Origin of the sequence: Paenacidovorax caeni (assembly GCF_001298675.1) — a bacterium.
Classification (GTDB): domain Bacteria; phylum Pseudomonadota; class Gammaproteobacteria; order Burkholderiales; family Burkholderiaceae_C; genus Paenacidovorax; species Paenacidovorax caeni.
On sequence record NZ_CYIG01000025.1, the window covers coordinates 1 to 50,118 of the forward strand.

Below are 50,118 nucleotides of genomic sequence, written 5' to 3' on the forward strand. Positions count from 1 at the left end.
CGTGATCGACGAGGCCAACCGCGAGGCCCTGGCCATCCAGGTGGCCCAGTCACTGCCGGCCTCGATGCTGATTCGCACGATGGACCGTTTGGTCGATTGGTACGGCGCGCCACTATCGATCCGGATGGACAACGGCCCGGAGATGACCAGCCACGACTTCGTCGAATGGGCCCAGCGCAAGGGCATTGCCTTGAACTACATTGAGCCCGGTGAGCCCAACCAGAACGCCTACATCGAACGGTTCAACAGGACATTCCGCACCGAGGTGCTCGATGCCTATCTGTTCAATTCCATCGAGCAAGTCCAGGCCATCGCGGACGACTGGCTAACCCAGTACAACGAGTACCGACCGCATGACGCCCTGGGTGGCGTGCCGCCCAAGCAGTTCATGCCCAGATTGATCACCACAACCGCCGCAGACTCTGGAAATCAACTGTCTGCTTGACAGGGGAGCTTACGGTCGGCGCTGGAAGCGTTCGACGCCGACGTGCTCATCGTCCAAGAGTGCGAAGACCCTGTCCTGGCCAAAGATGCCGCCTACCTGGAATGGGCCGGTCATTACCTCTGGACAGGCCCCTCCAAAAACAAAGGCATCGGCGCATTCGCCCGCCGTGGTGTGTCCTTAACACCTGCCCCCTTGGATATTCAGCCACTGCAGCTGTTTTTGCCGTGCCGCGTCAACGACGACTGGCCACTGTTGGCCACCTGGACCAGGCAGGCCCACTCTCCCACTTTCGGCTACATCGGTCAGCTCTGGAAACTTCTGCAGGCCCACAGCGCGTTTCTCGATCACCCCCGCGCCATGCTGGCCGGCGACCTCAATAGCAATGCCTGCTGGGATCAGTGGGATCGATGGTGGAACCACTCGGATGTTGTGAACGAACTTGGCAAGCTGGGGCTCGTGAGTGCGTACCACCGGTATTTTGAGGAGGACCAAGGCCAGGAGAGTCAAAAGACATTTTTCCTGCAGCGCAACCCTGCCAAGGGGTATCACATCGACTACGTGTTTGCAGCTCCTGGCTGGGGGACGGGCGTTTTATCCGTGGGGGAGCAAGACACTTGGCTGCCCCTGAGCGACCACATGCCCTTGATAGCCACCTTCCCCGCCAGCTAAGCGCGGCTCATTGCAGCACGCCTGCGCGGGGCCACCATCCCGTTCTTTCGGTCAGGCAGTCATCCGCGCATGAACACCCTGGGTGTTCGGAAAGGGGAAAAGAAACCGTGGAACCCAGCTCTCAGCCCTTGGGCGTTGGCGCATCGGGCAGCAGGCAGGCCTCGGCGATCTGCAGGTTGTTGTCCTTGGCGAAGTTCAGCACGAAATCCCAGGCCATGGGCTCGTGCGCCTGCAGGTCGCGGTGCACCACCACGCACTTCACGCCGTTCAACGTGGTGGGGATGCACCAGGGGGAATAGCTCAGGTGGCTGCCGGGGCGCGTCCCTCCGGGGCGGAACTGACTCATCACGCCGGCCAACCGCTCCGCCCAGTCGCTTGGGCGGAAGGTACGCCCCTCGTGGGTGATGCCCTGGATGAAGACTTCTCGGGTGTCAGGTTGTATCGCCATTCAGGTCGCCATCGTGCATCGTGGAGAGGGGCAGCGCCGGCGGGATCGCCACCTTGGCGCAAAACCCGGAGATTCTAACTCTTATATAAGAGTCGGCCCTCTAATCCGGTATTTCGCAACGCATCTGCATGCAACGGGGCGAACCCGTACACCGGGTGGGCTGCGCACTCTAGAATCTCGCTTCCCTTTTGAACCGGCAAGGCCCACCGGCCCGCCACCGCTTTGGAGATCGTCCGCATGTCCGCTTTCATCGAGGCTGCCTCACCCCACGTGATGAACACCTATGGGCGCGTGCCCATCGCGCTGGAGCGAGGCCAGGGCTGCCGCGTGTGGGACGTGAACGGCAAGGAATACCTCGACGCGCTGGGCGGCATCGCCGTGAACACGCTGGGCCACAACCACGCCAAACTCGTGCCCGCGCTGCAGGAACAGATTGCCAAGCTGATCCATACCTCGAACTACTACCACGTGCCCGGCCAGGAACGCCTGGCGGCCAAGCTGGTGGAGCTGTCGGGCATGAGCAAGGTGTTTTTCTGCAACTCCGGCCTGGAAGCCAACGAGGCCGCGATCAAGATCGCACGCAAGTTCGGCGTGGACAAAGGCATTGCCAACCCCGAAATCGTGGTCTACGAGAAGGCCTTCCACGGCCGCTCCATCGCCACCATGTCGGCCACGGGCAACCCCAAGATCCGCAGCGGCTTCGGCCCGCTGGTGGAAGGGTTCATCCGCGTGCCGCTGAACGACATCGACGCCATCAAGCAAGCCACCGAAGGCAACCCCAACGTGGTGGCGGTGTTCTTCGAGACCATCCAGGGCGAGGGCGGCATCAACCCCGCGCGCTCCGAATACCTGCGCGACCTGCGCAAGCTGTGCGATGAGCGCGACTGGCTCATGATGATCGACGAGGTGCAGTGCGGCATGGGCCGCACCGGCAAGTGGTTCGCCCACCAGTGGGCCGGCATCGTGCCCGACGTGATGCCGCTGGCCAAGGGCCTGGGCTCGGGCGTACCCATCGGAGCGGTGGTGGCAGGCCCCAAGGCCGCCGACGTGCTGCAGCCCGGCAACCACGGCACCACCTTCGGCGGCAACCCGCTGGCCATGCGCGCGGGCGTGGAAACCATCCGCATCATGGAGGAAGACGGCCTGCTGGAAAACGCCGCCACCGTGGGCGCCCACCTCAAGGCCAGCCTGGAGCGCGCACTGGGCAGCCTGCCCGGCGTGAAGGAGATTCGCGGCCAGGGCCTGATGCTGGGCGTGGAGCTGGACCGCCCCTGCGGCGCGCTCATCGGCCAGGCGGCCGAGGCTGGGCTGCTGTTGAGCGTGACGGCCGACAGCGTGATCCGCATCGTGCCGCCGCTGATCCTCACCACCGCCGAGGCCGACGAGATCGTGGCGCGCCTCACTCCCCTGGTCAAAGCCCTGCTGGCGCAATGATGCCGGCTGCCACCATGAAACACTATCTGCAATTCAAGGACTTCAGCGCCGATGAGTACGCCTACCTGTTCGAGCGCGCAGCGCTGATCAAGAAGCGCTTCAAGACCTACGAGAAGTACCAGCCGCTGGCTGACCGCACGCTGGCCATGATCTTTGAGAAGGCCAGCACGCGCACGCGCGTGAGCTTTGAGGCCGGCATGTACCAGCTAGGCGGCAGCGTGGTGCACCTGACCACGGGCGACAGCCAGCTGGGACGCGCCGAGCCCATCGAGGATTCGGCGCGCGTCATCAGCCGCATGACCGACATCGTGATGATCCGCACCTTCGAGCAAGCCAAGATCGAGCGCTTTGCCGAATACTCGCGCGTGCCCGTCATCAACGGCCTGACGAACGAGTTCCACCCCTGCCAGATCCTGGCGGACATCTTCACTTACATCGAGCACCGCGGCTCCATCGCCGGCAAGACCGTGGCCTGGGTAGGCGACGGCAACAACATGGCCAACACCTGGCTGCAGGCCGCCGAGATCCTCGGCTTCAAGGTGCACGTGAGCACACCCAGCGGCTACGAGATTGATGAGAAATTGGCCGTTGGCCCTGGCGGGGCAAGCGCTGGCAGCTATCAATTTTTCAGCAATCCGATGGACGCCTGCCGCGGCGCCGACCTGGTCACCACCGACGTGTGGACCAGCATGGGCTACGAGGCCGAGAACGAGGCGCGCAAGAAAGCCTTTGCCGACTGGTGCGTGGATACCGAGATGATGGCCGCCGCCAAGCCCGATGCCCTGTTCATGCATTGCCTGCCGGCCCACCGCGGCGAGGAAGTGCAAGCCGACGTCATCGACGGCCCCCAGTCCGTGGTCTGGGACGAGGCGGAAAACCGCATGCACGTGCAAAAAGCGCTCATGGAATACCTGCTGCTCGGCCGTATTGCATAAGCCCCGCCCTGAGCGACTTCGTCGCTTCTCCTTCTCTCGCGCTACGCGCAGGAAGGGAGACGACGCCAGCGCGGCAGGGCGGCGCGGCCGGCTGAGGCCCTTGCGCGGCGTCTGCTGGCCTGGGCCGCGGCGGTTTCCCCATGAACGCGCGTCTATCCGCGCCATAATGCGCCCCCAATGCCCTGCGTGGCGGTGCGTCAGCCATCCCTGACGCCTGGCCTGCAGGGCATTGGCACATGTGCACCCCCGTGTGCCCCCCGCTCCCGACAACAACGCCGCCTGCCACCCAGGCGGCGTTTGTCCATGGGGCCCGTCTTTTTCCCTTCCCCTCTTTTTTTCTGGAACGCACCATGCGCCAAGAACACGATTTCATCGGCATCAAGACCATCCCTCCCGACGCCTACTGGGGCATCCACACCGCCCGCGCCGTCGAGAATTTCCCCATCACAGGCCAGTCCGTGGCCGCCATGCCCGCGCTGATCCGGGCCTTCGCCTTCGTCAAGAAGGCCGCCGCCCATGCCAATCTGCAGCTGGGCACGATCAGCGAACCCACTGCCCGCGCCATTGCCAAGGCCTGCGACGACCTGATCGCCGGCCAGTTGCACGACCAGTTCGTCGTGGACGTGATCCAGGGCGGCGCCGGCACCTCCACGAACATGAACGCCAATGAGGTGATCGCCAACCGTGCCCTAGAGCACCTGGGATTGCCCAAGGGCCGCTACGACGTGATCCACCCAAACGACCACGTCAACGCCTCGCAAAGCACCAACGACGCCTACCCCACAGCCGTCAAGCTCGCCACCTACGCAGGCATCCAGACGCTGCTGGAAGCCCTGGCGGCGCTGCGCGGCGCCTTTGAAGCCAAGGCCGAGGAATTCGCCTCCATCCTGAAGATCGGCCGCACCCAGTTGCAGGACGCCGTGCCCATGACGCTGGGACAGGAGTTCGCGGCCTTCGCCGCCATGGTGGCCGACGACGAAAAGCGCCTGCGCGAATCCGCCTACCTGATGACCGAGGTGAACATGGGCGGCACCGCCATCGGCACCGGCATCAATGCGCCCGTGGGCTATGTGGACGTGGTCGTGCCCACGCTGGCCGCGCTGTCGGGCGTGCCGGTGAGGGCCGCCGGCAACCTGATCGCCGCCACATCGGACACCGGGGCCTTCGTCGATATCTCCGGCGTGCTCAAGCGCATCGCCGCCAAGCTGTCCAAGATCAGCAACGACCTGCGCCTGCTGTCCTCCGGCCCGCAAGCCGGCGTGGGCGACATCCAGCTGCCCGCGCGCCAGGCCGGCTCGTCCATCATGCCGGGCAAGGTGAATCCGGTGATCCCCGAGGTAATGAACCAGGTGTGCTTCGAGGTCATCGGCAACGACGCCGCCATCACCATGGCCGCCGAGGCCGGCCAACTGCAGCTCAACGCCTTCGAGCCCCTGATGGCCTGGGCGCTGCACAAGAGCCTGCACCACCTGGCGCACGCCTGCGGCACGCTGCAAAAGCACTGCGTCGAGGGTATCGTGGCCAACCAGCACCTGCTGGACGAACGCATTGCCTCCTCGGTCACGCTGGTCACCGCACTGAACCCGCTGATCGGCTACGAGAAGGCCGCTGCCATCGCCAAAGCGGCCATGGCCTCGGGCCGGCCGATTGCCGAGGTGGCGGAAAGCCTGGGCATCATGGGCCAGGCGGAAATGCAAAAACTCCTCGTGGCCGAGCGCCTGACCCAGGCCGGCGCCCTGAGCGCTGCCTGACGCCACGGCAGGGGCACCAGCTGGCCCCTGCAAGGGTTGGAGTCAAAAACGGCTCCAGCCCTTTCCCAGAAAGCGCCAGAAGCTCTCAAATCAGGAGCTTACTGCGCCTTCCGGCGGTGCGTACCGCAGCCGCTGGACGGGCTGGAGCAACCACTGCAGCCGCCGCACCCGCTCTCGCGCGCCAGCGCCGGGTGCACGCGCTGCAAGGGCTTGCGCCAGCGCGCGGGCACAAAGCGCCACACCACATAGGCCGCGGCCAGGGCCACGATCAGCCCAACGATGATTTCCTGGGTCATGGGTCAACCTCCTCCAAGCGCCAAGGCGACGCGGTAGGTGATGAAGCTCGCGCTGTAGGCCAGCGCAAACAGATAGGCCGTCATCACCAGCGGCCAGCGCCAGCTGTTGGTCTCGCGCCGCACCGCGGCGATGGTGGAAATGCACTGCGGCGCGAAGACGAACCACACCAGCAGCGACAGCGCCGTGGCCAGCGACCAGTCGGCGGCAATCAGCGGGCCGAGCTGCTCGGCCACGGCATCGTCGTCCCGGCCCGACAGGGCATACACCGTGCCCAGCGCACCCACCGCCACCTCGCGCGCTGCCATGCCAGGCACCAGGGCGATGGCGATTTGCCAGTTAAAGCCGATAGGCGCCACCACGGGCTCGATCGCCTGGCCGATGCGGCCGGCGAAGCTGTGCTCGATGGCCGGGCCCTCGGCCCCTTGCGGCGGGGCGGGAAAGCTGGAAAGAAACCACAGCAGCACCGTCACCGCCAGGATGATGCCGCCAACGCGGCGCAGGAAGATCATGGCGCGCTCATACAGCCCGATGGCCAGACTGCGCACGCTCGGCCGGCGGTACGCAGGCAGCTCCATCAGCAGCGGCGTAGGGCCTGCCTGACGGCGCGCCAGCTTGGCCACCCAGGCCACGGCCATGGCGCTGACAATGCCGCCCACGTACAGGCCGAACAGCACCAGCCCCTGCAGGTTGAAAACACCCGCCACCGTGCGCGCCGGGATAAACGCGCCGATCAGCAGCGCATACACCGGCAGGCGCGCCGAGCAGGTCATGAGCGGTGCAATCAGGATGGTGACCAGCCGGTCACGCCAGCTCTCGATAGAGCGTGTGGCCATGATGCCCGGCACCGCGCACGCGAAGCTCGACAGCAGCGGGATGAACGAGCGCCCCGACAACCCCACAGTGCCCATCACGCGGTCGAGCAAGAAGGCCGCGCGCGGCAGGTAGCCCGAATCTTCAAGCGCCAGGATGAACAGGAACAGGATCAGAATCTGCGGCAGGAACACCAGCACCCCGCCCGCGCCGGCCAGCATGCCGTCGGTAATGAGGCTGCGCAGCACGCCCTCGGCCATGTGCGCGTTGACCCATTCGGCCAGCAGCTTAGTGCCGCCTTCGATCGCCTCCATGGGCCCTGCGGCCCAGCTGAACACAGCCTGGAACATCAGGAACAGCAGCACCGCCAGCAGCGCCATGCCCCACACGGGGTGCAGCACCACAGCGTCGATGCGGTCGTCCAGCAGCTTGTGCGCTGGCGCCTCGCGCACCGCCAGGCGCATGATGCGCTGTACCTCGTGGTGCAAATCCAGCACGCGCTGGCGCGGCTCGGCGCTGAGCTGCAGGGCCATGGGCGGGGGCGCCTCGGGCGCTACGCCGTCGAGCCATTGCAGCAGCTCATGGGCGCCATCGTGGCGCACCCCCACGCTGGCCAGCACCGGCACGCCCAGCGCCTGGGACAGTGCCTCGCGGTCGATAGCGATGCCGCGCTGATGCGCCATGTCGCTCATGTTGAGCACCAGCGCCATGGGCAAGCCCAGCGCGCGCGCCTCCAGCACCAGGCGCAGGTTCAGGCGCAGGTGGGTGGCATCGGTCACGCAAAGCAGCAGCTCGGGCAGCGCCTCGTCCGCGTGCTGGCCCGTGACGATGTCACGCGTGATGGCCTCATCCAGGCTGTGCGCGTGCAGGCTGTAGGTGCCAGGCAGATCGAGCACGCGCACGCGCCGCCCGCCAGCTGTCTGCAGCATGCCTTCCTTGCGCTCCACCGTGACGCCCGCGTAGTTGGCCACTTTCTGGCGCGCGCCAGTCATCAGGTTGAACAGCGCCGTCTTGCCGCAGTTGGGGTTGCCCAGCAGCGCCACGCGCAGCGCGCCCTGGGCCTGTGCCACGCTCATGCCGCGCCCTCTGCCTGCACCTGCACCAAAGCTGCTTCATGGCGGCGCAGTGCGAACGTGGCCTGGCCAACGCGCACCGCCAGGGGGTCGCCCCCGGGAAAGCCCCGCCCGATGACGCGCACCGGCTCGCCGGGCAGGAAACCGATCTCCATGAGCCGCAGCAGCAGCTCCTGCTGCTGCGCGTCCTGCGCCGCCGCCAGCGCCACAACGTGCGCGGTGGTAGCACTCGGCAAAGCGTCCAGACCCAAAGTGGCATGCGGGCCTGCCGGCCCCCCGGTGGCGTGGGAAGTCATATGCACGGTGGTAGCGATGTAACCGCAATCAATAAAACCTATTCTCATTATCATGCAAAACCCGAAATGCCTTTTAAATGCCTTTTGACAGGCATCAGCCCAGCCACAGTTGCCGCACAATGCGGGCCCGACCCCGTTCTCCCGCCCTGCCTGCCATGAGCCACCCCTGCCTGACCTGCGGCGCCTGTTGCGCGAGCTTTCGCGTTGATTTCTCCGCCCACGAAACGCAAGCATGCGGTGGCAGCGTGCCTGACGGGCTGGTGGTGGAACTGACCACCAGCCTGTGCCGCATGCGCGGCACCGACCACAGCCCGCCGCGCTGCGCAGCCCTGACCGGCCGCCTGGGCCAGCAGGTGGCCTGCGGCATCTACGAATGGCGCCCCTCGCCCTGCCGCGAGTTCGAGGACGGCAGCGACGCCTGCCAGCGCGCGCGGCGCCGCCATGGGCTGGCGCCGCTGGGCGACAACTGACCCTTGGCCACACCGCGCACGGCCTGCGAAAGGGAGGCGGGCCGGGCATCCCGGGGTATGGCGTAGAACATGGCGGCAGGCGTGCAGGCGTGCCCGTGGCGACTTCTGGACCCAGGTCAAAATGGGTTCTAGCCCTTTCCTGACAAGCGCTAGCAGCTCCTTTAACGATAGCACTGCGGTCACCTGCGGCGCAGCACGGGCGGCGGGGCTCGGGTAGCCTTGCGGGCCATGCCCGCCACCACACCCTCTCCCCCCCTCCCCGCGCGCACCGCCTGGGCCATGCTGCTGGCCCTGATCTGCGGCTTCGCGCTGAGCCAGGCCTTTCGCACCATCACCGCCATCATCGCGCCAGGGCTGCAGGCGGAGTTCGGCCTGTCGCCGCAGGCGCTGGGGGTGTTCGCAGGCGCCTTCGCTTTCGCGTTCGGCTGCATGCAGCTGTTCATGGGTGTGGGCATCGACCTGTTCGGCGTGCGGCGCACGCTGCTCACAGCCTTCCCGCTCACGGTGGCAGGCGCCCTGCTGTCGGCCTGGGCGCCGCAATGGGGCTTAGTCCTGTTGGGACAGGTGCTGATCGGCGTGGGCTGCGCGCCCGCTTTCCTGGTGTGCACGGTGTTCATCGCGCGGTATTTCGCCCCGCAGCGCTTTGCCCTGGTGTCGGGCGTGGCCATGGGCCTGGGGGGCCTGGGCATGCTGTTCACTGGCACGCCCCTGGCCTGGCTGGTGGAGCACTCGTCGTGGCGCACGGGTTTTACCGTGCTGGCAGGGCTGGGGGTGCTGGCCTGGCTGCTGATCTTCTGGCGCGTACACGAGCCCACGCGGGCCGCCCACACGCACGCGCACGAGTCGCTGGCCCAGGCAGTGCGTGGTTTTGGGGCCCTGTTCCTGCTGCCGCACACCTGGGGCATCATGCTGCTGGCGCTGGTGACTTACGCCGCCTTTTTGGCGCTGCGCGGGCTGTGGCTGGGGCCGCTGCTGATCGCGCGGCACGGCCTGTCGCTGGTGGAAAGCGGCAACGTGGCGCTGGTGTTCTCGCTGGTCTCGCTGTTCGGCCCGGCGCTGTTCGGGCGGCTCGACCCCGGCCCGGCGCGGCGGCGGCGCTGGATCATCACGGGCACGCTGACCATGGCCGCGCTGTTCCTGGCCATGGCGTTGCTGCACAGCGTCTGGGTGGACGTGGGCGGCGCCATTGCCCTGGGCCTGCTGTCGGGCTACATGGTGCTGCAGTACGCCGACGTGCGCACGGCCTACCCCGCCGCGATGACGGGGCGCGCCATGGCCGTGTTCACCATGGCCATGTTCCTGGGCGTGGCGCTGGTGCAGTGGGCCACGGGCCTGGTGGCATCGCTTGCCAGCGCCCAGGGGGCCGACCCGTACGTGGCCGTGCTGCTGGCCATCACGGCGCTGCTGTGCGCGGGGGCGCTGGCCTTTCGCCTGCTGCCCGCGCCGGAAAATGGCAAAAACAGCCTCTAGCCCTTACCTGGCAAGCGCTGGCAGCTACTGAAAGAGAAGCAAACTTTCAGCGGTACAGCCAGGGCTGGTCGAGCAGGCGTTCGCCCAGCAGCCGCATGGACAGGTCGCGCCCCCAGCGCATCATGCCCGTGGCGTGGAAGATGCGCCCGTTGCGCAGCGAGCGCGCCTGCACGCGCGCGGCGCGCTGCCAGCGGTTGAGCGCATAACGCCGCAGGCGCAGCGGCACCTCCAGGTCGTGCATGGACAGCGCGCTCTCCAGCTCCGCCGCGTCCTCGATGGCCATGCCCGCGCCCTGCGCCAGGTAGGGGCGCATGGGGTGGGCCGCGTCGCCGCACAGCGCCACCAGGCCCTGCGCCATTTGCGCGGGCGCGCGCAGCGGCGGGCGGTCGGCCAGGGGCCACAAGCGCCAACCGCCACCGGCGGCGGGCACACCGCGCACCACGTCCTGCAGCGCGGTGCAGGTTCCGGCCAGGGCCGACTCCAGATCGGCGGCGTTGGCGCTGTGGTCCCAGGTGTCGAGATCGTCGGGCGCCGGGCCTTCGATGATGACCACCAGGTTCTGCAGCTCGCCGCGGCGCACCGGGTACTGCACCACGTGCAAACGCGGCCCCAGCCAGGTCGTGACTTCGCTGGTGCGCAGGGCCTGTGGCAGCGCGGCCTGGGGCACCACCACGCGGTAGGCCAGGTGCCCGGTCACACGCGGCGGGCCGTCGCCCAGCAGCTGTGCCCGCACGCGGCTGCGCACACCGTCGGCGCCCAGCAGGGCATCGCCCTCGATGACTTTCTTGCAATGCGTGCGCACGGTGACGGCCTCGTCTGACGCGCTGTAGCCCTCAATGGTCTGCTCCAGGTTCAGGTGCACATCGGGCTGCTGCTGCAGCGCCTGGAGCAGCAGGCCGTGCAAGTCTGCCCGGTGGATTGACGCGTAGGCGGCACCATAGCGCTGCACTGCCGTGGCACCCAAGGCCAGGGTCCCGAGCTGCGCCCCGCTGAGCGCACAGCGCACCACCAGGCGCGGCGGAAACGCCGCCACGGCCTGCAGCGCGCCCTGCAGCCCCCAGGACTGGAGCCTGCGCACCACGTTGGGCCCGAGCTGCACGCCCGCCCCCACTTCGCTGAACACCGCGGCGCGTTCGAACAGCCGCACCTCCCACCCGGCGCGCGCGGCGCCGATGCCGGCGGCCAGCCCTGCAATGCCGCCGCCAGCAATCAATACCTGCTTCTTCATGCCCGTAATTGTGCGCCCGCGCCTGCTGCGTTTTCTGCTCGCCCCACGCGGCCTGTGAAGCGGGCACGCCCCAGGCCCGCAGACGCGGCGCAAGGGCTGCCCCGCCCACGATGGCGCCGGCCACATCCCACGCGCAGTGCGAGAGAAGGGAAAGCGACGCGGGCGCTCAGGCAGGCGTCGTTGTGCCCAGCAGCTGGCGCAAAACGTAGGGCAGGATGCCGCCCGCGCGGTAGTAGTCCACTTCGATGGGGGTGTCGATGCGCAGGCGCAGCGTCGCCTCGCGCCGCGTGCCGTCGGCGCTGTGAATGACCAGGCGGGCCAGGCTCTGCGGCGCCAGGGATGCGTCCAGCAGCAGGTCGATGCGCTCGCTGCCCGTGATGCCCAGCGACTGCCACGAATCGCTGCCGAGGAACTGCAGCGGCAGCACGCCCATGCCCACGAGGTTGGAGCGGTGGATGCGCTCGAAGCTGCGCGCCACCACGGCCTTGATGCCCAGCAGCTGCGTGCCCTTGGCCGCCCAGTCGCGGCTGGAGCCGGTGCCGTATTCCTCGCCCGCGAAGACCACGGTGGGCGTGCCCTGCGCCATGTACTGCTGCGCCGCGTCGAAGATGCTGAGCGTGTGCCCGCGCTGCGCGCCCTCGCCCTGGAACAGGGTGACGCCGCCTTCCTCGCGCGCGCCGTCGGCACGGGGCGGGATCATCAGGTTCTTGATACGCACGTTGGCGAAGGTGCCGCGCACCATCACGTCGTGGTTGCCGCGCCGCGCGCCGTAACTGTTGAAGTCCGCCTTCTGCACACCATGCGCCAGCAGCCACTGCCCGGCGGGCGAACTTTCCTTGATGGAGCCAGCGGGCGAGATGTGGTCGGTGGTGATCGAGTCGCCGAACAGCGCCATGATGCGCGCACCCATGACGGATTCAGTGCCTTTTTGGCCTCCAGCGCTTTCCTGGTGCGCGCTGGCAGCTCCTGAATCGAGAGCAAAACCGTGGAAGAACGGTGGCTCGGCAATGTAGGTGCTGCGCGGCCAGGTGTAGGTGACGCCCTCGACGCCGCGGATGGCGCTCCAGAGCTTGCCCGGCGCCTTGCGCACCTGCGCGTAGTTGGCGCGGAAGGCCTTGCCTTGCATGGCGTGGCGCATCAGCGCATGGATTTCGTCGCTGCTCGGCCAGATGTCGCCCAGGTACACGTCGCGCCCGCGCCGCCCCTGGCCCACGGGCTCGGTCATCAGGTCGCGCAGCACGGTGCCGGCAATGGCGTAGGCCACCACCAGCGGCGGGCTGGCGAGAAAGTTGGCCTTGATGTTGGGGTGGATGCGCGCCTCGAAGTTGCGGTTGCCCGAGAGCACGGCGGCGCACACCAAGTCGTTGCGCGTGATGGCGTCGTTCAGCTCGGGCGCCAGGTCACCCGCATTGCCGATGCAGGTGGTGCACCCGTAGCCCGCCACGGCAAAGCCCAGCTTTTCCAGGTAGGGCAGCAACCCGGTCTCGGTCAGGTACTGGGTGACGATGCGCGAGCCCGGCGCCAGCGAGGTTTTGATGTGCGGCTGCACCTTCAGGCCGGCCTCCACCGCCTTCTTCGCCAGCAGCCCCGCCGCCAGCAGCACACTGGGGTTGGAGGTGTTGGTGCAGCTGGTGATGGCGGCGATCAGCACGTCGCCATGGCCGAGGGTGGGCACCTTGTCGCCGCCAGCGGGCAGCGCGCACACCGCGCCGGGGGCCGCCTGCGCCGCCGCCAGCGCGGGCCGGTTGCCCACCATCTCGACCACGTCGCGCGCGGCGCCGGGGCGTGGCGCGGGCGCCTCCTGCGCCGGGGCGCCCTCGCCGCAGCCCAGGCGGTGGCGCTCGGCCAGGCGCCCGGCCGGCTGGTTGAAGCCGTTTTCTGCCACCGGCTTGCTGAACAGGGCGCTGAACTGCTGCTTCACTTGCCCGAGCTCGATGCGGTCCTGCGGGCGCTTGGGGCCGGCCAGGCTGGGCGTGACCTGGCCCAGGTCCAGGCGCACCACTTGCGAATAATCAATGTCGCCCGCGCCGGGCACGCCAAACAGGCCCTGCGCCTTGAAATATGCTTCGAAGGCTTCGATCTCGCTTTTGCTGCGGCCCGTGCCTTTGAAATAGGCCAGGGTTTTCTCGTCCACAGGGAAAAAGCCCATGGTGGCGCCATACTCGGGCGCCATATTGGCGATAGTGGCGCGGTCGGGCAGCGACAGCGAGCGCGTGCCGGCACCGAAGAATTCCACGAATTTGCCCACGACCTTGTGCTGGCGCAGCAATTCGGTCACGGTGAGCACCAGGTCGGTGGCCGTCACACCCTCGCGCAATTGGCCGGTCAATTCAAAGCCCACCACATCCGGGGTGAGGAAATACACCGGCTGCCCGAGCATCGCGGCTTCGGCCTCGATTCCCCCCACCCCCCAGCCCACCACACCAATGCCATTGATCATGGTGGTATGGCTGTCGGTGCCCACCAGGGTATCGGGGTAATACACGCCGTCCTTGCCGCAGTGCACGCCGCGCGCCAGATATTCCAGATTGACCTGGTGCACGATTCCAAATCCCGGCGGCACCACGCCAAAGGTATCGAAGGCCTGCATGCCCCATTTCATGAATTCGTAGCGCTCACGGTTGCGCTGGAATTCAAGCTTCATGTTCAGATCCAGCGCCTTTTTGCTGCCGTAATGGTCAACCATGATGGAATGGTCCACCACCAGATCCACCGGCACGAGTGGCTCGATTTTGCGCGGATCGCAGCCCAGGCGCGTGGCCGCGCTGCGCATGGCGGCCAGATCGGCGAGCAATGGCACGCCGGTGAAGTCCTGCAGCACCACGCGCGATACGACAAAGGGAATCTCGTCCTTGCGCTCGGCCTGCGGCTGCCAGCGCGCCAACTGCTCCACGTGCGCGGGGGTAATTTTGCGGCCGTCGCAATGGCGCAGCACCGCTTCCAGCACGATGCGCAACGACACCGGCAAGCGCCGAATCCCCGGGTACTTGCGCGCCAGCGCGGGCAGCGAGTACAGCGTGCCACGGCGCCCCGATGCGGTCTCGAACGGTTTGCGCAGGGAAGCGAAGGGATGGCGCGCGGCCATGGACGACGGTGAGGCCATGGGAATACTCCTGACTTGGGATGACGGGCGGGTATCTGCCCTCATTCTCGACAAACCCCGCGCCCATGCAATAGCCCCTGGAATACCCACAAAACAAAAAACCCGCTAAAAGCGGGCTTTTTTGTACCAAGTGGCAACGATCAGATCGCGAACTGCTCGCGATTTTCGTTCTGAATCCAACGCGGTGGCTTGCCACGGCCCGTCCAGGTTTGGCCGGTGGCGGGGTTACGGTATTTCGGAGCGACCTTGGCGCCCGTTGTGGCGGCAGGGCGTGCAGCACGGCCAGCGGGAAACACGTCCTGGGGCGTCAGCTCGAACTTGGCTACGAGTGCGCGAACCTGGGAAATGGCGTCGTTCAAAGCGGCCTTGCGGGCTTCGCTGATTTGCAAGTCCAGGGCTTCACGCTGTTTGAGCAGCTCATCGTAAGAGATGGTCATGGTGATATAGGGATAGTGATGAAATGAAGGCCTGATTATATGGATATTCAAAACACCGCGCACAACCTCAGACGGATTTACCCATACGCAATTTCCACAATATCCCCACCGCGCGATTACATCTCCGATACGGGCTGCGGATTGTCCGGCTGCGCCCAAACCTTGTCGATACGCCGTCCATCCAAATCCACGACTTCAAATACCCAGCCCGCGCACGGAATACGTTCGCCCACGGCCGGCAAATGCCCCGATACGGAGAGCAGCAGGCCAGCAACCGTGTTGTAGCGTCCCCTGTCCTCGCCCGGTAAATCGCGTATATCAAGCCGCGCCTTCAATTCCGAAACGGGCATCTGGCCGTCCAGAAGCCATGAGCCATCCTCGCGCAGCGTGGCCCAGGTATCGTCGTCGCTGCCCGGCAGCAATTCGCCAGTAATGGCCTCCAGCAGATCGCGCGGTGTCATGGTGCCCTGCACCACGCCATATTCATCGACCACGAACACAAACCGCCCTGAGCCAATGCGCAATTGGCCCAGCAATTCCAGTCCGCTGAGGGTTTCTGGCAAAAAATGGGCGGGCTGCGCATAGTCCTGCAGCGTGCCCGGTGCGTCGGCGGGCAGGGCCAGCAGCTGCGCCACGCCCACCACCCCCACCACCTCGTCCAGCGAGCCCTGGCACACCGGGTACCAGGAGTGCGCGCCCTTACCGCCATCGGCACTGGCCAGGCGCAACGCCGTGTGCACCGAGAGCCCGGCTTCAAGCCACTGCACCTCGGAGCGCGGCACCATCAGCGAGGTGAGCGGGCGGTCATCCAGGCGGAACACGTTCTGCACCATCTGGTGCTCGTGGTGCTCGATCACGCCAGCCTCACGGCCCTCTTCCAGGCTCGCGGCGATTTCCTCCTCGGTCACGGCACGGCCCGCCGCGTTGTCGATACGCAGCAGCTTGAGCACCGCCTGGGTGGACAGCGTCAGCGCGCGCACGAACGGCTTGGCCACGCGCGCCACGCCCGCCATGGGCCGCGCCACCAGGCGCGCCACGGCCTCAGGGTAGAGCTGGCCGATGCGCTTGGGCACCAGCTCGCCGAACACGATGGTGGTGAACGTGATGGCCGAGACGACCACGGCCGTGGCCGTGATGCCCGCCGCCGCCTCGGGCATGCCAAGCTGGCGCAGCCACAGGCCGAGGTCGGCGCTGAACGCGGCCTCGCCCACAATGCCGTTGAGCATGCCGATGGAGGTAATGCCCACCTGCACCGAAGAGAGAAACTGCGTGGGGTCGTCCAGCAGCCGCAATGCCGCGCGTGCACCCTTGTCGCCGTCCTCAGCCATCGCCGCCAGGCGCAGCTTGCGGCTCGACGCCAGGGCCAGCTCCGACATCGCGAACACGCCATTGAGCAGGGTCAGCAGCGCGATCAGCAGAAAATCCATGGCTTTATTGGTAACGAAATCCTTCCATGGCACTGTACTGTATCGGCGACATCCAGGGCTGCAGCGACGCGCTTGAGCGGCTGCTGGCGCACATTGGCTTCTCGCCCAGCCGCGACACCGTGTACCTGCTGGGCGACCTGGTGAACCGCGGCCCCGACTCGGCCGCCGTGCTGCGCCGCTGCATGCGCCTGGACGGCGCGCTGCGCCCGCTGCTGGGCAACCACGACCTGCACCTGCTCGCCGCCGCGCACGGCACGCGCCGCGCCTCGCGCCGCGACACGCTGACCAGCGTGCTCGACGCGCCCGACCGCAACACGCTGCTCGACTGGCTCTGCCAGCAGCCACTGGCGCGCGCACACCAGCACGCTGGCGAGCGGCTGCTGATGGTGCACGCCGGCCTGCTGCCCGCCTGGAGCGCGGACGACACCCTGGCCCTGGCGGAGGAGGTGCAGGCCGTGCTGCGTGGCCCGGGCCTGCCCCAGTTCCTGCAGGCCATGTACGGCAACCAGCCCGACCGCTGGCACGATGGTCTGCAGGGCATGGAGCGCCTGCGCGTTATCGTCAACGCCCTGACGCGGCTGCGCTTTTGCTCGCCCGCAGGCGTGATGGATTTCGACAGCACCGAGAGCGCGGCCCAGGCGCCCGCCGGCCTGCTGCCCTGGTTCGACGTGCCGGGACGGCGCAGCGCGGACACGCTGGTCGCCTTCGGCCACTGGTCCACCCTGGGCTGGCTGAACCGGCCCCACCTGCTGGCGCTGGACACCGGCTGCGTCTGGGGCGGGTGCTTGAGCGCCGTGCGCTTCGGCGCCACGCTGGCCGAGCGCGAGCTGTGCCAAGTGCAGTGCCCACAAGCACAGCAGCCTGGCTGAACCACTGCGCCATCTACTCCTGAAAAAAGAGCTGCTAGCGCTTGATGGGAAATGATTTCAGCATCAAAAAATGTCGAAACCCTTACCCATCAAGCGCTAGCAGCTCCTGTTTTTGACGAATCAGACGGCCTGCAGCAGCGCCGCCATGTCTGGCGACTGCCACAGCGTGCCATCGCCAGCCGCAGCCAGCACGGCCACACCGGGGTGGCGCGCGCTCCAGGCTGGCACGGCGGCAGCGCCCTGCACCATCAGCGCGGTGCCCCAGCCGTTGACCGCCTCCACATCGCGCGCGAACAGCGCCACACCATGCACGCCGGTGGTAGGCCAGCCGGTGTGCGGGTCCAGCACGTGGTGCAGGCGGCGCCCGCCGCGCACGAAGCCGCGCTCGTAATCGCCTGACGAGGCCACCACGGCGCGGCCCTCGATCGCAATCGCACCCAGCAGCTGTGCCGGCGCGCGCGGGTCGCGCACGCCCACGCGCCATGGGCGGCCCTGCAGGCGGCCCGCCGTGAGCACGTCGCCACCGCCGTTGAGCAGCGCGTTTTCCACGCCCTCGTGCTGCAGCACGCGCAGGCCTGCGGCCAGGATGGGCAGCTTGGCGATGCCGCCCAGATCCAGCGCCATCCCGGGCCGCGCCAGGTAGGCTGTGCCGGCCTGGGCGTCAAGCCGCAGCGCCTGCCCGTCCACGCGGCGCAGGGCCTGTGCAATGGCGGCTGGCGTGGGCACGGCCTGCTGCCCGGGCTCGAAATGCCAGCCGTCCAGCGCCCCCACGGTGGGGTCAAACGCGCCCGCGCTCTCGCGGTACATGCGCGCTGCGCTGTGCAGCACGGCCAGCACCTCGGGCACCACGGGCACGGGTGCATGCCCGGCCGCTGCGCCGATGCGGCGCACCACGCTGTCGGCGTGGTAGCGGCTCAGCAGCGCTTCCAGGCGCTGCATCTCGGCAAAGGATTTGGCGATGGCCGCCTGGGCCAGCCGGGCGTCTGGCGCATCCACCACGATGTCCACGCGCGTGCCCATGAGGTTGCGGCTCGCGCGCTGGGGGCCTGCCGCCACGGCGCTGCCGTACGCGGCCCAGGGCAGCGCCCCGAGCAGCGGCAGCGCCAGGGCGAAACGCCGGCGCGACAGCCGCCCACTTTGCAGTGCATTGGTCATGGCACGCTCCGCAGGCATCAGATGGACTGGTCGGCCATGAAGTCCACGGCGGCCTTCACCTCATCGTCGCCCAGCGTGGCTGCGCCACCACGCGCCGGCATCATGCCCTTGTTGCCGGTGAAACCCTCGAGCGCGTGCTTGTACAGCGTGTCCTTGCCCTGGGCGATGCGCGGGCCCCAGTCGGCCTTGTCGCCCGGCTTGGGCGCGCCGGCCACGCCGGCGGCATGGCACATGGAACAGGTTTTGCCATAGACGCTCTTGCCCACGGTGTTCTCCGGCGCCGCGGGCGCGGCAGGGGCCGGCGCGGGCGCCGCAGCGACGGGTGCGGGGGCGGGGGCCGGCGCGGGTGCCTCGGTCTTGCCACAGGCAGCGAGCAGCAGGACGGCCGCTGTCAGGGTCATGGACAGGGAGATCGATTTCATGTGAATGCCTTTCTTCTAGCAGAGCAACAAACAAAAAAAGGATGGAAGACGGGCCAAACCGCGCACCGCGCAGGCCCCTTACCCAGCTTCCATCCGGCTGGCGCCAGTGTGTAAGCTTTTGACAAATATTCATTTGACATGAATCAATATATAAATGAACATTTTAGGTGACTATTTGCGCGCCCTACCGCATTCGGCGGAAGGCTTGCAACCCACCCGCCCTGATACCCCACCCGCACCATGCCCATGCACCTGCTTCGCTCCATGACCCGGCTGCGCTGGTGCGTGCTCGCGTGGTTCGCGCTGTGCTACGGGGTCGCCCTTGCCACCCCGCTGGTCAAGCCACACGCGCTGGCGCTGGTGTGTTCCAGCAGCGGCATGGCGCTGGTGTCCCATGCCGACGGCAGCCACCCGCCCCTGGCCAAGCCCGGCCTGGACTGTCCGCTGTGCCTGCTGGGCAGCGCCCCGCCATCGCAACCGAGCGCACGGCTGCCGCTGCAGCCCGCCGCCCCTGAATCCGTCGCCATGCCGCCGGGCCTGATGGCCCTGGCGCCCTCGGGGGCACCGCCCCCGGCACGCGCACCACCGTTTCCCCTTTGCCAATCAGAAAGAGGCTAACCATGAGTAAGAAGAGCGCAGACCTAAGCACCGAAACCGCCGGCATTGGCCGCCGCCGTTTCATCAACACCGCCGCACTGGCGGGCCTGACGGTGGGCGTTGCCGCGTGCAACGACAAGCCCGCTGCCGCACCCGCCGCCGCGCCTGCAGCACCGGCCCCCGCTGCACCCGCCGCCAGCCATGGCGGCGCCAACGTACACCTGAAGCCGGGCGAGCTGGACACCTACTACGGCCTGTGGAGCGGTGGCCATACCGGCGACATGCGCGTGCTGGGCCTGCCCTCGGGGCGTGAAATTCACCGCATCCCCTGCTTCGTGCCCGACGCGCTGGTGGGCTGGGGCGTGACCAACGAATCCAAAGCGGTCATGGGCACCAAGGCCGACGGCCACCTGAAGTACACCGTCGCCGACACGCACCACACGCACGCCTCGTACAAAGACGGCAACTACGACGGCCGCTACGCCTGGATCAACGACAAGATCAACAGCCGCGTCGCCCGTATCCGCCTCGACTACTTCGTCTGCGACAAGATCACCGAACTGCCCAACGTACAGGGCTTCCACGGCATCTTCCCCGACAAGGCCGACCCGGTGGATCCGGCCATCAACTACACCACGCGCGTGTTCTGCGGCGGCGAGTTCGCCATTCCCATGCCCAACGACGGCAAGGGCGTGAACGACCCAACCAAGTACCACTCCATGTTCACCTGCGTGGACGCCGAGACCATGGAAGTGCGCTGGCAGGTGCTGATCGACGGCAACTGCGACCTGGTGGCCACGTCCTATGACGGCAAGCTGGCCGCCACCAACCAGTACAACACCGAGAACGGCATCCACTACGAGGACATGATGTCCGCCGAGCGTGACGCCTGTCTGTTCTTCAACATCGCACGCATCGAGGAGGCCGTGAAGGCCGGCAAGTTCAAGACCGTTGGCAGCTCCAAGGTGCCGGTGGTGGACGGCTCCCACGAAGCCAACAAGGACCCCAAGACCGCGCTGGTGGCTTACGTGAGCGTGCCCAAGAACCCCCACGGCGTGAACGCCTCGCCCGACGGCAAGTACTTCATCTGCGCCGGCAAGCTCTCGCCCACGGCCACCACCATCGAGCTGGCCAAGGTGCTGGAATGGTTCGACGGCAAACTCGAGAAGCTCGACGACGCCATCGTCGCCGAGGTCGAGATCGGCCTGGGCCCGCTGCACACCGCCTTCGACGGCCGCGGCAACGCCTACACCACGCTGTTCCTGGACAGCCAGGTGGTGAAGTGGAACGTGGAGAAGGCCATCGCCTTCCACAAGGGCGACAAGAACGCCAAGTACGTGGTGGACCGCCTGGACGTGCACTACCAGCCTGGCCACATCAACGCCTCGCAGTCCGAAACCAAGGCCGCCGACGGCAAGTTCCTGGCCGTGGGCTGCAAGTTCTCCAAGGACCGCTTCCTGCCCGTGGGCCCGCTGCACCCTGAGAACGAGCAGCTCATCGACATCTCGGGCGAGAAGATGGTGCTACTGGCCGACCACCCGGTGCGCGGCGAGCCACATGACTTCATCATCTTCAAGCGCGACATCGTCAAGCCTAAGCAGGTGTATTCGCTCGACGACTTCCCGCTGGCCATCAAGGACCCGAAGGAATCGGGCGTGACGCGCAACGGCAAGAAGGTCACCGTCAAGCTCACCTCGCAAGCGCCGGCCTTCAGCCTGCGCGAGTTCACGGTGAAGAAGGGCGACGAGGTCACGCTGATCCTGACCAACCTGGACAAGATCGAGGACCTGACGCACGGCTTCGCCATCCCGAACTACAACGTGAACTTCATCGTCAACCCGCTGGAAACCAAGTCGGTCACCTTCACGGCTGACAAGCCTGGCGTGTTCTGGTGCTACTGCACGCACTTCTGCCACGCACTCCACCTGGAAATGCGCACGCGCATGATCGTGGAGGCGTAAGGAACACCCCCTGGGACGCTGTGGGCCGTCCCAGGGGGCATTTAGACAAATCGGCCCCAAACGCTGGCAGCGCAAGCGCTGCCGGCTATTAAATAAGTAGTGCAATGCCCACCCACGGTTCCCGGTTCGCCGCCCTTTTCCTAGCTTTGCTGCTGGCGCTCACGATGCTGCTGGCGCCCCGTGCCCACGCAGGCGCCTACGAGGCCGAGTTGCCCGCCAACCTGGCCACCGCGCCCGACCTGTGCGCGCTGCTGCCCTGCGCCGAGGTGTTTCCCGGCGCCACGCGGTTCTCCCAACGCAAGGGCCAGCCGCCCTACGTCGAGGCCTACGGCAAAGAGGGCAGCGAGGGCGACAAGCTGCTGGGCTACGTCATGCTCTCCACCGACATCACCGACACGCCCGCCTACTCGGGCAAGCCGGTGGTCACGCTCATCGGCATGGACAAGGATGGCCGCTTCGTCGGCATCAAGGTGCTCAAGCACTCCGAGCCCATCCTGCTGCTGGGCATTCCCGAATCGGCGCTGATCAACTTCAACAACCAGTACCTGGGCAAGTCGGTCACCGACACCATCGAGGTCGGCCCCTCGCGCCCCGATGAGAACGTCATCGGCGTCGATGCCATCTCCGGCGCCACTGTCACCGTGGTGGCGCAGAACCAGGTGGTCATGGCCTCCGGCGCCGCCGTGGCGCGCCAGACCGGCATCATCGCCCCCACGGTACGCGCGCAGGCACGCTTCACTACCACCGGCCAGACCTACGACTGGGCCCAGCTCGTGCAGATGGGCGCGGTGCAGCGCCTGCGGGTCTTGCCCGAGCAGGTGGGCCTGCCACGCGGCCCCGAGCCGTTCATCGAGCTGTGGTTCGGCGACCTGAACCAGCCCGACGTGGGCCGCAGCCTGCTGGGCAAGAACGGCTTCGAGAGCCTGCGCTCGCGCCTCAAGGAGGGCGAGAACGCGCTGTTCGTCATCAAGACCGCGGGGCAGGAGTCGTTCAAGGGCTCGGGCTTCGTGCGCGGCGGCATCTTCGACCGCGTGCAGGTCAAGCAGGGGGCGGACTCGTTCACCTTCCGCGACCTGGATTCGCTCAACCTCTACGGGCTCGACGCCGCCGGCGCGCCCAGCTACAACGAATCGGCCATCTTCATCATCCGCTCGCAGGCCTTCTCGGCCGCCTACCCGTGGAAGTTCGCCTTCTTGGGCAACCGCGTCGACCGCGCCACCGGCCACCGCAGCTTCGCCGTGTTCGAGGCCAAATACTGGCTGCCCGCAGCCCTGCTCGAAGGCGGCCGCCCCGAGGTCCAGGAGCCTGACGCGCCTTGGGTGCGCATCTGGAAGTCGCAGGCGTTGCCCATCGGCCTGTTTGCCCTGCTGCTGGTCGCCGTCACCGTGGTGTATGCGCTGCGCGAGAAGCTCACGCGCCTGTCCACGCACAAGAACAAGTGGCCCGTCAACGGCTTCAAGTACACGTTCTGGGCCCTCAGCATCTTCTGGATTGGCTTCGGCACCATGGCCCAGCCCTCCATCACGCAGGTGCTGACCTGGTTCCACTCCATCCTGTTCCAGTGGACCTGGTCGCTGTTCCTGTCCGATCCGTTCATTTTCCTGTTCTGGATCTTCATCATCGTCACCGTGTTCCTGTTCGGGCGCGGCCTGTTCTGCGGCTGGATGTGCCCGTTTGGCTCACTGCAAGAGGCCATCTTCAAGATCGCCAAAGCCATCGGCCTCAAGCGCTTCCAGACCCAGCTGCCGCAGAAGTGGCACGACCGCCTGAAGTGGGTGAAGTACGCCGTGTTCTTCTTCCTGCTCACGGTGTCGATGTTCTCCATGGGCCTGGCGGAAAAGCTGGCCGAGGTCGAGCCGTTCAAGACCACCTTCCTGGTCGGCGTGATGAACCGCGCCTGGCCCTACGGCCTGTTCGTGGCCGCCATCCTGGGGGTGTCGATCTTCATCGAGCGGCCCTATTGCAAGTACATCTGCCCGCTGGGCGCGTCGCTGGCCATGCCGAGCACGTTCCGCTGGTTCGGCCTCAAGCGCAAGCAAGACTGCAACAGCTGCAAGGCCTGCGCCGTGGGCTGCGGCGCCCAGGCCATCGACACCGATGGCCGCATCGACCACCGCGAGTGCCTGCACTGCCTCGACTGCATGATCCTGTACACCGACACCAAGGGCTGCCCGCCCCTGGCCAAGGAGCGCAAGCGCCGCGAGAAGGACGGCCTGGAGATCACGCCCATCGGCGCCAACGGCTACTTCATCCCCATCCACCCGGCCAAGGTGGAGGACCAGATCGCCGCCAAGGCCAAGAACGGCCCCGACCCGCGCATGCCCACCGCCCCCACCCTGCCCGCGCACAAGCGTGGCGTAGGCGCCGCCAAGTGGCTGCTGCTGGAGCTGCGCGACCACCTGTGGCCGTGGAGCAGCGAAGGCTGGCACAGCCGCCGCGCGCTGCAGATGGCCGGCATCGCCCTGGCCGTGGCGGCCAGCGTGGCGTGGGTGATGACGGCCCTGGGCCATCTGTCCTCGGGGGCCATCATCGGCTGGTGGTTCGGTTGGAGCGTGTACGAGGCGCTGATCCGCCTGTCGGGTCGCCGCTATGTCAAGGACGGCCCGTGGTGGCGCGACAACTACCGTATGTCCGGGGTGTTCGACATGATCAGCTACGTCGGCTTCAAGAACCTGATGATCGGCGCCGCGCTGTTCCTGGCGCTGCAGGCCCTGGGGTCGTTCACCCCATGAAGGGCGCCATCACCCACTTAAGCCGGGCCCTGGTGCTGTGGATCGCCGGGGCCTGCCAGGCAGCCACCCTCACCGTACGCCCGGGTGATGACCTGGCCGCCGCCGTGCGCGCGGCCCAGCCCGGCGACACGGTGCAAGTGCAGCGCGGCCAGTACCGCGCCAACCTGCTGATCGACAAGCCGCTGACGCTGCGCGGGCTGGACCGCCCTACCCTGAGCGGTGGCAACCAGGGTGACACCATCCGCGTGACCGCGCCGGACGTGGTGATCGAAGGGCTGATCGTGCGCGACTCGGGCGACGACCTGAAGGCGCAAAACGCCGGCATCTACCTCTACCCCGGCGCGCACCGCGCCGTGGTGCGCCACTGCGACCTGACGTACAACCTGTTCGGCTTGTGGATCGAGAAAGCCGACGACGTGCGCATCGAGCACAACGTCATCACCGGCAAGCGCGAGTACGCCTCGCCGCAGCGCGGCAACGGCGTGCAGCTCTACAACACAAAGGGCGCGCAGATCCTGAACAACGACATCAGCTTCGTCCGCGACGCGCTGTACGTGGATGTGTCGCACCACGCGGTGTTCAAGGGTAACCGTCTGCACCACAGCCGCTACGGCACGCATTACATGAACTCCTACTACAACCTGTGGGAGGACAACGACACCTATTACAACCGCGGCGGCCTGGCCCTGATGGAGGTGCGCGACCAGGTGGTGCGCGGCAACCGCGCCTGGGGCAACTCCGACCACGGCATCATGCTGCGCACGCTGCAGGACTCGGTGATCGAGAACAACGTGGTGGCAGGCAACAACCGCGGCTTCTTCATCTACGACGTCGAGTACATCAAGCTCAACGACAACCTGATCGTCGACAACACCGTAGGCGTGCACCTGTCGGCCGGCTCGAAGAACAACGAGGTGGAGGGCAACGACCTCATCGGCAACCGCGAACAAGTGCGCTACGTGGGCGCACGCGACGAGCGCTGGGGCACGCAGCGCGGCAACCACTGGAGCAACTACCTGGGCTGGGACCGCGATGGCGACGGCATGGGCGACGTGCCCTACGAGGCCAACGACATGGTGGACCGCCTGACCTGGCGCCACCCCAGCGTCAAGCTCCTGCTGGCCAGCCCGGCGGTGCAGGCGTTGCGCCTGGTGGGGCGGCAATTCCCGATTCTGCGTGCGCCTTCGGTGGTCGATCCCCACCCGCGCATGCAGCCCGGCCACAAAGATTGGAGTGAATGGCGTGGTAAGCACTTTCCCGGCCAGTGATGCACTGGCCATCTCGCTGCACGATGTGAGCAAGCACTACGGCGCGCTGCGTGCTGTCGATGGCGTGAGCCTGGACATCCCGCGCGGCGAAATTCTCGGCCTCATTGGCCACAACGGCGCGGGCAAGAGCACCCTGTTCAAGATGATGCTCGGCCTCACACGTGCCACCCAGGGCGATATCCGCATGGGCGGTGCCTCGGTCACCGGGCGCGATTTTCGCGCTGCGCGGCGCCAGCTCGGCTACCTGCCCGAGAACGTGGTGCTGTACGACAACCTCGACGGGCTGGAGACGCTGCAGTTCTTTGCCCGCCTCAAGGGCGCGCCGCTGGCCGAATGCCCGGCCATGCTGGAGCGCGTGGGCCTGGGCCATGCCGGCCGCCGCCCGGTGCGCGAGTACTCCAAGGGCATGCGCCAGCGCCTGGGCTTTGCCCAGGCATTGCTGGGCAGCCCACGCGTGCTGTTTCTCGACGAGCCCACCAACGGACTGGACCCGGCCGCCATCCGTGACTTCTACGCCACACTGCGCGCGCTGCAGGCCGACGGAGTCACGGTCATCATCACCTCGCACATCCTGTCGGAACTGCAGGAGCGTGTGGACCGCCTTGCCATCCTCGCTTCGGGCCGCCTGCAGGCCGTAGGCAGCGTGCAGGCGCTGCGCGAACAGACGCGCATGCCGCTGACCGTGGAGCTAGAGCTGGACGCCACCGACGCACCCGCCGCCGCCCAGGCGCTGCAAGGCGCCACCGGCATCGCGCCCGAGGCCACGCCCGCCGGCCTGCGCCTGCAGTGCCCGCGCGAGCAGAAGATGGCCGTGCTCGCTGCGCTGGCCCCGCTGGGCGCGCGCGTGCGCGACCTGAAGTTGCTGGAGCCCTCGCTGGAAGACGTGTTCTTCGGCTTCGCGGCCTAAACCCCTACGCCTTGCCCCATGGAAATCTCCCCCATCCTCACTGTCGCCGCCAAGGAATTCCGCGACCGCATACGCAACCGCTGGGTGCTGGCCGTGGCCCTGGTGTTCACCGTGTTCTCGCTCGTCATCGCCTACTTTGGCGGTGCGCAGCAGGGCGCCGTGGGCCTGCGCTCCATCGAGTTCACCATTGCCAGCCTGGTCAGCCTGGTGATCTACCTGATTCCGCTGATCGCGCTGCTGCTCGGCTTCGACGCCATCGTAGGTGAGCGCGAGCGCGGTTCGCTCGACCTGCTGCTGGCCCTGCCCATCACACGGCTGGAGCTGCTGCTGGGCAAGTACCTGGGCCTGGCGCTGGCGCTCACGCTGTCCACGCTGGCGGGCTTCGGCCTGGTGGCCGTGCTGCTGTGGCGCCACATGAACGCGAACGCCCTGTTCCACTACGTCGGCTTCATGCTCAGCTCGGTGCTGCTGGGGCTGGCCTTCCTGAGCCTGGCAGTGCTGATCTCGGTGCTGGCACGCGACCGCACGCGCGCCTCGGGCCTGGCCATCGCCGTCTGGTTCTTCTTCGTGCTGGTGTTCGACCTGCTACTGCTCGGCGTACTCGTCACCACCGGCGGGCGCTTCGCGGGCGACGCCTTTGCCTGGCTGCTGCTGCTCAACCCGGCGGACGTGTTCCGCATCCTCAACGTGTTCTCACTCGAAGACGTACGCACCCTCTACGGCCTGGCCAGCGTGGTGCCAGCCTCGCTGGGCAACCCGGCCGCCATGGGCGCCGTGATGCTGGCCTGGATCGTGGTGCCGCTCGCCCTCGCCAACTGGAGATTCAAGCCATGACCTGTTCCTGTTTCACCCGCCGCCACACCCGCCGCGATGTGCTCGGCACGCTCGGCCTGGCCGCCTTCAGCACGCTGCTCGCCGCCTGCGGCGAGAAAGCGGGCGAGGCGCCATCGCTTGCCCCCGTGGAAATCGACCGCGCCACCAGTTGCGAGCTCGACGGCATGCTGTTGGCCGACTACCCCGGCCCGAAGGCACAGATCCACTACGCCGGCCAGGACAAGCCGGCCTTCTTCTGCGACACGGTAGAGCTGTTCAACACCCTGCTGGCCGGCGAGCAGGTGCGCGCCGTGCGCGCCGTCTACGTGCAGGACATGGGCCAGGCCGACTGGAACGAACCCAAGGGCCACTGGATCGACGCCAAAACGGCCGTGTACGTGCTCGGCAGCAAGCGCCATGGCTCCATGGGCCCGACCATCGCCAGCTTCGCTCAGCAGGCCGACGCCACGAAATTCGCGGGCGAATACGGCGGCAAGGTGCTGCGCTTCGCCGACATCCAGCGCGACATGGTGGACCTGAGCGGCGGTGCGCTGCACGACACGCGCATGTAACCATGGCTGCGCCCGCCCCGCCCTCCAAGCCAACCACGCTGCGCCGCCGCGCCTGGATGGCCCTCGCCCTGGCGGGCGCGGCCACCGGCGTTGCCGGCGCCGTGGGCGCTTGGGCCGCCAGGCAAGGTGCCACACCCAAGAACAACGCACTGCTGCCCGGCGACGATGTCTGCCTCGTCGCCCCGCCCACGCCCTACGACCCAGCCAGCGGCCGCCCCCCCACCGCAGCGCGCACCGTCCCCGCCGAGGCGCGCTGCCCGGTCTGTGGCATGTTCCCTGCGCGCGCCCCCGAATGGGCGGCGCAGGTGATCTTCGCCCAGGGGGAGGCGCATTTCTTCGACTCGCCGCTGTCGCTGTTCATGTACCTGCACGACGTGGCACGCTACAGCCCCGGCCGCAGCATGCAGGACATCGCTGCGGCGTACGTACACGACAGCGCCCGCCGCGATGATGCCGCGTGGATCGACGCGCGCAGCGCCTTCTATGTGCACGGCTCCAATGCCAAGGGCCCGATGCGCGCGGGCAACCTACCCGCGTTTGCCACACAGGATGCGGCGCAGGCCTTCGCTCAGCGGCGCGGTGGTCAGGTGCGGACATTCACCCAGGTGGACGCGGCCCTGATCGCCACCCTGGCCGGGCAGGGCGGGCATCCGCACGGGCACTGAGTTCGCTACCAAAAAAATAGCTGCTAGCGCTTACCCAGTAAGCGTTAGCAGCTATTTTTGATGGGATTTCCGTCTACTCGACCGATTCGGCCACTGGCGTGGGCGCCTTGAACAAGGCTGCCACCTTGCGCTTGGGCTTGATGTTGGCCGAGATGCCGCTGCGCGCTGCAGTAGCTGCCTTCGGGGCAGCCTCCCAGCTGGCGGGGGTGGCAACGGTAGCTGCGCTGGGCTCGTAGGGCTTGTCGAAGAACGGGTCACGCGCCACGGCGGGTGCGCGGTAGCCGCTGCGCGGGCTGCGTGGTGCCGAGGCGCTGTCTTCCTCGCCAGCCTCGCGCCAGGCGCGGCGGCCATCATTGTGGCGGCTGCCACGGGCGCGGCGGTCGTCGTCCAGCTCAATGGCTTCGATCTCGATCTTTTTCTTGGTGAGCTTCTCGATGTCGGCCACCAGGCGCGTGTCGCTGTTCGACACGAGCGTGACGGCGAGGCCCGTGGCGCCCGCGCGGCCGGTGCGGCCAATGCGGTGCACGTAGTCTTCGGCGTTGAACGGCACGTCGAAGTTGAACACGGCGGGCACGTCCTTGATGTCCAGACCACGTGCGGCCACGTCGGTGCACACCAGCAGATCGACCTCGCCCTGCTTGAAGGCGTCAAGTGCCTTGAGGCGCTCGTCCTGGCTCTTGTCACCGTGCAGCGCGGCCGTTTTGAGGCCTTCGCGCTCCAGGCTGCGCGCCAGGCGGGCGCAGCCGAGCTTGCTGTTGACGAAGATAAAAGCCTGCTTGAGGCCGCGGGACTTGAGGACTTGGTGAATGGCGCGGCGCTTGTCGTCGTCGTTCGCGCTGTAGAAACGCTGCTCCACCGTGGAGGCGGTCTCGTTGGGCCGCGCGACCTCGATGGTGATGGGGTCTTGCAGGTAGCTGCCGGCCAGACGCTTGATCTCGGGCGAGAAGGTGGCGGAGAAGAGCAGCGTGGTGCGCTGCTTGGGCAGGTAGCTCAGGATGCGCTGCAGGTCGGGCAGGAAACCGATGTCGAGCATGCGGTCCGCCTCGTCGAGCACCACGTACTCGACTTGGTTGAGCACGGCGTTCTTGGCCTCGATATGGTCCAGCAGTCGGCCCGGCGTGGCCACGAGCACTTCGACACCTTTTTTCAGCTCCAGCGTCTGCGGCTTCATGTCCATGCCACCAAACACGACAGTGCTGCGCAGCTTGGTGTGCTTGGCGTACAGCGCGATCTGCTGCGCCACCTGGTCGGCCAGCTCGCGCGTGGGCAGCAGCACCAGCGCGCGCACCGGGTGGCGCGCGGGCGAGGCGGAGCTGTTCTCGTGTTTGAGCAGGCGCTGCAGCAGCGGCAGCGAGAACGCCGCCGTCTTGCCCGTGCCGGTCTGCGCCGCGCCCATCACGTCCTTGCCGGTGAGCACCACCGGAATGGCCTGCGCCTGGATGGGCGTCATGTTCTCGTAGCCCATTTCGGCCACGGCACGCGCCAGCGGCTCGGCCAGCGATAGATTGGAAAAAGAACTGGTCATGAACCTGCTATTGTCGCACCAGGCGTGGAAACCCTGGTTTTTTTCGCTTCAAGGGGGCTTAGAGACTGTTGGCCGAAAAGGTGTCGCACGCCTGCACGCTGCCCTGTTTCAAGCCCATGGAAAACCAGCGCACGCGCTGCGCGCTGGTGCCGTGGGTAAATGCGTCGGGCCGCACGGTGCCGGTCTGCTGGCGCTGCAGCGTATCGTCGCCGATCTGCTGCGCGGCGTTGATGGCCGATTCGATGTCGCTCTGGTCGAGCCAGTTCTTGGCTTGCTGCGAGTGCCGGGCCCAGATGCCTGCATAGCAGTCCGCCTGGAGCTCCAGCCGCACCGAAAGCGCGTTCTGCTCGCGCTGACTGACACGGCCACGCATCGCGTCCACCTTGCCCGTGGCCCCCAGCAGCGTCTGCACGTGGTGGCCCACCTCATGCGCGATCACGTAGGCACGCGCGAATTCGCCCGGCGCACCAAGCTGGCGGCTCATGGTGTCGAAGAAATCCATGTCCAGATAGACCTTGCGGTCGCCAGGGCAGTAAAACGGCCCCATCGCGCTTTGCCCCATGCCGCAGGCTGTGGGCGTAGTGCCACGGAACAGCACCAGCTTCGGCAGCTGGTATTGCGCCCCGCCCTGGCGGAAGATCTGCGTCCACACATCCTCGGTCGAGGCCAGCACGGTAGAGACGAACGCGGCCTGCCGATCGTCCTGCGGCGGGTGCTGGGCCGGGCCCTGCTGCACCTGCGGCGCGCCGCCGCCCGAGAGCAGGCCAATGGTGGTCAGTGGGTTGATGCCGAACACGCCCCAGCCGATCAGGGCGATGACCACCGTGCCAATGCCGATGGTGCGCCCGCCCAGGCCGCCACCACCACCGCCGCCGCTGCGGCGGTCTTCCACGTTGTCCGATTCACGGTTGCCTTCCCATCGCATCGCTGCCGCTCCCCGCCCCCGCTGCGGGGGCAAAGGGGCGATTATTGCGCTCGCGCTACCATGGCGCCATGCCCCCCATACTGCTCACGGGCTTCGACCCGTTCGACAACACCACGGTCAACCCCAGCTGGTGCGTGGCCCGCGCCCTGGCAGGGCAGCGCATCGCGGGCCACCAGGTGGTGGCGGCACAGTTGCCCACGGCATTCGGCCAGGCGCTGGAGCACCTGCGCGCGCTGCTGCAGGCGCACCGCCCGGCCCTCGTGTTGTGCCTGGGGCTGGCAGCCGGGCGTGCGGCGCTGTCCATCGAGCGCATCGGCATCAACGTCATCGATGCACGCATTCCCGACAACCAAGGCGCGCAACCCGTCGATATGCCCGTGGTGCCCCATGGCCCGGCTGCCTACTTCGCCACACTGCCGATCAAGGCCATGCTGCGCGCCGTGCGCCAGAGCGGCATCGCGGCATCGCGGCCGAGGTGTCGCAGAGCGCGGGCACCTTCGTGTGCAACCAGGTGCTGTACGGGTTGCTGCACCTGCTGCACCAGGGCGCGGGCGCACCCGGCGCGCGCGGCGGCTTCATCCACGTACCGCAGTTGCCCGAACAGGGCCTCCCCGGAATGCCGCTGCGCGACATGGTGCGCGGCGTTTACACCGCGCTGTGGGCCGCAGCCCTGGCGCGCCACGACATCCCCCTGCACGCCGGAACCGAACACTGATATGCACCAAGCCCTCCTGAGCCCCGAAGCCACCGCCGCGCAACTGCCCTGGCTGCCGCTGGCCGATGAAATCGCCGCCGTGCTGCGCGACGCCAGCGTGCAGGTGCCCGCACGCACCGTGCTGCCGCTGGCAGGTGGCGGCACCCTGTTCACCATGCCTGCCTGTGACACGCAGGTGGCCATCACCAAACTCATCACGTTCACCCCCGCCAACACGGGCACGGGCCGCGCCACCATCCAGGGCGACGTGGTGGTGTTCGACGTGGCCACAGGCACGCGCCGACTGATCCTGGACGGCCCCACCATCACCGCCCGGCGCACCGCGGCCGTGTCGCTGTACGCGGCGCAGCGGCTGGCGCGCGTGCCGCAGGGGCCGCTATTGATCGTGGGCGCGGGCGCGCAGGGCCTGGCGCACCTGCACGCCTTCGTGGCCGGCCTGGGCGTGACCGAGGTGCTGGTGGCTTCGCGCAGCCAGGCCAGCGCCCAGGCGCTGGCGCTGCAGGCGCACGCCTTGGGCGTGCAGGCCCACGTGGTGGAAGACGCCGACCGCGCGGCGGCGCTGTGCCCGCTGATCGTCACCTGCACCCCCGCCAGTGGCGTGGTGCTGCGCTCGGCGCCCCACCCCGATACCTTCCTCGCTGCCGTGGGTGCGTTCACGCCACAGATGGTGGAGCTGGATGCGGCGCTGTGCCGCGCCTTCGCGGCAAACGGTCAGATCCTGGTCGACACGGCCGATGCAGCGCACGAGGCGGGCGATCTGCTGCAGGCGGGGCTCGACGTAACCGCCCTGCCCACACTGGCCAGCCTGGAGCGCACACACTGGCGGCCCGGCCCGGGGCCGGTGCTGTTCAAGAGCTGCGGCTGGGGCGGCTGGGATCTGGCGGCTGCGCGGCTGGCGCTGCGCGGCGCGTAAGCGCGCGGTTCAGGCCTTCGGCAAGGTAACGCCGACCTGGCCCTGGTACTTGCCGCCCCGGTCCTTGTACGAAACCTCGCACACGTCGTCCTTGTCGCTCTCGAAGAACAGCACCTGGGCGCAGCCCTCGCCGGCGTAGATACGCGCAGGCAGCGGCGTGGTGTTGGAGAACTCCAGCGTCACGTAGCCTTCCCACTCCGGCTCGAAGGGCGTGACGTTGACGATGATGCCGCAGCGCGCGTAGGTGCTCTTGCCCAGGCACACCGTGAGCACGTTGCGCGGAATGCGGAAGTACTCCACCGTGCGCGCCAGCGCAAAGCTGTTGGGCGGGATGATGCAGCTGTCGCCCTGGAAATCGACGAAGCTCTTCTCATCGAAGTTCTTGGGGTCCACCACGGTGCTGTGGATGTTGGTGAACACCTTGAATTCAGGCGCGCAGCGGATGTCGTAGCCGTAGCTGCTGGTGCCGTAGCTGATGATGCGCCGGCCATCCACCTCGCGTACCTGGCCAGGCTCGAAGGGCTCGATCATGCCGTGCTGCTCGGCCATGCGGCGTATCCATTTATCGCTCTTGATACTCATGCAGTTACTCCGTTTTTCATAGCTGCTAGCGCTTGATGGTCAAGCGCTAGGGGCGTATTTTGCCTGTGAAATGACGGTTTGCTCCACCACCCGGTCGTCACCCAGCACGATTAGCGCAAACAGCAGCTCGTCCAGGCTCCGCGCCTGCGCGGAGCGCCGCGCCAGCAGCGGCGTGGCACGGGGGTCGAGCACGATGAAGTCGCCCTCGCAGCCCGGCTGCAGGTTGCCTACCACGCCGTCGAGCCCCAGGGCCTGCGCGGCGCCGCCGGTGTGCTGCCACCACAGCTGCGTGGGGGTGAGCGACAGGCCACGCTTGGCCTGCCCGCTTTCCACGCCGGTGCGCCCCACGTAGTACGCCGCCTGCATGGTGCGAAACGGCGAAAAGCTCGTGCCGCCGCCCACGTCGCTGGCCAAGCCATGGACAAAGCCGGCCTCGTGCGCACCCGCGTGGTCGAAAAAGCCGCTGCCCAGGAACAGGTTGCTGGTCGGGCACACGGCCGCTGCCGTACGGCGCGCGCGCAGCAAGGCGCGGTCTTCGGCGTCCAGGTGGATGCAGTGCGCGTAGACGGCACGTTCGCGCATCAGGCCGAAGCCGTCGTACACCGCCAGGTAACTGCGCGCGGTGGGGAAGAGCGCGCGCGCCCAGTCGATCTCGTCACGGTTCTCCGCCACGTGCGACTGGATCCAGGTGTCCGGGTAGCGCGCCGCCAGCTCACCCGCCCCGCGCAGCTGCGCGGGGGTGCTGGTGGGTGCAAAGCGTGGCGTGATGGCGTAGCCCAGGCGGTCCACGCCGTGCCAGCGCTGGATCAGCGCCTCGGAGTCGATCAGCCCCTGAACCGTGTCGTCACGCACGCCATCGGGCGAGTGGCGATCCTGCAGCACCTTGCCGGTGATGAGGCGCATGCCGCGTGCCTGGGCCTGGGTGAACAGCGCGTCCACTGACGCCGGGTGCGAAGTGGCAAACGCCATCGCCGTGGTCACGCCGTTGCGCAGCAGCTCTTCCACGAAGAACTGCGCCACCTGGGCACCATGGCCCGGGTCGGCAAAGCGCGCTTCGGCCGGAAAGGTGTAGTTCTCCAGCCAGGGCAACAGGCCCGGCGCGGGCGAGCCAATCACGTCGGTCTGCGGGTAATGGATGTGCATATCCACAAAGCCGGGCGCAATGATGCGCCCCGGCCAGTGCGTGACCGTGCGCCCTTCATAGCGGGCCCGCAGCGCCTGCCAGCTGCCCGCCGCCTGCACACGCGCGCGGCCCTGGTCGTCAGGGGCGATGGCCAGCAGGCCATCTTCGTCATACACGGCTTGGCCGTCCTGGGTGAAGCGCAACAGCGCACTGCGGTAAATCTGCATGGCCGGTACGATACCCGCGTTTAAAACCACCCAAAGGGAGACAACCCATGCCCATGTTCGTCGATACCTCGCCCCCCGGCCAATGCATTTTCTGCCGCCTGGTGGCAGGCGAGATTCCTGCAGCCCGGGTGTACGAGGATGCGTTGACCGTCGCCTTCATGGACCTGGGCCAGGTCACCCCGGGGCATGTGCTGGTGGCCACCAAGCGCCATGCGGTCACGCTGTTCGACCTCACGCCCGAAGAGGCTGCCGCCGTCATGCAGACGGCGCAGCGCGTGGCCCAGGCCATCCGCACGGTGTTTGACCCGCCGGGCCTGACGCTGCTGCAGGCCAACGGCCCGCTGGGCGGGCAGACCGTTTTCCACTTCCACATGCACGTGGTGCCGCGCCACGAGGACGACGGCATCACCTTCACCTGGCCGCGCCAAGAGCCCGGCCCAGCCGTGCTGCAGGGCTACGCCGAGCGGCTGCGCGCGGCGCTGTGACGCCGGGGCCGGTTTTCAATGAAAACCGGCCAAAACCATCACCCAGAAAGCGCCAGCAGCTATCAAAACGAAAGCAGATGCCGCTTATTCCAACGGCCCGACCCAGGCAGCAAACGTACCGTCCGCGGCCACCGCGGCATGGCGCCCTGCGCGCTTGACCACGCGGTAGCACTTCTCATCGGCACGCTGCTTGTTCCAGCGCGTGCAGTAGCCGTTGTCACCATCGCTGCGCCAAACGCCTACATCGTTGTAGTCGTTGGAAATCACAGCCTTGCCGCCGGGCTGCAGATCAACGTGGTACACCTTGCCCGCAGACGTCTGCGAGCGAAACGGCTTGGCCACGAACGCCTGGAACTCCTGCGCCGTCAACGCCACGTCAGCAGCAGGCGGCGCGTCCTGCGCTATCGCGGCCCCCGCCGACAAGGCCAGTGCCAGCCCGGCAGCCTGAGCCCAGGCCTTGCCGACGCTCCGGGAGAGGGGAAACGTATGCATATTGCGGTCCTTTCCAAAATGGATGCTTGCACGCGGCACCGATTGCACCGCGAAACCCGCCTTGAAGCCATGGTATTTACGCCCGTGCTGGGTACCGCTGCCGCACGCCCAACAGTCCCAGTACGGCCGCCAGCAGCCCCAGGGCCCGACTCCAGCGCAATGTTGACCTGTACGCCGACGATGGCTGGAAGACGGTGAACGGGCAGCAAGGCAAGACGCCCGTGGCCACCTACAAGGTGCCGCTCAGGAACGCGCCGTATCCGTTCGCACAGTTGCTGTCGGCGTCGTATCCGATGTTCAGCACCATCGCACCGGCCGACGAGTCGCTCATCGCGGCCGCCTTCAAGACAAACGGCGGCACGATCACGGCCACCCTGCAAACGGCCACGCCCCCGGCGGGCGGCCTGCCCATGGCGCGATCGTCGGTGTACTCGTTCCGCCAGGGCCCCAGGGATGCAGGGGCCTCGGGCCCGACCACCGTGCGCACGGCTGCCATGGGAGGCACGGTGGCGGCGGACGGCAAGACGGCCACCATCCCCTACGGCGGCAAGCCGGACGGGGCATCGGCCACCAGCTATGCTGAGTTCGGCCTGATCCATACCGACCGCAACGGGCGGGAGATGGTCTACACCTTGCAATACAGATGACAGAAAAGGGATGGTGAGTACTTTGGCGGAGCGCATTGCGCCCGCCATTTTTTTACCTCGATCTGCCAAAGCGATGGCGCGCGCGCCCTACTACGGCTTCAAGGCTGACGCACGATCGCGGCGCGTGGGAGCCCTTCAGCCGACGTGATGCGCTGGGGTTTGCACCTTACGCCCGGGTCGACATCAAAAGGCAATAAATGGGCCTCAAACCCTTACCCAGAAAGCGCCAGAAGCTATCAAAAATGAAGCAACACAGCGCCTGAAGCCCATCGCCCCACGGAGCCGGCGCTTGCGCCTCAGCTGTCGTACTCGTAGCAGCGGTCGAACGCTTCCTTGAGGCGGTGTTCCCAGCGCCGCTTGTCAGCTTCCGGGGCAAAGCTGGCCTCGAAGCTGTTCCAAGCCAGTTGGTAGGCGTGGCGCGCTGTCAGGCCCGTGGCGGCGAAAACCTGGGTGAAGTTCTCATTGATGTAACCGCCAAAGTAGGCTGGGTCGTCCGAATTCACCGTGGCGGCCAGCCCAGCGTCGAGCAACTGGCGCAGGTTGTGCTGCGCCAGGCTGGGGAATACGCGCAGCTTGAGGTTGGACAGCGGGCAGACGGTGAGCGCAATGCGCTCGCGCGCCAGGCGCTGCATCAGCAGGGCGTCGTGCACGGCCTGCACGCCATGGTCGATGCGCTCGGCCTTGAGCACGTCGAGCGCGCTCCAGATGTAGGCGGGCGGCCCCTCCTCGCCCGCATGGGCGACCGCGTGCAGGCCCAGCGCGCGGCAACGTGCGAACACGCGCGCAAACTTCTCCGGCGGGTGGCCGCGCTCGCTGCTGTCCAAGCCCACGCCAATGATTTTGTCCAGGTACGGCTGCGCCTGCTCCAGCGTGGCAAAAGCGTCTTCCTCGCTGAGATGGCGCAGAAAACACAAAATCAGCGCGCTGGAGATACCCAGCTCGGCACGCGCTTCCACGCAGGCGCGGTGCAGGCCGCCCACCACGGTTTCCATGGCCACGCCGCGCGCAGTATGCGTCTGCGGGTCGAAGAAAAGCTCGGCGTGCGCTACGTTATCCATAGCTGCTCGCGCAAGGTAGGCGCGGCCCATATCGTAAAAATCCTGTTCATGCAACAGCACGCTGGCACCGGCGTAGTAGATGTCGAGAAAGCTCTGCAGGTCGGTGAAGGCGTAGGCGCTGCGCAGCGCTTCAACGCTGGCGTAGGGCAACTGCACGCCATTGCGCTGGGCCAAGGCAAAGATCATCTCGGGCTCCAGCGAGCCTTCGATGTGGATGTGCAGCTCCGCCTTGGGCATGGCACGCAACAGTGCGGGCAGACGCTGCGCAGGGACGGGTGGAACTTTGAACATCGGCAATCTCCAGAAGTGGCGCAGCCATTGTGCGCCCAGCAGGCGAAAAAAATGCGCCCCGGCCTTACGGCGAGGGCGCACGCGGCCGCAAGGCCGGATCACTCGGACACGGTCACCGTCTGGTAGTTTTTGTCGGCGGTGATTTCGGCTTCGGCAAAGGGCACCCGCAGCCACTGCTGCGCGCCATAGGCCCGGGTGTAGTCGGCATAGTGGGCCGAGCCAGGGTCATCCGACAGCGAGAAGGTCAGGAAGGTGTAGGCCTGCACCCCGCCTGCCGGGAAGTTCACCACCTGCATGTAGCTGTTGCTGTAGCTGTTGCCGTGTGGCTGGCCATCCATGTTGTAGCCGCCCTGGCCGATGGGGTTTTCCGAACAGTTGATGGTGAAGTAGCCCACGGCGCTGCAGCCGCCGTAGAGAGCTGTCTTGACGCCGCCGCGCGCGGAGAACAGCACGTCGCCACGCGGCGCGTCAAGCGCAAAGCCGGAAGCCTTTACGGCTTGCACCGCTGCGCCGAATGCCTGGCGCAGCGCATCGGCCGCGCCAGGCTGCAGGCCACGCGGGGTGTTCAGCGGGTCGGCTGGGTCGAACGGCACGGCATAGAGCTGGGCCGCCGGCACCTGCACCCGGCTCCAGAACTCGTCCCACACATGCGAGCCGCGCGCACTGGTGCTCCCCCGGTTGTCCCAGGCACGCAGCGTGGCACAGGCCGCCACCACGTCCTGCGAGGCAGATGGCGCGGTGCACACCAGATCGAGCGCCGGGTCCTTGAAGCGCTCGGCGCTGAACACGCGGCTGTTCAGCACCATCTGGCGCACGACCTCGCTGGTGGCCTTGTTGCCTGGGTAGCCGTCGGTACCTGCCAGGCGCTCCAGCGCCATGGTGTGCCCCAGGCGCGTACGCAGGGACTGCGCCGCCGTACCCGCGGTGCCGAAGATGCTGGGAAAGCCGGTGAGCGGCGCACTGGCGTTGGCCAGCCAGTAGCTGTCGTTCATGTTGCCAACATAGTCGTCGCGCAGCAGGCTGGGCATGCGCGCCACGCCAATGGCGCCCTTTTGCACTGAATCGGCGTCGGTTCGCCAGTGGCACGCACTGCGCGCGCCGTCGAGGATAGGCACCTCGGGCAACGCCGCCGCCATGGCTTTACCCACAGGCGTGGTGCAGGCCGCCAGCAAGTCGGGCGGTGCATTCGGCACGGTACCAATGTCGGCATACCAGGCGCGAGCAGCGCCGCGCCCGACGGCCACGGTGTTCACCCAGGGAATGGCTGCTTCCTCTTTCTGGATCTGCATGAATTCGTCAAGCGACTTGGCCTGGTTCCAGCGCAGCCAGTTGCGCATGCTGCGGAAGTTCTCGCCGTTGATGTCGCGCATGGCGAATGCCGAGGCGGTGTTCCAGCCCAGCGCTGGGTTCATGCTGGCCAGGTTGACCATGGGCCCGTACTCGGTCTTGTAGAGCGTGCGGCTCACCATGGCGGTGGCCCCCGAGGCCTGGCGCACTTCCACCGTAATGGGGTTGGCCTTCATCTTCACGGCCTGGCCGTCGAGCAGGTAGCTGGTCGGGTCGTTGGGCGCCAGCGTGAGCTGGAAGAAGCCGAAGCGCCGCGCCGTGGAAACCGTGTGGCTCCAGGCCACGTTGTCGTTGAAGCCAATCTGCACCATCGGCAGACCGAGGAACGACGCACCGCTGACGTTCAGCTCCCCCGGGATGGTCAGATGCGCCTGGTAAAAGCGGTCGGGCCCCTTCCAGTACCAGTGCGGATTGCCGAACAGCAGCGGGCTGGCGTCGCCCGTGCCCGCCGTGCCAAAGCCGTACATGTTGCTGCCGATGCCGACGCTGCCACCCACCTGGAGCGCTGGGGCAGTGATGCTGGCGGGGTCGGGCACCTGCATGCCCTGCCCAGCCTTCGCGGCCGAGGCCTGCGGCGCCACGGCATTGGCGATGGCCGCAACGAAGTTGCTGTAGCCCGCCGCGAGGTTGGCGACATACATGCGCCGCAGCAGGTCCTGCTCGGTGATGGGGCGCACCCAGGCTTCGCCGCTACAGGCAGCGTGCGCCTTGCCGCTGGCCTGGTTGTCGCGCACATAGCGGTTGTAGCCCGCCACGAAGCCCGCCGTCAGCTTGCGCAGGCTGTCGCCTTGCTGGGCGACCATGGCATCGAGCACGTCCTGCGTGATGAGGTGGCGGTGGAAGAAGTCGGAGTCGATGTTGCGCGGGCGCGCGATGGTGCTGCTGTAGACCGCGAGCGCATCGGCACCGAAGTACTTGGAGCGCTCCCCCCGGTAGGTCAGGAACGAGTCGGCCATGGTGCACAGGTTGTCCTGCGCCTGTGCATAGCCGTAGCCGTAGCCCAGGCCGCCCCAGTCGCTGGCCTTGATGTGCGGCACGCCCATGGTGGTGCGGCGGATCTCGGCGCTGTAGCGAGCGGCGGTGTCATCGTCGCCGCTGCCGCCGCACGCGGCTAACGCCGCGAGCGCGAGCAAAGAAAGCGGCCGCAGGCCACGGGGAATGTGGTACGTCATAGGTTTGTCTCCTTCTGTTGTTGTTCCCTGGCACGCAGGGCGAGCACAGTGTACAGACAAACCAGCATGCCTGCCAGCGCCCACAAAAAAGGCCGCCCTCGGGCGGCCTTTTCAGTGCCAAAACACGGCGTGCGGCTTACTTGCCATCGCCGCCCGGCACCTTGCCTTCCACGCCCTTGACGTAGAAATTGATGCCGGTGAGGAATTTGTCGTCGGCCACGGCGTCCTTTTCCAGCACCGTCTGGCCAGCGTTGTTCACGATCGGGCCCTTCCAGATCACGAACGAGCCATCCTTCAGGCCTGCCTTGGCGGCATCGACCTTGGCCTTGGCCTCGGCGGGCACGTCCTCGGCGACGGACACCAGGTCGATCGCGCCTTCCTTCACGCCCCACCAGCTCTGGCCCGTGGTCCAAGTGCCGTCCAGCACATCCTTGGTGGCCTTGGCGTAGTAAGGCAGCCAGTTGATGACAGCCGAGGCCAGATGCGCCTTGGGACCGTAGGCGGTCATGTCGGAATCCCAGCCGAAGGCGCGCTTGCCCTTTTCCTCGGCCGTCTTGAGCACGGCGGGGGAGTCGGTGTTCTGGAACAGCACGTCAGCACCGCCGTTGATCAGCGAAGTGGCGGCCTCGGTTTCCTTGGGCGGGCTGAACCACTCGTTGACCCAGACCACCTTGGTCTTGATCTTGGGGTTCACGCTCTGCGCGCCCAGGGTGAAGCTGTTGATGTTGCGCAGCACCTCGGGAATAGGCACCGAGCCGACCACGCCCAGGGTGTTGGTCTTGGTCATGGCGCCCGCGATGATGCCAGCGAGGTAGGCGCCCTCGTAGGTTCGGCTGTCGTAGGTGCGAACGTTTTCGCTGGTCTTGTAGCCCGTGGCGTGCTCGAAGCGCACGTCCTTGAACTCCTCGCCCAGCTTCTGCATCACGTCCATGTAGCCGAAGGTGGTGCCGAAGATCACCTTGTTGCCCTGGGTGACCATGTCGCGCAGCACGCGCTCGGCGTCGGGGCCCTCGGGCACGCTCTCCACGTAAGAGGTCTGGATCTTGTCGCCGAATTCGGCCTCCAGCTTCTTGCGTGCCTGGTCATGGGCGTAGGACCAGCCGCCGTCGCCCACCGGGCCGACGTACGCAAAGCCAATCTTCAGGGGCTCGGGCTTGGGCGCCTCGGCCGCAGGTGCAGCCGGGGCCGGCGCGGGCGCCGGTTCTTCTTTCTTGCCGCAGCCCACCAAGGCTGCAGCCGCCACTGCCGACAGCGCGGCCAGCTTGAACAGGGAACGCTTGTGCAAATCCGTCATGACTTTTCCTTCAGGGGGTAAAAAACAACCGGAGCGCCACCATGGCCCACAGCCGCTCATTGCCTAGCGGCCCTGGGGTGGCACGAAACCTTTACTTGCCTTCCGTGCCGGGGACCTTGCCCTCTACGCCGGCAACGTAGAAGTTGATGCTGGTGAGAAACGGCAGGTCGCCCACTTGGCCCGCGGCCAGGACTTCCTTGCCCGTGTTGTCCTTGATCGGGCCGGTCCAGACAGCGAAGCTGCCGTCCTGCAAGCCTGCGCGGGCCTTCCTTGGCCACGCGGTCCTTGATCTCTTGCGGCACGTCGTCGGCGATCTTCAGCAGGTCGATGGCGCCTTCCTTCACACCCCACCAGTGGGCACCGCCTTGCCATTGCCCGGCCAATGTGTCCCCCACTACCTTGGTGTAGTACGGGCCCCAATCGATCACGGCAGAACCCAGGTGCGCTTTGGGCGCATAGGCGCTCATGTCGCCATCCTTGCCGAAGGCACGCACACCGCGCTCCTCGGCCGTCTTGAGCACCGAGGGAGAATTGGTGTTCTGGTACATCACATCGACACCGCCGTTGATCAGCGAGGTAGCGGCCTCGGCCTCTTTGGGCGGGCTGAACCATTCATTGACCCAGACCACCTTGGCCTTGATCGCCGGGTCCACGCTCTGCGCACCGAGCACGAAACTGTTGATATTGCGCACCACTTCAGGGATCGGCACCGAGGCCACGACACCCACCGTTTTGGTCTTGCTCATGCCGCCAGCCACGATGCCGGCCAGGTAGGCGCCCTCGAAGGTCTTGGTGTCGTAGGTGGCAACGTTCTCGGCCTGTTTGTAGCCGGTGGCGTGCTCGAACTTCACGTCTTTCAGGTCGGGCGCCACTTTCTGCACGAATTCCTGGTAGCCAAAGCTGGTAGCGAACACCAATTTGGTGCCCTGCCCCGCCATGTCGCGCAGCACACGCTCGGCATCGGCGCTCTCGGGCACGCTTTCGACGAACGTGCTCTCGATCTTGTCGCCAAACTTCTCCTGGATCGCGCGACGGCCCAGCTCGTGCTGGTAGGTCCAGCCACCGTCGCCGATCGGACTGACGTAAACAAACCCCACCTTGAGCTTGTCGGCCGCCGGTGCCGCAGCCGGTGCGGGCGCCGCTGCAGGGGCTTCTTCCTTCTTGCTGCACCCCGCCAGGGCAGCAAGAGCGAGGGCCGACAGCGCGGCTGTTTTCAGCAGGGAGCGTTTGTTCACAAGGTTCATGGGGCAAATACGGGGAAGGGAAATAACGAAAAAACTCAACTACCCGGGTAAAACGGCTTGCCGAGCGAAGCCGGCATGTTCGCACGGATCCAGACTGGATTGCGCGAGATCAAGACCAGCACCACGATGGTCGCCAGATACGGCAACATGGAAAGCAATTGGCTTGCCACCTGCACGCCCGTGGCCTGCAAATGGAATTGGAGCATGGTCACGCCGCCGAACAGGTACGCACCGAGCAGCACGCGCGCGGGACGCCAGGTGGCAAAAGTGGTCAGCGCCAACGCGATCCAGCCGCGCCCCGCCACCATGCCTTCGACCCACAGCGGGGTGTACTCCAGCGAGATGAACGCGCCCGCCAGTCCGCACAGCGCACCGCCGAACACAACCGCTCCAAGACGGATCCAGCGCACCGGGTAGCCCAGCGCATGCGCCGACTGGGGCGACTCCCCCACCGCGCGCAGCACCAGCCCGGTGCGCGTGCGGTCCAGGAACCAGATCAGCGCCACGGCCAAGACCATGGCGCCATAGACCAACGGGTCATGATCAAACAACGCAGGCCCCATCAAAGGGATGTCACGCAGGTAGGGAATGCCGTCCTGCGCCAGCTCGGGCAGCTTGGCCTGCACGAAACTCTGGCCCGCGAAGGCCGAGAAGCCCACGCCAAACAGGGAAAGCGCCAGCCCGGTGGCGTACTGGTTGGTGTTGAGCCAGATCACCAGGACACCGAAGACCGCCGCCAGGAACGCCCCTGCCAGTGCCCCGGCCGCGAAGCCCAGCCATTCGTTCCCCGTGACCACGGTCGTGGCAAAGCCCGCCAGCGCAGCGCACAGCATCATGCCCTCGGCTCCGAGGTTGACGATGCCCGCCTTTTCGTTGACCAGCAGGCCCAGCGCTGCCAGCGCAATCACCGTGCCCGCGCTGAGGGTAGAGCCGATCAGCAGTGCATACGATTCCATTACCTACCCCCCTTGGACGGCCGTGCCCAGCGCACCCGGTACGCCACCAGGGTGTCGCACGCCAGCAGCGTGAACAGCAGCAGCCCCTGGAACACGCCCGTGAGCGACTTGGGCAACCCCAGGCGCGACTGCGCCAACTCGCCACCGATATAGAACATGCTCATGAGGATCGCCGACAGCACCATGCCCACCGGATGCAGCCGCCCGACAAAGGCCACGATGATGGCCGCGAAGCCGTAGCCGGCCGGCACGTAGGGTGTGAGCTGGCCAATGGGGCCGGCAACCTCCAGCGCGCCCGCCAGGCCCGCGGCGGCGCCGGAGATGAGCAGCGCGCTCCACAGTGCCGTGCGGCTGGAAAAGCCCGCGTAGCGTGCCGCCGCAGGCGCCAAGCCGCCGACCTGCAGGGCAAAACCGGCACGCGTGCGGAACAGGAACACCCACAACGCCAGCGCCCCCGCCAGCGCCAGTGGCAGGCCGATGGTGACACGCGAGCCGGAGAACAGACGGGGCATCTGCGTCACGCGCTCGAACATCTTGGTCTGCGGGAAGTTGAAACCCATGGGGTCTTTCCACGGCCCGTAAACCAGGTAGCCCAGCACCAGCGTGGCCACGTAGACCAGCATCAGGCTGACCAGGATCTCGTTGGCGTTGAAGCGGTCGCGCAGCAGCGCCGTGATGCCCGCCCAGACCATGCCGCCAAGGATGCCCGCGAGCAGGATGGCAGGCACGATCCACGGCCCCGTGGTTTTGTCGGCCAGCAGCGCCACGCCGCCGGCCGCCACGGCGCCGATGACGAATTGCCCTTCGGCACCAATGTTCCACACGTTGGAGCGAAAGCACACCGCCAGCCCCAGCGCAATCAGCAGCAGCGGCGTGGCCTTGACGGCCAGCTCGCCCAATGCGTACGGGGTTCTGATGGGCTCCCAGAAGAACACCTGCAGCCCGCGCACCGGGTCCTTGCCGAGCAGCGCAAACAGCGCCACGCCGATCACCACCGTGATGGCCAGCGCCAGCACCGGCGAGCCATACGACCACAGGCGCGACGCCTGGGGACGCGCCTCAAGCTTGAACATGGCGGGCCTCCTGCGCATCGTGTTCGGCCATGTGGGCCAGGTGCTCCTGCACCTCGGCGTGCCACAGGCCGCTCATCCATTCGCCGATGCGCTCCACCGTGGCCTCGGCCCGCGCCACGGAAGGCGAGAGGTGGCCCTTGGCCAGCACGTGCAGGCGGTCACAGATTTCAAACAATTCGTCCAGCTCCTCGCTCAACACCAGCACCGCGCAGCCCGCGTCGCGCAATGCCAGGATGGCGCCGCGTATTTGTGCGGCGGCGCCCACATCCACACCCCAGGTGGGCTGCGAGACGATGAGCAGGCGCGGGCCGGCATCAATCTCGCGGCCCACGATGAATTTCTGCAGGTTGCCCCCCGACAGCGACTGCGCCGTGGCGTCCGGCCCACCGGCCTTGACGCCGAAGCGCGCAATGATGTCGCTGGCCTGGGCGCGCAACTGGCGCATGCGGATCCATCCGCCCGCGCCCAGCGCGTTGCCACGGGTCAAGAGCAGGTTGTGCGCCAGCCCCATACCGGGCACGGCGCCGCGGCCCAGACGCTCTTCAGGCACGAAGTGCAGACCGAGTGCGCGCCGCTGGCGCGGGTTCATGCGCCCGCTGGGCACCATGCCGCGCGGGCCACTGATTTGCACCATGGCAGGCTGCGCGCGCTGGTCTTCGCCCGACAGCGCGTACAGCAGCTCCCGCTGCCCGTTGCCCGAGACCCCGGCAATGCCCACCACCTCGCCTGCGCGAACTTCGAACTGCAGGTCGATCAGATCGACGCCGAAGGCATCGCCGCGTGGCAGTGTCAACCCCTCGACGCTCAACACTGGTGCACCGGCCTGCGCCGCGCGATAGTCCAGCGCTGGCGGCTCGGCACCGATCATCAGGCGCGACAGCGAAGCGTTCGATTCCTCGCGCGGATCGCAGACCCCCGTGACCTGGCCCGCCCGCATCACGGTGCAGGCGGTACACAGCGCGCGGATCTCGTGCAGCTTGTGGCTGATGTAAAGAATGCTGCAGCCCTCGCCTGCCAGCTTGCGCAGCACCACGAAAAGCTTTTCCACCGCCTGCGGCGTCAGCACCGAGGTGGGCTCGTCAAGGATCAGCAGGCGCGGGTTGGTCAGCAGCGCGCGGATGATCTCTACGCGCTGCATCTCGCCCACGCTCAGCGTGTGCACCGGGCGCAACGGGTCGATTTCGAGGCCGTACTCGGCCGCCTTCGCAGTGATGCGCTGCGTCACCTCGGCCAGCGACTGGGTCTTGTCCAGGCCCAGCCAGACGTTTTCGGCCACGGAGAGCGTGTCGAACAGGCTGAAGTGCTGGAACACCATGGCAATGCCCAGCTGCCGCGCCTCCTGCGGGTTGCGGATGTGCACCACGCGCCCATCCACCCGCACCGTCCCTTCGTCAGGCTTGACGGCGCCGTAGATGATCTTCATCAGCGTGGACTTGCCCGCGCCATTCTCGCCCAGCACGGCATGGATTTCGCCCGGGCGCACCGCCAGGGACACGCCACTGTTCGCCACCACGGACGGGTAGCGCTTGGTGATGCCGGCCAGTTGCAGCCGCAACGGGGGCGGCGCGGCGCCGCTGGCAAGGGGAGCGTCGGGGGAATGCATGGGGCGGATTGTCTCTCAAATTGTCACCGGCCATATGCCGCAAAGAGGCCAGACGCTTGTCCCATGCGCGCCAGCAGCTATGCTTTTGGTAGTAACGCAACAGCCAGGGGCGTGCATGTGCGCGCAAACCACACCAAGCACCGCAGTTTTGCGCGCGCATGACACAGCGGCATTTTTTGTCATAAGGTAGAGGCCTGTCCCGTACTCTGCCGCTGCCCCATGAATTCCCGCCCCCTGACGTTCGTGCACCGAGGCCAGCTGGTCACGCTTTCCCACGTTCCGCCTGACCGCACACTGCTGGAACTGCTGCGCGAAGACCTCGGCCTGACTGGCACCAAGGAAGGCTGCGGCGAAGGCGACTGCGGTGCCTGCACCGTGGTGCTGGGCGACGCCGTGCATGGCCGCGTGCGCTACCAGGCAGTGAATGCCTGCATCCGCCTGGCGCACTCCCTCAACGGCATGGCGCTGTGGACGGTGCAGGACTTGGCACAGGCCGACGGCACGCTGCACCCCGCGCAGCAGGCGCTGCTGCAGTGCCACGGCAGCCAGTGTGGTTTTTGCACGCCCGGCTTTGCGATGAGTATGTTTGCCCTGTACCAGAACAACGTCTGCCAGGGCCGCCCGGTCAGCCGCGCGCTGGCGCAGGAAGCCCTCTCGGGCAACCTGTGCCGCTGCACGGGCTACCGCCCCATCCTCGACGCCGCCCAGCAGATGGGCAGCCTGCCCCCGGTGCAGGTAGACGAAGCCGAATTGCTACAAAAATTAGAGCTTGCAGCGCTTGCCTCCGTAAGCCCGGAGGCCGATTGGATCTATATCGCCCCAACCACCCAGGCCGAGCTGCTGGCCGCGCGCGCCGCCTACCCCCAGGCCCAGGTGGTGGCCGGCGCCACCGACGTGGGGCTGTGGATCACCAAGCAGCACCGCCAGTTCGCCCAAGTGCTGGACGTGACACGCGCGGCCGAGCTGCGCCGCATTGAAGAAGACGGCGCCGGACTGCGCATCGGCGCCGCCGTGACCCTCACTGATGCCTTTGCCGCACTGCAGCGCCAGTGGCCGCAGCTGCAGCGCTTCGCCGCGCGCTTCGCCGGCCTGCCGGTGCGCAACGCGGGTACGCTGGGCGGCAACGTAGCCAACGGTTCGCCCATCGGCGACTCCATGCCGCTGCTGATCGCGCTGCGCGCCCAGGTGGTGCTGGCCAGCATGCGCGGCGAGCGCACACTGGCGCTCGAAGACCTGTACACCGGCTACCGCCAGACCGCTCTGGCGCCGGATGAGTTGCTGGTGCGCATCGTGGTGCCCCGCCCCGCCCCGGAGGGGCTGTTGCGCGCCTACAAGGTGTCCAAGCGCTGGGACGACGACATCTCCGCCGTGTGCCTGGCCCTGCACCTGGATATTGCCGACGGCGTGGTGCGCCGCGCCAGCATCGGCGCGGGCGGCGTGGCGGCCACGCCCGCGCGGGCACGCCAAACCGAGGCGCTACTGACCGGCCAGCCCTGGACCGAGGCCCTGGCCCAGCGCGCCGGCGAGGCATTGCAGGCCGAGTTCACACCCATTTCCGACATGCGTGCCAGCGGCGCCTACCGCCGCACCGTGCTGGCGGGCTTGATGCGACGCTACTGGCTCGAAAGCCAGGGCCAGACGGCCGTTTCGCTGGAGGATTTTTCGCTCGCGAACTGCGCACCGCAGGAGGAAGCCGCATGACACGCTCGCCCGCCCCCGTGGCCGCCCCTGCACACCCCCAGCCCGCCATGGGCCAGCCGCACCCGCACGAGAGTGCCCGCGCCCAGGTAACGGGCAACGCCAGCTACATCGACGACCTGCCCGAGGTACGCGGCACGCTGTACGCGGCCCCCATCCTCTCGCGCATCGCCCATGGACACCTGCACGGCGTGGACGCCTCCGCCGCGCTGCAGTTGCCCGGGGTACGCAGCGTGGTGCTGGCGGCTGACGTTCCGGGCGACAGGCTGCTCGCGGCCTTCGCCCACGACGAGCCGGTGTTCGCCATCGACCGTGTGGAGTACGCCGGCCAGGTCATCGGCCTGGTGGTGGCCGACAGCGTCGAGCAGGCGCGCCGCGCCGCGCGCCTGGTGCGCGCCGACACCACGCCGCTGCCCGCAGTGCTGAACGTGCAGCAGGCGCTGGCGCAACAGAACTACGTGCTGCCCCCGGTCTTCGTGCGCCGCGGCGATGCGGCGGCGGCACTGGCGCGCGCGCCGCACCGCCTGCGCGGCCAGCTGGAGGTGGGCGGGCAGGAGCATTTTTACCTCGAGGGCCAGATCGCCTACGCGCTGCCGCAGGAGCAGGGGCAGTGGCTCATCCACTCCAGCACCCAGCACCCGGGCGAGGTACAGCACTGGGTAGCGCACGCGCTGGCCGTGGACAACCACGCCGTGCGCGTGGAATGCCGCCGCATGGGCGGCGGCTTCGGCGGCAAGGAGACGCAGGCCGGCCACCTGGCCGTGTGGGCCGCCGTGGCGGCGCGCAAGGTTGGCCGCCCGGTCAAGCTGCGCCTGGATCGCGACGACGACTTCCTCATCACCGGCAAGCGCCACCCCTTCGCCTACGACTGGGAGGTGGGCTTCGACGACGCGGGCCGCATCCAGGGCCTGAAGCTGCGCATGGCGGCCAACTGCGGCTTCAGCGCCGACCTGTCAGGCCCGGTGGCCGACCGCGCGGTGTTCCACTGTGACAACGCCTATTTTCTGCAGGACGTGGAAATCGCCTCGTACCGCTGCAAGACGAACACGCAAAGCCACACGGCGTTCCGCGGCTTTGGCGGGCCACAGGGAGTGATCGCCATCGAGACCATCCTGGGCGACATCGCGCGCGCCCTGGGCCGCGACGCGCTGGACGTGCGCATGGCCAACCTCTATGGCCTGGGCGAGCGCAACATCACCCACTACCAGATGCCGGTAGAAGACAACATCCTGCACGATTTGCTACCAAAACTGGAGCTGTCAGCGCAGTACAGGCAACGCAAAGAGGCCATTTCGGCCTGGAACGCGCGCAATACCGTCCTGAAGCGCGGCATCGCCATCACGCCGGTGAAGTTCGGCATCAGCTTCACCGCCACGCTGTTCAACCAGGCGGGCGCGCTGGTGCATGTCTATACCGACGGCAGCGTACAGGTGAACCATGGCGGCATTGAGATGGGCCAGGGCCTGCACACCAAGGTGGCGCAGATCGTGGCCGACGAACTGGGCGTGCCGCTGGCGCGCGTGCTCGTGACCGCCAGCGACACCAGCAAGGTGCCCAACGCCAGCGCCACGGCCGCCAGCGCCGGCACCGACCTGAACGGCCGCGCGGCGCAGTTCGCGGCGCGCAACGTGCGTGCCAACCTGGCCGCCTTCGTGTGTGGGCTGGACGGCTGTGGCGCAGGAGAGATCCAGTTCCAGGGTGGGCAGGTCATCTCGCCCAAGGCGGTGCGCGCGTGGAGCGACGTGGTGCAGCAGGCCTACGCCAACCGCATCCAGCTGTGGAGCGACGGCTTCTACCGCACGCCCAAGATCCACTACGACAAGACCACCCTGACGGGCCGGCCGTTCTACTACTTCGCCTACGGCGCGGCCTGCTGCGAGGTCGCGCTGGACACACTGACCGGCGAGAGCCGGGTGCTGGCCGTGGACATCCTGCACGACGTGGGCCAGAGCATCAACCCGGCCATCGACATCGGCCAGATCGAAGGCGGCTTCATCCAGGGCATGGGCTGGCTCACCACCGAGCAGCTGGTGTGGAACGAACAGGGGCAGCTCGCCACCCACGCGCCCAGCACCTACAAGATCCCGGCCACGGGCGACGTGCCGGCACGCTTTCGCGTCGCGCTGTGGCCCGAAGCCAACCGCGAGGACAACGTGGGCGGCAGCAAGGCCGTGGGCGAACCGCCCTTCATGCTCGCCGTGGCCGTGTACGAGGCCCTGCGCGACGCTGTGGCCGCCACGCGCGCCGACGGTGCCTGCGTACACCTCACGGCGCCCGCCACGGCCGAGAACCTGCTGCGCGCCCTCGGCCGGCTCGACACCGCTGCGGGGCGCGAAGGAGGTTAAGGAAGGTCTGCAAAACCCCTGGTCATTCCGACTGGCGCAGAGCCTGATGAGGACCGACGATCACGGACATGGATCAGATCACGCTTGGCCTTGACCCCCTGCCCAAGAAAACCCGCAAAGAGGTCTTCCTTGAAGAGATGAACCAGGTC

42 protein-coding genes and 2 pseudogenes are annotated in these 50,118 nt (G+C 67.2%); 22 read left to right on the plus strand and 22 right to left on the minus strand.

Going from position 1 to position 50,118, the window contains the following annotated elements:
* The coding region (locus BN2503_RS11415; protein ID WP_148639749.1) for an integrase core domain-containing protein at positions 1–445 on the plus strand (445 nt) is incomplete at its 5' end.
* A gap of 21 nt (positions 446–466) precedes the next feature.
* Positions 467–1,114 (plus strand): endonuclease/exonuclease/phosphatase family protein, encoded by a 648-nt coding sequence (locus BN2503_RS11420; RefSeq protein WP_054256793.1) that lies wholly within the window; start codon positions 467–469, stop codon positions 1,112–1,114.
* Positions 1,115–1,235: 121 nt separating this feature from the next.
* On the opposite strand, the gene BN2503_RS11425 is transcribed toward BN2503_RS11420, so the two are convergent.
* Positions 1,236–1,562: a DUF3579 domain-containing protein gene (locus tag BN2503_RS11425; protein ID WP_054256794.1), complete on the minus strand. Its 327-nt coding sequence runs from the start codon at positions 1,560–1,562 to the stop codon at positions 1,236–1,238.
* 237 nt (positions 1,563–1,799) lie between these two features.
* On the opposite strand from BN2503_RS11425, the gene BN2503_RS11430 reads away from it, so the two are divergent.
* The 3 genes from BN2503_RS11430 (at position 1,800) to BN2503_RS11440 (ending at position 5,682) form a co-directional block, all read left to right on the plus strand.
* Positions 1,800–2,996: an aspartate aminotransferase family protein gene (locus BN2503_RS11430; RefSeq protein WP_054256827.1), complete on the plus strand. Its 1,197-nt coding sequence runs from the start codon at positions 1,800–1,802 to the stop codon at positions 2,994–2,996.
* Between the two features lie 14 nt (positions 2,997–3,010).
* Positions 3,011–3,931 (plus strand): ornithine carbamoyltransferase, encoded by a 921-nt coding sequence (argF, locus tag BN2503_RS11435; RefSeq protein WP_054256828.1) that lies wholly within the window; start codon positions 3,011–3,013, stop codon positions 3,929–3,931.
* Positions 3,932–4,281: 350 nt separating this feature from the next.
* Positions 4,282–5,682 (plus strand): aspartate ammonia-lyase, encoded by a 1,401-nt coding sequence (locus tag BN2503_RS11440; protein ID WP_054256795.1) that lies wholly within the window; start codon positions 4,282–4,284, stop codon positions 5,680–5,682.
* A gap of 98 nt (positions 5,683–5,780) precedes the next feature.
* On the opposite strand, the gene BN2503_RS11445 is transcribed toward BN2503_RS11440, so the two are convergent.
* The 3 genes from BN2503_RS11445 to BN2503_RS11455 are packed head-to-tail and all read right to left on the minus strand — an operon-like array spanning position 5,781 to position 8,158.
* Entirely contained in the window at positions 5,781–5,978 is a 198-nt protein-coding gene (locus BN2503_RS11445) for a FeoB-associated Cys-rich membrane protein (protein WP_054256796.1), read from the minus strand.
* 3 nt (positions 5,979–5,981) lie between these two features.
* Positions 5,982–7,865 carry a ferrous iron transporter B gene (gene feoB / locus BN2503_RS11450; protein WP_054256797.1) on the minus strand — a complete coding sequence of 628 codons (1,884 nt, stop codon included), beginning with the start codon at positions 7,863–7,865 and terminating at the stop codon, positions 5,982–5,984.
* Complete coding sequence (locus tag BN2503_RS11455) at positions 7,862–8,158, minus strand: FeoA family protein (protein WP_054256798.1); 297 nt, start codon at positions 8,156–8,158, stop codon at positions 7,862–7,864. The genes feoB and BN2503_RS11455 overlap by 4 nt, the downstream gene beginning before the upstream one ends.
* A 155-nt stretch (positions 8,159–8,313) precedes the next feature.
* Between BN2503_RS11455 and BN2503_RS11460 the strand changes: the two genes are divergently transcribed.
* Both BN2503_RS11460 and BN2503_RS11465 read left to right on the plus strand, forming a co-directional pair.
* On the plus strand, positions 8,314–8,628 hold the full coding sequence (locus tag BN2503_RS11460; protein ID WP_054256799.1) for a YkgJ family cysteine cluster protein: 315 nt from the start codon (positions 8,314–8,316) through the stop codon (positions 8,626–8,628).
* Positions 8,629–8,856: 228 nt separating this feature from the next.
* The gene (locus BN2503_RS11465) at positions 8,857–10,098 is read left to right on the plus strand and encodes an MFS transporter (RefSeq protein WP_054256800.1); all 1,242 of its coding nucleotides are present in this window, start codon (positions 8,857–8,859) and stop codon (positions 10,096–10,098) included.
* 46 nt (positions 10,099–10,144) lie between these two features.
* On the opposite strand, the gene BN2503_RS11470 is transcribed toward BN2503_RS11465, so the two are convergent.
* The 4 genes from BN2503_RS11470 to BN2503_RS11485 all read right to left on the minus strand — a co-directional run bounded on the left by BN2503_RS11470 (position 10,145) and on the right by BN2503_RS11485 (position 16,293).
* Positions 10,145–11,326: an FAD-dependent monooxygenase gene (locus BN2503_RS11470; protein WP_054256801.1), complete on the minus strand. Its 1,182-nt coding sequence runs from the start codon at positions 11,324–11,326 to the stop codon at positions 10,145–10,147.
* A gap of 166 nt (positions 11,327–11,492) precedes the next feature.
* Positions 11,493–14,429 carry an aconitate hydratase gene (locus BN2503_RS11475; RefSeq protein WP_054256802.1) on the minus strand — a complete coding sequence of 979 codons (2,937 nt, stop codon included), beginning with the start codon at positions 14,427–14,429 and terminating at the stop codon, positions 11,493–11,495.
* Positions 14,430–14,569: 140 nt separating this feature from the next.
* Entirely contained in the window at positions 14,570–14,866 is a 297-nt protein-coding gene (locus tag BN2503_RS11480) for an H-NS histone family protein (protein ID WP_054256803.1), read from the minus strand.
* A gap of 116 nt (positions 14,867–14,982) precedes the next feature.
* The gene (locus tag BN2503_RS11485; protein ID WP_054256804.1) at positions 14,983–16,293 is read right to left on the minus strand and encodes a hemolysin family protein; all 1,311 of its coding nucleotides are present in this window, start codon (positions 16,291–16,293) and stop codon (positions 14,983–14,985) included.
* Between the two features lie 26 nt (positions 16,294–16,319).
* Here BN2503_RS11485 and BN2503_RS11490 point away from each other — a divergent pair, with 26 nt between their 5' ends.
* Complete coding sequence (locus tag BN2503_RS11490; RefSeq protein WP_054256805.1) at positions 16,320–17,162, plus strand: symmetrical bis(5'-nucleosyl)-tetraphosphatase; 843 nt, start codon at positions 16,320–16,322, stop codon at positions 17,160–17,162.
* 120 nt (positions 17,163–17,282) lie between these two features.
* On the opposite strand, the gene BN2503_RS11495 is transcribed toward BN2503_RS11490, so the two are convergent.
* Positions 17,283–18,317 carry an FAD:protein FMN transferase gene (locus tag BN2503_RS11495; RefSeq protein WP_054256829.1) on the minus strand — a complete coding sequence of 345 codons (1,035 nt, stop codon included), beginning with the start codon at positions 18,315–18,317 and terminating at the stop codon, positions 17,283–17,285.
* A gap of 17 nt (positions 18,318–18,334) precedes the next feature.
* On the minus strand, positions 18,335–18,739 hold the full coding sequence (locus tag BN2503_RS11500) for a c-type cytochrome (protein WP_054256806.1): 405 nt from the start codon (positions 18,737–18,739) through the stop codon (positions 18,335–18,337).
* Positions 18,740–18,985: 246 nt separating this feature from the next.
* Here BN2503_RS11500 and BN2503_RS11505 point away from each other — a divergent pair, with 246 nt between their 5' ends.
* From BN2503_RS11505 to BN2503_RS11540, 8 genes are all read left to right on the plus strand, one after another.
* On the plus strand, positions 18,986–19,357 hold the full coding sequence (locus BN2503_RS11505; protein ID WP_054256830.1) for a hypothetical protein: 372 nt from the start codon (positions 18,986–18,988) through the stop codon (positions 19,355–19,357).
* Between the two features lie 2 nt (positions 19,358–19,359).
* A complete protein-coding gene (gene nosZ / locus BN2503_RS11510) occupies positions 19,360–21,297 on the plus strand; it encodes a TAT-dependent nitrous-oxide reductase (RefSeq protein ID WP_054256807.1) in 1,938 nt (645 codons plus the stop codon).
* A 104-nt stretch (positions 21,298–21,401) separates the two neighbouring features.
* The gene (locus BN2503_RS11515; protein ID WP_054256808.1) at positions 21,402–24,029 is read left to right on the plus strand and encodes a NosR/NirI family protein; all 2,628 of its coding nucleotides are present in this window, start codon (positions 21,402–21,404) and stop codon (positions 24,027–24,029) included.
* Positions 24,026–25,297 carry a nitrous oxide reductase family maturation protein NosD gene (locus BN2503_RS11520; protein WP_054256809.1) on the plus strand — a complete coding sequence of 424 codons (1,272 nt, stop codon included), beginning with the start codon at positions 24,026–24,028 and terminating at the stop codon, positions 25,295–25,297. The genes BN2503_RS11515 and BN2503_RS11520 overlap by 4 nt, the downstream gene beginning before the upstream one ends.
* Complete coding sequence (locus BN2503_RS11525; RefSeq protein ID WP_054256831.1) at positions 25,272–26,204, plus strand: ABC transporter ATP-binding protein; 933 nt, start codon at positions 25,272–25,274, stop codon at positions 26,202–26,204. The genes BN2503_RS11520 and BN2503_RS11525 overlap by 26 nt, the downstream gene beginning before the upstream one ends.
* An 18-nt stretch (positions 26,205–26,222) precedes the next feature.
* A complete protein-coding gene (locus BN2503_RS11530; RefSeq protein WP_054256810.1) occupies positions 26,223–27,038 on the plus strand; it encodes an ABC transporter permease in 816 nt (271 codons plus the stop codon).
* Positions 27,035–27,589, plus strand: coding sequence for a nitrous oxide reductase accessory protein NosL (locus BN2503_RS11535; protein ID WP_054256811.1), 555 nt, complete (start codon positions 27,035–27,037; stop codon positions 27,587–27,589). Before BN2503_RS11530 ends, BN2503_RS11535 begins: the two co-directional genes overlap by 4 nt.
* A gap of 2 nt (positions 27,590–27,591) precedes the next feature.
* Complete coding sequence (locus tag BN2503_RS11540) at positions 27,592–28,254, plus strand: nitrous oxide reductase accessory protein NosL (RefSeq protein ID WP_233495059.1); 663 nt, start codon at positions 27,592–27,594, stop codon at positions 28,252–28,254.
* Between the two features lie 73 nt (positions 28,255–28,327).
* On the opposite strand, the gene BN2503_RS11545 is transcribed toward BN2503_RS11540, so the two are convergent.
* Together BN2503_RS11545 and ypfJ are read right to left on the minus strand one after the other, a co-directional pair.
* Complete coding sequence (locus tag BN2503_RS11545; RefSeq protein ID WP_054256812.1) at positions 28,328–29,779, minus strand: DEAD/DEAH box helicase; 1,452 nt, start codon at positions 29,777–29,779, stop codon at positions 28,328–28,330.
* A gap of 58 nt (positions 29,780–29,837) precedes the next feature.
* Complete coding sequence (ypfJ, locus tag BN2503_RS11550; protein WP_054256813.1) at positions 29,838–30,704, minus strand: KPN_02809 family neutral zinc metallopeptidase; 867 nt, start codon at positions 30,702–30,704, stop codon at positions 29,838–29,840.
* A 68-nt stretch (positions 30,705–30,772) separates the two neighbouring features.
* Here ypfJ and pcp point away from each other — a divergent pair.
* Positions 30,773–31,419, plus strand: a pseudogene (pcp, locus tag BN2503_RS21440) (pyroglutamyl-peptidase I).
* A 1-nt stretch (position 31,420) separates the two neighbouring features.
* The gene (locus BN2503_RS11560; protein ID WP_054256814.1) at positions 31,421–32,332 is read left to right on the plus strand and encodes a delta(1)-pyrroline-2-carboxylate reductase family protein; all 912 of its coding nucleotides are present in this window, start codon (positions 31,421–31,423) and stop codon (positions 32,330–32,332) included.
* 9 nt (positions 32,333–32,341) lie between these two features.
* Here BN2503_RS11560 and dcd read toward each other — a convergent pair whose 3' ends face one another.
* Both dcd and guaD read right to left on the minus strand, forming a co-directional pair.
* Positions 32,342–32,914: a dCTP deaminase gene (dcd, locus tag BN2503_RS11565; protein ID WP_054256815.1), complete on the minus strand. Its 573-nt coding sequence runs from the start codon at positions 32,912–32,914 to the stop codon at positions 32,342–32,344.
* A 39-nt stretch (positions 32,915–32,953) separates the two neighbouring features.
* Positions 32,954–34,264, minus strand: coding sequence for a guanine deaminase (guaD, locus tag BN2503_RS11570; RefSeq protein ID WP_054256816.1), 1,311 nt, complete (start codon positions 34,262–34,264; stop codon positions 32,954–32,956).
* A 47-nt stretch (positions 34,265–34,311) separates the two neighbouring features.
* Here guaD and BN2503_RS11575 point away from each other — a divergent pair, with 47 nt between their 5' ends.
* Positions 34,312–34,749, plus strand: a complete 438-nt coding sequence (locus BN2503_RS11575) for an HIT family protein (protein ID WP_054256817.1) — start codon at positions 34,312–34,314, stop codon at positions 34,747–34,749.
* 84 nt (positions 34,750–34,833) lie between these two features.
* On the opposite strand, the gene BN2503_RS11580 is transcribed toward BN2503_RS11575, so the two are convergent.
* Entirely contained in the window at positions 34,834–35,241 is a 408-nt protein-coding gene (locus BN2503_RS11580; RefSeq protein ID WP_054256818.1) for a hypothetical protein, read from the minus strand.
* 194 nt (positions 35,242–35,435) lie between these two features.
* On the opposite strand from BN2503_RS11580, the gene BN2503_RS11585 reads away from it, so the two are divergent.
* A complete protein-coding gene (locus BN2503_RS11585) occupies positions 35,436–35,888 on the plus strand; it encodes a hypothetical protein (protein ID WP_054256819.1) in 453 nt (150 codons plus the stop codon).
* 296 nt (positions 35,889–36,184) lie between these two features.
* Here the strand turns inward: BN2503_RS11585 and BN2503_RS11590 are convergent, their stop codons facing one another.
* From BN2503_RS11590 to BN2503_RS11620, 7 genes and pseudogenes are all read right to left on the minus strand, one after another.
* On the minus strand, positions 36,185–37,237 hold the full coding sequence (locus BN2503_RS11590; protein ID WP_054256820.1) for an adenosine deaminase: 1,053 nt from the start codon (positions 37,235–37,237) through the stop codon (positions 36,185–36,187).
* A gap of 98 nt (positions 37,238–37,335) precedes the next feature.
* Positions 37,336–39,756, minus strand: coding sequence for a penicillin acylase family protein (locus BN2503_RS11595; RefSeq protein WP_054256821.1), 2,421 nt, complete (start codon positions 39,754–39,756; stop codon positions 37,336–37,338).
* Between the two features lie 136 nt (positions 39,757–39,892).
* Positions 39,893–41,050 carry a BMP family ABC transporter substrate-binding protein gene (locus BN2503_RS11600; RefSeq protein ID WP_054256822.1) on the minus strand — a complete coding sequence of 386 codons (1,158 nt, stop codon included), beginning with the start codon at positions 41,048–41,050 and terminating at the stop codon, positions 39,893–39,895.
* 91 nt (positions 41,051–41,141) lie between these two features.
* Positions 41,142–42,294, minus strand: a pseudogene (locus BN2503_RS11605) (BMP family ABC transporter substrate-binding protein).
* Positions 42,295–42,329: 35 nt separating this feature from the next.
* On the minus strand, positions 42,330–43,250 hold the full coding sequence (locus BN2503_RS11610) for an ABC transporter permease (protein ID WP_054256823.1): 921 nt from the start codon (positions 43,248–43,250) through the stop codon (positions 42,330–42,332).
* A complete protein-coding gene (locus tag BN2503_RS11615) occupies positions 43,250–44,323 on the minus strand; it encodes an ABC transporter permease (protein ID WP_054256824.1) in 1,074 nt (357 codons plus the stop codon). The genes BN2503_RS11610 and BN2503_RS11615 overlap by 1 nt, the downstream gene beginning before the upstream one ends.
* On the minus strand, positions 44,310–45,926 hold the full coding sequence (locus tag BN2503_RS11620) for an ABC transporter ATP-binding protein (RefSeq protein ID WP_054256825.1): 1,617 nt from the start codon (positions 45,924–45,926) through the stop codon (positions 44,310–44,312). The genes BN2503_RS11615 and BN2503_RS11620 overlap by 14 nt, the downstream gene beginning before the upstream one ends.
* Positions 45,927–46,145: 219 nt before the next feature.
* Here BN2503_RS11620 and xdhA point away from each other — a divergent pair, with 219 nt between their 5' ends.
* Both xdhA and xdhB read left to right on the plus strand, forming a co-directional pair.
* Positions 46,146–47,627 (plus strand): xanthine dehydrogenase small subunit, encoded by a 1,482-nt coding sequence (gene xdhA / locus BN2503_RS11625; RefSeq protein ID WP_054256826.1) that lies wholly within the window; start codon positions 46,146–46,148, stop codon positions 47,625–47,627.
* A 47-nt stretch (positions 47,628–47,674) separates the two neighbouring features.
* Entirely contained in the window at positions 47,675–49,969 is a 2,295-nt protein-coding gene (xdhB, locus tag BN2503_RS11630; protein ID WP_175537960.1) for a xanthine dehydrogenase molybdopterin binding subunit, read from the plus strand.
* Positions 49,970–50,118: the final 149 nt, after the last annotated feature.

Coding starts and splice junctions, on each gene's coding strand:
- BN2503_RS11425 (WP_054256794.1), bottom strand. CDS start 1,562: ATGGCGATACAACCTGACACCCGAGAAGTCTTCATCCAGGGCATCACC.
- BN2503_RS11430 (WP_054256827.1), top strand. CDS start 1,800: ATGTCCGCTTTCATCGAGGCTGCCTCACCCCACGTGATGAACACCTAT.
- argF (WP_054256828.1), top strand. CDS start 3,011: ATGAAACACTATCTGCAATTCAAGGACTTCAGCGCCGATGAGTACGCC.
- BN2503_RS11440 (WP_054256795.1), top strand. CDS start 4,282: ATGCGCCAAGAACACGATTTCATCGGCATCAAGACCATCCCTCCCGAC.
- BN2503_RS11445 (WP_054256796.1), bottom strand. CDS start 5,978: ATGACCCAGGAAATCATCGTTGGGCTGATCGTGGCCCTGGCCGCGGCC.
- feoB (WP_054256797.1), bottom strand. CDS start 7,865: ATGAGCGTGGCACAGGCCCAGGGCGCGCTGCGCGTGGCGCTGCTGGGC.
- BN2503_RS11455 (WP_054256798.1), bottom strand. CDS start 8,158: ATGACTTCCCACGCCACCGGGGGGCCGGCAGGCCCGCATGCCACTTTG.
- BN2503_RS11460 (WP_054256799.1), top strand. CDS start 8,314: ATGAGCCACCCCTGCCTGACCTGCGGCGCCTGTTGCGCGAGCTTTCGC.
- BN2503_RS11465 (WP_054256800.1), top strand. CDS start 8,857: ATGCCCGCCACCACACCCTCTCCCCCCCTCCCCGCGCGCACCGCCTGG.
- BN2503_RS11470 (WP_054256801.1), bottom strand. CDS start 11,326: ATGAAGAAGCAGGTATTGATTGCTGGCGGCGGCATTGCAGGGCTGGCC.
- BN2503_RS11475 (WP_054256802.1), bottom strand. CDS start 14,429: ATGGCCTCACCGTCGTCCATGGCCGCGCGCCATCCCTTCGCTTCCCTG.
- BN2503_RS11480 (WP_054256803.1), bottom strand. CDS start 14,866: ATGACCATCTCTTACGATGAGCTGCTCAAACAGCGTGAAGCCCTGGAC.
- BN2503_RS11485 (WP_054256804.1), bottom strand. CDS start 16,293: ATGGATTTTCTGCTGATCGCGCTGCTGACCCTGCTCAATGGCGTGTTC.
- BN2503_RS11490 (WP_054256805.1), top strand. CDS start 16,320: ATGGCACTGTACTGTATCGGCGACATCCAGGGCTGCAGCGACGCGCTT.
- BN2503_RS11495 (WP_054256829.1), bottom strand. CDS start 18,317: ATGACCAATGCACTGCAAAGTGGGCGGCTGTCGCGCCGGCGTTTCGCC.
- BN2503_RS11500 (WP_054256806.1), bottom strand. CDS start 18,739: ATGAAATCGATCTCCCTGTCCATGACCCTGACAGCGGCCGTCCTGCTG.
- BN2503_RS11505 (WP_054256830.1), top strand. CDS start 18,986: ATGCACCTGCTTCGCTCCATGACCCGGCTGCGCTGGTGCGTGCTCGCG.
- nosZ (WP_054256807.1), top strand. CDS start 19,360: ATGAGTAAGAAGAGCGCAGACCTAAGCACCGAAACCGCCGGCATTGGC.
- BN2503_RS11515 (WP_054256808.1), top strand. CDS start 21,402: ATGCCCACCCACGGTTCCCGGTTCGCCGCCCTTTTCCTAGCTTTGCTG.
- BN2503_RS11520 (WP_054256809.1), top strand. CDS start 24,026: ATGAAGGGCGCCATCACCCACTTAAGCCGGGCCCTGGTGCTGTGGATC.
- BN2503_RS11530 (WP_054256810.1), top strand. CDS start 26,223: ATGGAAATCTCCCCCATCCTCACTGTCGCCGCCAAGGAATTCCGCGAC.
- BN2503_RS11535 (WP_054256811.1), top strand. CDS start 27,035: ATGACCTGTTCCTGTTTCACCCGCCGCCACACCCGCCGCGATGTGCTC.
- BN2503_RS11540 (WP_233495059.1), top strand. CDS start 27,592: ATGGCTGCGCCCGCCCCGCCCTCCAAGCCAACCACGCTGCGCCGCCGC.
- BN2503_RS11545 (WP_054256812.1), bottom strand. CDS start 29,779: ATGACCAGTTCTTTTTCCAATCTATCGCTGGCCGAGCCGCTGGCGCGT.
- ypfJ (WP_054256813.1), bottom strand. CDS start 30,704: ATGCGATGGGAAGGCAACCGTGAATCGGACAACGTGGAAGACCGCCGC.
- BN2503_RS11560 (WP_054256814.1), top strand. CDS start 31,421: ATGCACCAAGCCCTCCTGAGCCCCGAAGCCACCGCCGCGCAACTGCCC.
- dcd (WP_054256815.1), bottom strand. CDS start 32,914: ATGAGTATCAAGAGCGATAAATGGATACGCCGCATGGCCGAGCAGCAC.
- guaD (WP_054256816.1), bottom strand. CDS start 34,264: ATGCAGATTTACCGCAGTGCGCTGTTGCGCTTCACCCAGGACGGCCAA.
- BN2503_RS11575 (WP_054256817.1), top strand. CDS start 34,312: ATGCCCATGTTCGTCGATACCTCGCCCCCCGGCCAATGCATTTTCTGC.
- BN2503_RS11580 (WP_054256818.1), bottom strand. CDS start 35,241: ATGCATACGTTTCCCCTCTCCCGGAGCGTCGGCAAGGCCTGGGCTCAG.
- BN2503_RS11590 (WP_054256820.1), bottom strand. CDS start 37,237: ATGTTCAAAGTTCCACCCGTCCCTGCGCAGCGTCTGCCCGCACTGTTG.
- BN2503_RS11595 (WP_054256821.1), bottom strand. CDS start 39,756: ATGACGTACCACATTCCCCGTGGCCTGCGGCCGCTTTCTTTGCTCGCG.
- BN2503_RS11600 (WP_054256822.1), bottom strand. CDS start 41,050: ATGACGGATTTGCACAAGCGTTCCCTGTTCAAGCTGGCCGCGCTGTCG.
- BN2503_RS11610 (WP_054256823.1), bottom strand. CDS start 43,250: ATGGAATCGTATGCACTGCTGATCGGCTCTACCCTCAGCGCGGGCACG.
- BN2503_RS11615 (WP_054256824.1), bottom strand. CDS start 44,323: ATGTTCAAGCTTGAGGCGCGTCCCCAGGCGTCGCGCCTGTGGTCGTAT.
- BN2503_RS11620 (WP_054256825.1), bottom strand. CDS start 45,926: ATGCATTCCCCCGACGCTCCCCTTGCCAGCGGCGCCGCGCCGCCCCCG.
- xdhA (WP_054256826.1), top strand. CDS start 46,146: ATGAATTCCCGCCCCCTGACGTTCGTGCACCGAGGCCAGCTGGTCACG.
- xdhB (WP_175537960.1), top strand. CDS start 47,675: ATGGGCCAGCCGCACCCGCACGAGAGTGCCCGCGCCCAGGTAACGGGC.